This window comes from Haladaptatus sp. T7 (assembly GCF_026008575.1).
Taxonomy (GTDB): Archaea; Halobacteriota; Halobacteria; order Halobacteriales; family Haladaptataceae; genus Haladaptatus; species Haladaptatus paucihalophilus.
The window spans coordinates 1-55950 of sequence record NZ_BROP01000002.1; the positions used below are offsets into that span (position 1 = coordinate 1).

Consider the following 55950-nt stretch of genomic DNA (forward strand, 5'->3'; position numbering starts at 1 on the left):
CACACTCGAACGGTGACACGGGTTCGGGTGCCGACATCGCCATCATCGACACCGGTATCGATTCCGACCACCCGGACTTGCAGGCGAACATCGGTAGCGGCAAATCGTTCGTCAAATGTCGCGGTGGCAAGAAGACGTGCCGAAACAACTGGGACGACGACAACGAACACGGGACCCACTGTGCCGGTATCGCGGACGCGGTGAACAACGGGCAGGGCGTCGTCGGCGTCTCGACGCAAGCGACGCTTCACGCTGTCAAAGTGCTCAGCTCGCGGGGGAGCGGTTCGTACTCCGACATCGCGGCCGGTATCGAGTACGTCGCGGACCAGGGCTGGGACGTCGGGAGTATGAGCCTCGGCGGTTCGTCCGGCTCCGCGACGCTCCGAGACGCGTGCCAATACGCCGTGAACAACGGCGTGTTCCTCGTCGCGGCCGCCGGTAACTCGGGTCCGTGTACGGACTGTGTGGGATACCCGGCTGCCTACCCCGAAGTGATGGCGGTGGGTTCGACGAACGATTCGGACGGCCTCTCGTACTTCTCCAGTACCGGTCCGGAAGTCGAAATCGCCGCACCGGGCAGTAGCATCTACTCGACCGTCCCCGGCGGTTACGACACTCTCTCGGGAACCTCGATGGCCTGCCCGCACGTCGCCGGTGCCGCCGGACAGTTGATGGCCAACGGCGCGTCGAACACGCAGGCACGAGACACCCTCAAGCAGACCGCAGAAGACCTCGGGCTGTCCGCCAACGAGACCGGTTCGGGTCTTCTCGACGTCGCCTCGGCACTCGGCTACGACTCCAGCGACAACTGAACGGCAGACTATCACCGACAGTACGTTTTCTACTGTTTTCACGTAATTGTCGGCCCAACCTATTGTCATCCTACGTTTAGTAGCCGGATTAAAGTATAATTTCCTAGATATTATATTTATATAAAGTAGAATAGTTAATTTTTTAAACCCATGTGATGTTCTGACTAATGGTATGGTAAGGAAAGCCAATGGCGTATCACGGCGGAATATTCTCAAAGTAACAGGTGGCTCGCTAGCGGCGGCCGGGGCAACCGGCCTGGCGTCGGCAGCGCCGACGGACAAAGTGGAAGTCAACGTCGGATTCAAGAGCGCACGCGGTCGCGCGATGGCCCGGAGCAGCGCGGACGAAATCGTCCGCGAGTTCGATTCCATCGAGGCGATGACGATTCGCGTGCCCAAGCGCGCGGTAACGGCACTCGAAAAGAACCCGAACATCCGCTACGTGGAGGAGAACGGTACGATGGAAGCACTCGGTCAGACGCTCCCGTGGGGCGTGGACCGCGTGGACGCCGAGGTCGCACACTCGAACGGTGACACGGGTTCGGGTGCCGACATCGCCATCATCGACACCGGCATCGACGACGACCATCCCGACCTGCAGGCGAACATCGGTAGCGGCAAATCATTTGTCTCCTGTGGGAGCGGCGGATACACCGGGAGTTGTATCCTCTACGGCAACAGTAACTCCTGTAACGACTCGTGGTCCGACGACAACAACCACGGAACCCACTGTGCCGGTATCGCGAACGCCGTGGACAACGGGCAGGGCGTCGTCGGCGTCTCGACGCAAGCGACGCTCCACGCCGTGAAGGTTCTCGACTGCTCCGGTAGCGGTTCCTTCTCCGACATCGCGGCCGGTGTCGAGTACGTCGCGGACCAGGGCTGGGACGTGGCGAGCATGAGCCTCGGCGGCTCTTCGGGCTCGCAAGCCCTGCACGACGCGATTCAGTACGCCTACGACAACGGAGTCGTCATCGTCGCCGCGGCCGGAAACGACGGACAGTGTACCGACTGCGTCGGCTATCCGGCGGCGTACTCCGAGACCATCACGGTCGCGTCCTCGAACGACAGCGACCAGCAGTCCTCGTTCTCCAGTCAAGGTCCCGAGGTGAACATCATCGCACCCGGTACCGACATCTACTCGACCGTTCCCAGCGGCTACGACACGTACTCGGGCACGTCGATGGCGACTCCGCACGTCGCCGGTGCCGCCGGTCAACTCATCGCACAGGGGTACTCGGCCCGCGATGCCGAGAGCCGACTCCTGAACACGGCAAAGGACCTCGGTCTGTCGAGCAACGTGCAGGGAAGCGGCCTCCTCGACGTCGCCGCGGCGCTCGGCTACGACTCCAGCGACAACTGAACGGCGAAGATACCCGAACGACCCCCTCTTTCGTCTTGTTTGAGCAAGGAACGATCCGCATAGAGTCGGGAATAGCGTCTCTCTCGTCCCCCGGACAATATTTTCATACAATATTAGAAAATATTATGTGGTTGTATTTTATATATGAATTGATGTCGAAAGAAATCAAGAATGCGACGCGACGAAGCGTGCTGAAAGCGACCGGCGTATCGATGGTTGGCGTCGGTGCGAGCGGCGTCGCCGCCGGAAAACGCGAACTTCGGGAAGTGAACATCGGGTTCGAAAGTCGGGCAGGTCGTCGGCTGGCTCTCGAATCGGCGAACGACGTCGTTCGGGAGTTCTCGGGCATCGACGCGGTGACGATTCGTGTCCCGGAGGTCGCGATTTCCGCGCTCGAATCGGCACCGGGCGTGACCTATGTGGAGGAGAACGGCACGATGCACGCCCTCGGCGAAACCCTTCCGTGGGGCGTGGACCGCGTGGATGGCGAGGTCGCAACCGCGAACGGTGCGACCGGAACCGGGGTGGACGTGGCGGTCGTGGACACCGGCATCGACGCGAACCATCCCGACCTGCAGGCGAACGTCGGGTCCGGGAAATCCTTCGTCGGGAGTTCGTGGAGCGACGACAACGGCCACGGGACGCACGTCGCGGGCACTATCGCGGCCGTCGATAACTACAGCGGCGTCGTCGGCGTCGCGCCCGGGACCACGCTCCACGCCGTGAAGGTTCTCAGCAGCACCGGGGCGGGGTCGTACTCCGATATCGCGGCCGGTATCGAGTGGGCGGCCGACCACGGACACGACGTCATCAACCTGAGCCTCGGCGGGTCGTCGAGTTCCTCGACGGTCGATGCCGTCGTGCAGTACGCCTACGACAACGGATGTCTCCTCGTCGGTGCGGCGGGCGGGTCCGGGCCGTGCAGCGGCGGTTGCGTCGGCTATCCGGCCTCGGCGTCGGAAGTCATCGCGGTGAGTGCGACGAATCAAAGCGACGACATCGCCAGCTTTTCGAGCAGAGGACCGGAGATAGAACTCGCCGCACCCGGTCAGGACATCGAATCGACGTACTGGGACGACACCTACGAGACCCTCTCGGGCACGTCGATGGCAACGGCACACGTCTCCGGCGCGGCCGCCCAAGTGATGGCCGCGGGCTACTCGAACACCGGCGCACGACAGCGATTGCGCGACACCGCGGAGGACCTCGGCTTATCGAGCGACGAACAGGGCTACGGCCTCGTAGACGTCGCTGCAGCACTGGGATTCGATTCGAGCAATAACTGAACGGCGGTGGGTAACGGCACAAATTATTTCACAATTTAGTCTGTTCTAATTAATCTCATAATCTCAGAAAAAAATTTAAGAGAATATACTTCATCGTTTTGCCTGCAATGCCACGCAACAAAAACGGCGTTTCACGACGTAACGTTCTCAAGGTCACAGGCGGTGCGACGGCAGGACTCGCCGTCACCGGTTTCGCAAACGCGAAGCCGAGCGATAGAGTACGGGTCAACATCGGCTATACGGGCGAATCGGGGCGACGGGCGGCGCTCGATGCGGCATCGGTGGTTCACCACGACTTCTCGTTCGACGCGGTTACGCTCGAAGTACCCAAGCGCGCCATCACGGCACTGGAACAGCGAAGCGAGGTACGCTACGTCGAGGAAGACGGGACGATGCACGCGTACGCACAGACGCTTCCGTGGGGTGTCGACCGCGTGGACGCGGATGCCGCCCACGACTCCGGGTACACGGGGTCGGGTGCCGACATCGCCATCATCGACACCGGTATCGACGCCTCGCATCCCGACCTCGACAACAACCTCGGTAGCGGAACGTCCTACGTCGGGTCGAGCTGGGACGACGACAACGGCCACGGAACCCACTGCGCCGGTATCGCGGCCGCCGAAGACAACGGACAGGGCGTCGTCGGCGTCGCGCCCGAGGCCACGCTCCACGCCGTCAAAGTCCTGAACAGCAACGGAAGCGGTTCGTACTCCGATATCGCGGCGGGTGTCGAGTACGTCGCGAACCAAGGCTGGGACGTCGGGAGTATGAGCCTCGGCGGTTCGTCCGGTTCCTCGGCGCTCAAGGACGCGGTTTCGTACGCCTACGATAACGGCGTGTTCCTCGCCACGGCGGCCGGTAACTCGGGTCCGTGCTCGAACTGCGTGGGCTATCCGGCGGTGTACAGCGAGTGCGTGGCTATCAGCTCGACGAACGATTCGGACGGCCTCTCGTACTTCTCCAGTACCGGTCCGGAAGTCGAACTCGCCGCGCCCGGCAGCAGCATCTACTCGACCTACTACGGGGACAGCTACGACACTCTCTCGGGTACCTCGATGGCCTGCCCACACGTCGCCGGTGCCGCGGGCATCCTGATGGGACAGCTCGGCTACTCCAACACCGGCGCGCGAAGCCGACTCAACAACACGGCGGAGAACCTCGGCCTGTCCAGCAACCAGCAGGGTAACGGCCTGCTCGACGTGTACTCCGCGATCTGAACGGACACTTCACCCCACCACCAATCGCATCGCATAACACCACCGCATCGCATACCACCACCGCATCGCACCGACGATGCGCTTTTACCGGCACCTTCTCGGCACCAGCGGGGGAATTCCGGGACGTGAACCACCGACGGTAGGCAGTGGCCGGGTGTACCCGGAGGACAACCTTTTCGAGGCAGGACATCGTACGGAAAATAATGACGCTCGAAAGCGAGGTGACGGCGACGCCGACCGGCGGAGCCGTCGAGTTCGAACTGACGGTTCGAAACCCGGACGCCGATTCGCGGAACGTGACGTTCAGAAGCGGACTCAAGGCGGATTTCGCCGTCCTCGAAGACGGTGCGGAGATCTGGCGCGCGAGCGACGGAAAGATGTTCACGCAGGCGCTCCAATCCGAGTCGTTCGACCCGGATACGGAGCGGACCTATCCGGGTGAGTGGCCGGACCCCAGTCCGGGCCAGTACACCGTCGTCGCAACGCTCGAAATCATGGACGAGGACGTGGAAGCGCGGACGGACTTTTCGGTCTGATTTTCGAAAACGAGGTTCGACCGAATCCGGGTCAGTCGAGTCTATCGTACAACTGCTCGGCCGCCCGACGAACCGCTTCGTCGCTGCTCTGTGCGGGCGTCCACCCCAGCGCGGACAGTTTCTCGATGGACAGTCGCATCTTCGGCACGTCGCCCGTCCACCCGCGGTCGCCGCCGGTGTACTCGTACTCGGGGTCGAGGTCCATCACGTCCGCCACGATGTCGGCGATGGCGTTGACCGAGGTGGTCGTCCGCGTCCCGAGGTTGTAGGTGTTCATCGCATCGTCGGCGTTCTCGACGACGTAGCGCATCGCTTCGGTGCACTCGGTGACGTGCATGTAAGACTTCTCCTGCAATCCATTTCCGAGGATGGTCAGCACGTCGGGGTTCTCGTCCAACTTCTCCACGAAGTCCGGGACGACGCCCGCGCCGAACCGCGGACCGACGATGTTGGCGAATCGGAAGTTCCACACGGTGAAATCGTAGGAGTGGGCGAACGTCGAGAGGAGCGCCTCCTCCGAGAGTTTCGCCGACCCGTAGATGCTGATGGGTTCGAGCGGCGCGTAATCTTCGGGCGTCGGCCGCGGGGCCTCGCCGTACACCGTCGAGGAGGACGTAAACGCGAAGTTCGTCACGCCGACCTCGTCCATGCGTTCGAGAATGTTGTACGTCATCTCGCCGTTCTCCTCGAACTGGGGCCGCGGGTCGTCGGTGTTGACGTACTTATCCGCCGCGGCGAAATGGAAGACGGCATCGAAGGAGCCGTCGATGACCGCCTCGACGGCGGATTCGTCGGTTAAATCGGCCTGAACGAACTCGGCGTCGTCGTGAACGGACGACTCGACTCCGTTGGAGAGGTCGTCCGCGACCACCACGTCGTTGTCCGCGACGAGGTCGTCGACCATCTGGGAACCAACCAAACCGGCACCGCCGGTTACGAGAACTCGTTTACCGGAGAGTTGCATGCACGGTTCTGCGATTGTGGCCGGGAAGTGTGTTCCGGTCTGCCGGAACGCCGTCGAAAAAACGTCGCGTTACCGCAATCCGTATTTCGAAACCTCCTAACGCGTTCGGCCGCCATCGAAGCGTATGCACGACGAACCGTCGGTCACGGTCGTCCGTCTCGGCCACCGACCCGGACGCGACGAACGGATGACCACACACGTCGGACTCACCGCCCGCGCGTTGGGTGCGGACCGCGTGGTCCTTCCCGACAACGCGGGACAATCGCAGGAGACCATCCGCGACATCACCGACCGCTTCGGCGGCCCGTTCGAGGTCGAACTGTCCGGCAGTCAGAAGGCGCTCATCCGAAACTGGGAGGGAACCGTCGTCCACCTCACGATGTACGGCGAGCGCGTACAGGACGTGGAAACCGAGATTCGGGACGCACACGCGGACGAACCGCTCCTCGTCGTCGTCGGGGCGGAGAAAGTTTCGTTCGACGTGTACGAAGCCGCCGACTGGAACGTCGGCGTGACCAACCAACCGCACTCCGAAGTCGCCGGACTCGCCGTCTTCCTCGACCGGTTGTTCGACGGCCGCGAACTCGACCGGGAATGGGAGGACGCCCAACAGCACGTCATCCCCAAGGAGACGGGAAAGCAGGTCGAACCCGTCGGCGAGAAGGAGTAAGAAGAAAGAAGAAGTGTCGAAGGAGTAAGAACCGACCGCACGTTTCGTTTTCAGCACTCTTCAGCTCAGTCCATCATCTGCGCCGCGATGGTGTTCCGGAGGACTTCGCTCGTTCCCTCGTATATCTCGTTCAGTTTGGCGTCGCGGTAGTAGCGTTCCACGTCGAAATCCGTCGTGTAGCCGTAGCCGCCATGGATCTGAATCCCTTCGTTGGCGACTTCGCGCGAGATTTCGCTGGCGAACAGTTTGGCCTGTGCGGCGTGCTTGATGAAGTCCTCGCCCCGAATCTTGCGGTCGGCGGCGCGGTGCATGAGCAGTTTGGCGGCCTGTACCTTCGTGTCCATGTCGGCCAGTTTGTGCTGGATGGTCTGGAAGTCGCTGATGGGCCGGTCGAACTGCTCGCGCTGTTGGGCGTATTCGAGCGCGTCGTCCCGCGCGGCGCGGGCGAGGCCGATGCTCCGCGCGGCGATGGTGATACGCCCGCCGTTGAGCGTCTTCAGCGCGTGGACGAACCCGTCGCCCTCCTCACCGAGCAGGCGGTCCTCGGGGATTCGAAGGTCGCTGAACCGGAGTTCCGCCGTCGGACAACCCTTGTCGCCGAGTTTGTGTTCGGTTCCCTCGACGTGGAAGCCGTCGTCCTCCTCGGGGCGGACGACGAACGACGAGATTCCCTTGTTACCGGCATCGGGGTCCGTCTTGGCGAAGACGGTCACGGTGTCGGCGACGGAGCCGTTCGAAATCCAGAGTTTGCCGCCGTTGAGGACGTACTCGTCGCCGTCCTTCTCGGCCGTGGTGTCCATCGCCGGGACGTCGCTTCCCGCGCCGGGTTCCGAGAGCGCGAACGCGCCGATGTCGGTGCCTTGGTTGAGCGGCGTGAGGTACTCCTGTTTTTGCTCCTCGTTCCCGAACTCGTAGAGCATGTTACCCGCGAGGCTGGTGTGGGCCGCGACGATGGTGCCGAGGCCGCCGCTCCCCCGCGAAATCTCTTCGAGACCGATGGCGTAGGAGTGGTAATCGAGTCCGGCCCCGCCGTACTCCTCGGGGAAGGGCATGCCCATCAGGCCGAGGTCTGCCATCTCCGAGACGAGGTCGCTGGGGAACTCGTCGGTTTCGTCGATTTCCGACGCGCGAGGTTTGATCTCCTCGTCAACGAACTCCGCGACCATATCCCGGATCTGTTTCTGCTCTGCGGAGAGACTGAAGTCCATACGGGAGAATGTGGGTAGTCAATCCTTTACTTTTCGCATCCCGGCCGCTACCCGTTTACAGCGGCCGCCGTTTAGGACAGTCGCTTGCGGATGGAGTCGAGCGTGACGACGCCCTGCACGAGGTACGACGCTTCCTTGCTCTTCGGGGCAATCGTCGCCGCACCGAGCAGGAGCGCGCCGCGCTTCGCGTTACCCTTCTGGAAGGCGTAGCCCGCTTGCGCGAGCAGGGACAGGATGTTCAGCTTGTCGAACGAGGAACTCCCGGACCCCTGCAACGCCTTCAGCGGTCGGTCCTCGCCGGGGGCCGCGGACGGGAGGACGCCCAAACAGGCTCGCGTGATGCCGAGTAGTGTTCGAATCATGGACTAGAGCATCGGGTCTCCTCCGGGGTAGGTCTGTGGTGCGAACTCGAAAGGGGTTGAAGAGGGGGGAGCCGACGGAGGGTCGAATGCCGCGTTCGAAACGTCTTACCGGCGCGAACCCGAACGGCGAACCATGTACGGCGTGGTGACGCGAAACCCCGAGGAACTCGACTGGCCCGAGTTCGAGCGTGGGTTCTACGAGATGAAGGACGTGACGGGACGTGCAACCGAACCGGTCGAGGCGGGCGTGAACATGATTTCGTGCTTCGGCGACAGCACCGCCGCCGAAAACGACCCGTCGCTGGTTCCCGTGAGCGACGAGGGCGAACTCGCCACGCGCGAGCAACCCTACTTCGACTGGGGGTACATCTGCCCGACCCGCGAGGCGTACCGAGACGGGCTGTTGGAGATGGTCTCCGACGCCGCCGAGGCGTACCCCGACGTTCGATTGGACGACGTGGGCTTCCCGCGGGCCGAATACTGCCACTGCGAGCAGTGCGAATCGGAGTTCGCGGCGAGCGGCTACGACGACTGGAAGGCGTGGCGCGCGAGCGTCATCACGGAGTTCGTCGCGGAGGCGAGCGACAGAATCCCCGGCAAGACGTATCTGACGCTGTATCCCGACCCCTACCCCGGCCACCTCTACGAGCGGGCCGGACTCGATTTGGACGCGCTCTCCGAACACGTGGACGAGTTCGTCGTTCCGCTGTACGACATGGCCTATTCGACCACCTACTGGCTCGAAGTTATCGCCAGCGGGTTCGAAGACGCCCTCGACGCGCCGTTCAGCATCGAACTCTACGCGGTGGATATCGACATCGACGACCTCATTCACGCCACGGAGGTCGCCGACGCCTACGGTAACGACGTGTTCTTCGGCTACGAATCAGGGAACGCCCGCGCCGCGGTTCGGCGGATGGACGCCGACTCCCGCGACGGCGTTACGCACGGGAACTGAATTTCTCTTCTCTCCACTGCACCAGTTGCTCGCGGTCGCGGGTGTTCTCCGGGAGTTCGGCGAACCACTTCGCGTCCGTTATCTCGCCGTCGGGGTCACACAGCGTCGGCGTCGTCGTTTCCGCACAGGCCTGAAACACCGGGAGGACGCCCCACGTCGAGTAGTCGCCGCACCGAATCGCCGTCCGGGTCGCAATCGCCAATCCCTCGTAATCGGCTTCGACACCCGCTTCCTCGCCGAGTTCACGCTCCGCGGCCTCGCGGTAGGTCTCGTCCGCTTGAATGCCGCCGCCGGGGAGTACCCACATATCTACCCCGGCGTGCCAGACGAGGAGGAGTTCGCGGGACGGGCGGTAGACGATGGTGTGTGCACCGTACGGTGCACCGCTTTCGGACACGCGGTTGGCGAGCGTGCGAAACCGACCGCGGGACACCTCGTAGTTTCGCGTGAACTCCAGAAACTCCGTGTGTCGTTCCGTCAGACGGTGATAGGCCTGTTCCGCCCGTTGTTCGGCCTCGGTCGCGAGAAACCACAGCTCATCGAGCGTCATCGTATAACTGACCGCGGGCAGCCCCTGAGGACGAGCGAGAATCCGAGTGCGCGAGGAGTCCAATCATATGCCACGATATTCTGGCGGGCGAAATAAGCCTTCGGACGGCGACACTCGTGAATCGGTCGGTTTTTACGACCGGATGGGCTATCCGGCGGTATGAGCTTCGAAGAAGACGACGCGGTGATTCTGCACGACCAGCACAGCGAGTACGACGGCGAAGAAGGCACGGTCACGCAAGTCATGGAGAACATGTTCGGCGACGCCACCTACACCATCAGCTTCGAGGACGGCCAGGAGACGGGCATCCCCGAAGATTCCCTCGAGGCCGTCGAGGACGAGGAGTAACTTTTCTTTCTTGGATTCGTACTGACCAACATGGCTAGCGTTCCGTTTCACTACATCGACCTGCGGGCATTCTGCTATGCGACCGAAGACGACCAGCGCGTCGAGGACGCCCTCCGCGCGTACCTCCCCGAAGACGCCGAAATAGAGCGAATGAAAAGCGAGGGACACCTCGGCGACCGCATCCTCATCCTCTCGGCGCGGATGGAAAACGCGGACGAGATGCGCCACATCCTCGGCAGGCTCCGCGAACTCGACGACATCGAGGACCTGCGCGACGAACTCGACCAGCGCGTGGACGACAACTGCTCGTTTTTCGTCTCGCTCGACAAGCAAGCCGCATACCGCGACGAAATCGAACTCGGCGACGGAATCACCCTCCGCGCGAAAGTCGAAGCCTACCCCGCAAAGAAGGATGCCGCGGTCGAGAACGCCCGAAAAGCGCTGTCGTAACCCTGATTACGGGGTCTCGCTCCCGATTAAGCCGACACAAAGTTTATCACAGTCCCTACTGTTGTGACAATCGTTACCACGCAACGCGTGGATGAGTATCATGCAAGAGTGTCCATACTGTAATTCTGACCTTCGTCACGGCGGTAACTCACGGACGACCCGCAACGGCAACCCGACCGGCCACAAGAGCACCGGTACCGAGTACGTGTCGTGTCCCGACTGCGGCGGTATGATCGACGGCTTCTCGGCCCACTAACCACGCGAACGCCTCTTTCGATTTTTTGTCGTCCCGTGCGCTCGGCGGGATGTGATTTTCGTCCCGAGCGCATGCTCTGCGGTGTTCACGGTGGAACTGTGCGGGACCGGATTCGAACCACGCCCGAACGGTTCTGCTCGCTCACATCCGTTCGCTGTGGACTGCGTTCGATCTCCTTCGAATCTGCTCGGCAATTTTCATCACTCATGCTGCGGGGAGCACACGCTACGCGGTGTTCCCCGGTTATTCGTGATGAAAATGTGCGGGACCGGATTCGAACCACCTGAAGACGCTTCCTCACTCGCGGTGCTCGTGAGACTGCTTCTTCCGTACTTCGAATCCACTGCGCAATTTTGCTACTCGCGGTGTTGCTCGTGGCAAAATGTGCGGGACCGGATTCGAACCGGCGGACCTCTACAGGACAGCGTCCTAAGCGCTGCGCCGTTGGCCTAGCTTGGCTACCCGCACGCAGTAGGGGCTTTTCAGGTGCGAGATAAGAAACTGTCGTTCTCCTCGGACGAGCGTTTATAACGGATGACGCGCTAATTTTCCTCGTGTATCGGGCTCGTGACCAAGTGGAAAACGAATCGTGGCTCGCCGAACTCCAACAGGCCGCCGACCGTCTCGACCTCGAAACCGCCGCTCGGTCGCGGGCAGCGGACCTCTTTCTCTCGACGGTCTCCGACGCCGAGGACCCCGAAGACCGCTCGAAACGCGCGGTCGCCGCGGCCAGTCTGTACGCGGGGTCGCTCATCGAGAGCGACCAGCGCTCACAGCAGGCGGTCGCGGACGCCATCGGCGTCTCTCGATTGACGATTCAACAGCGCTGGAAGACGGTCCTCGAAGAGGCGGGGCTTCAACCGCCGTCGTGGTAGCCGATAGAGAAGAGAAAGAACCTCAGTTGCGCCCGTCGCTGTCGGGGGTCAGGTTTCCGTGTTCGTCGATTTCCCCGGCGACGATGCGCGTGCTGGAGATGATGTCGCCGTCCTCGGCCGTGACGTGCGGGACCACGACGATTTCGAGGGGGTCGAAGCCGCGCTCAGCACGGAGTTCGTTGATTCGTTCGCCGCCGTGTTTCGTCTCGGGGGAGACGATGAGCACGTCGAACTGCTCCTCCGTGGCGATGCCGGTCGGTTCGGTGAGTTTCCGTACGTCGAACTCGCGGTCGTAGTCGTCCGCGAAATCTCGGAGTTCGGATTCGAGGGCGCGCTTTCGCTCCTCGAACGGGCGGACGTATCTATCCACGTTTCGAGTCGCCGGGGCGAGGTCGTCGCTCGTCAATCCGACGGTGACGTCGCCCAACTCGAACGCTCGCTCGAACAACGCCCGGTGTCCGTCGTGAACCGGATCAAACGTCCCACCCAACGCAACGTCCATACTCCGGCGAATGGTTCCGCGTGGTTTATCACCTTCGGAACGGCGTGCCGTCACCCGACGGGTCGGGACTCCTTTCGATACCGTCGGTACAGTTCCTCGGCCCACTCGAAGAAGGCGGGATGAGTACACTCCACGAGCGCCCGAAGCTGTCCGTCATCGTCGTAGGCCCCCGCGAGCGCCCACCCGTCGCCGAGCGTCACCCCGAACTCGACGGGACCATCGTGTCGGTAGATGTCGATGGCGCGGCGAACGAGCCTGAATTCGAGCGGGTTGAGCGAGCGCGCGGTTTCGAGCGTGTCGGCGGGCATGACGAGTTCCGTCTCGACGCCCTCGAACACGAGGTCCGCGTGAACGTCGTGATACAGGCGGCTCAGGACGGGCGCGAGCATCCGAATCGAGTCGGTCTTCCGCGAGCGGAGTCGGCTCACGTAGTGGCTCACCGGGGCCTGTGGCTGGTCCGCCGACGCGACGACGAGGGTGGCGTCGTGCAACCACGCGGGGTCGGGAAGGTGGGTCGCGTCTGGGAGATGGCGGAAGAACGCGTCGAACCGCTCGATGGTCCCCAGCGTCTCGACGTAGTTCGCGTGCGTTCGCGTGACGAGTTCGCCGCTCGGGGTGAGGGCGTACTTTCCGTCACGTTTTCGCACCCATCCGCGGTCGGCGAACTCCGAGAGGTTCCGTTGGGCGCTCCGGTGAGAGACGTCGAGCGAATCAGCGACGTCGCGCGGAGACCCGGGTGACTCGCGGAGATGGGTGAGCAAGCGCAACCGCTCCGGCGACCCCGCGAGAAACGCGACCGTCTCTGGCGTTTCCATCGGGCGAGAGTACTCGTGGGGACGATGTAAACGTCACCCTTGGACCGAATTCCCTCGCGAAGGCGAAACGTGATTCTTAAGGGCCGAACGGGTGTCGTTTGGGGTATGAGTGACGAACAAGAGGCTGACGCGACCGAGGAAGAGACCGCAGAAACACAGGAGGGGCTGCAGGAAGGAGACTTCATCAACCTCGATTACACCGCACGAACCGTCGAGGACGGCGATCTCGTCGACACGACCAGCGAAGAGGTCGCCGAGGAAGAGGACGTAGAGACGGAGGGCCGCGACTTCGGTCCCCGAACCATCGTCCTCGGTGCCGGTCACATCTTCGAAGACGTCGAAGAGGAAATCTTCGGCAAGGAAGCGGGCGACGAGGGAACCGCTACCGTCGAACTCGCGTTCGGCGAGTACGACAACGAGGAGGTCCGCACGGTCAGCGCCGACAAGATTTCCGAGGAGGACCGCTACCCCGGCGCAAACGTCAACGTCGACGGCCAGCAGGGCTACGTCGAGACCATCATCGGCGGCCGCGCACGCGTCGACTTCAACCACCCGCTCGCGGGTGAAGACCTCGAATACGAGTACGAAATCGTCGACGAAGTGGAGGACGCAGAGGAGAAGGCGAAGGGCCTCTTCTCGATGTACATCGACGCCGACCTCGACATGTGGCTGCAGACGGACGAGGAAGAGGAAGAAGTCGAGAACGAGGACGGCGAAACGGAGACCGAGACGGTCGAGAAGGAAACCCTCTACATCGAGGCGACGCCGCAGCTGTCGATGAACCAGCAGTGGATGTTCCAGAAGCAGCAGATCGCACAGGACGTCATCGACCGCCTCGACCTCGACCGCGTTATCGTGCAGGAGACCATCGACGGCGCCGGTGCCGGTATGATGGGCGGCATGGGCGGAATGGGTGGCATGGGCGGTGCCGACCTCGAAGAAGCCCTCGAAGACGTCGATATCGACGAGGACGAACTCGTCGAGGAACTCGAAGAGGAAGGCGACGACGAAGCCGAAGACGTCGAAGAGTAATCGAATCGTCTTTTTAGATGGCCGAGCAGTGTCGGGTATGCACTCCCCGACGCGACTCTTTCATCTCCATTTCAACACGCCCGACGTGAGCCACGCGGAAGCCGAACTCGACGCGCACGGACTGCCGCCCTACCAGCGCTTCGGGCAGGTCGATGGCGAATTTCACGCACTCGACGCGAGCGACCCGGTTCCGGACGGGTTCCGCCTTCGCCTCCAGAACGCCCAACGCGGCTACGTCAACGTCACGATTGCGCCGGGACGGCGACCGCACTTCGACCATCTCGGACTCTGTACCTCCGACTTCGACGCGATTTGTGACCGGGCGAACGAAGCGGGGTGGTCGGTCCGTGACCGCGACGGGAGACGCACGTTCGTCATGACACCGTGGGGGTTCCGCGTCGAACTGCACCGCGACGGAAGCGACGTGGAGGCCGACCTCGGGTCGTGGGACGACGCGCGGTTCGAGCGCGTCGAACTCGCTGTTTCCGACCCCGACGCCGAAGACGAATTCCGAGCGGTGTTCGGGGAGATACCGGGACTGGTGTTTCGGCAGGATACCGACGATGATGGCGTACGCGTTCCACGGTTCGAACTCGGCGGTTCGGCGTTCTCCGCGGGAGAAACGGTCGAAAGTACGTCGTTCCTCTGATCAGTTCGTCGCGTTCCGCGACCGGACGGTTCTGGCCGACCACTCACCGGCGTCGGCCTGTCGAACGATTCCGGACTCGATGCTCGCGTTTTGAATTTCGACGGCGGGTTTCGGCTCCGTATCGGGGTTCGTCACGTCCGGCGACACGGGCGGGTTTGCGGAGCGTCTCGGAACCGTGGTGTTGACGACGGTCAGTTTCGTCACGTTCAGCGTGTCGAGGTTCGCTCCCTCGACGGTGACGTTTGCGAGCACGTGTCGCTTAATAACGCGGTTACTCACGCCTGGGTCGAACAGGTCGCCGCCCGGAACGTCCCAAATCGAGCGGTTTCTGATGACGATTCGGTCCGCGCTCACGTTTTTCAGCGTGCCGTTGCGGATGTGGACCGTCGCGATGGAGACGTTGCGGAGGGTGACGTCGCGCTTGGTTCCGTTTTCGGTCTGTAGCGTGTCGACGTGAACTTCGTCCACCGTCGCGTTGTTCACCGTGGTGTTCCGGAGCGCCCACGTTCTGACCGTCACGTCCTTGGTTGACACCTTGTACTGGCCGAGCTGTAACGACGGATTTGCCGCGGCCGCCCCGGTCAGCCCGCTGCCAGCGACGGCTACCCCACCCGAGAAGACGACGAAAAGCGACACGACGACAGCGGCGTGTGCGCCGATTCGAGTTCCCATACACGCCACGAATTCGAGCGACGGCATAAACCGCTTCGACCGTTTTTCCCAGTTCGGCGGATTAGGCCGTCGTTTCTCACTTCACGCTGATATGTGCGGCGAGGTCGTCGCGGATGATGGTTTCGCAGTACTCACAGCGGACGCCATCGGAGAGAACCTCGAACTTCGAATCGACGGGTTCGTCCTCCGTCGAGATGCAGTTGCTATTCGGACAGGAGAGGATGCCGACGACGTACTCGGGGCGCTCCAAGCGATGCTTTTCTGCCACTTCGTACTCCCGAATGATGTTGATGCTCGCGTCGGGGGCGATGAGCGAGAGGACGTCCACCTCGTTCTGACTCAACTCCTTTCCCTCGACTTTCACGATGTCCTTTCGGCCCATCCGGTCGCTGGGTACGTTCATGCCGACGCTCACTTCCTCGCCGTCGCTTCCGTCGATGCCGAGGATTGCGAGGACGTTGAGCGCCTGCCCGGCGCGAATGTGGTCGATAACGGTGCCGTTTCGAATCTTGCTGACGCGGAGTTCGTGGTCGCTCATTGGTCCTCCAGCATGGAGTCGAGCAGTGCCATACGCACTGGAATGCCGTTGTGTGCCTGTTCGAAGTACTTCGCGTGGTCCGTCTCGTCCACCTCGGGCGCGATTTCGTCGACGCGGGGAAGCGGATGCATGATGGTCAAATCATCCCGCGCGCCTTCGAGCGTTTCGAGGTCGATACGGTAGTCGCCCGCGACGGCGCGGTACTCGTTCTCGTCGGGGAAGCGCTCGCGCTGGATGCGCGTGACGTAGAGCACGTCCAAGTTCGGAAGCACGTCCTCGATGTCGGTGTGTTCGCGGACGTTCGCACCCGCCTCGTGGAGGTCGTAGCGAACGCTTCGCGGGAGTTTGAGGCTTCCGGGACTGATGAAGTGCTGGCGGGTGTCGAAGTTGGTCAACGCGTGGGCGAGCGAGTGGACCGTTCGCCCGTACTTCAGGTCGCCCATGATGCCGATGGTGAGGTCGTCCAGTCCCGCGTTCTCCCGAATCGTATAGAGGTCGAGGAGCGTCTGTGTCGGGTGATGGCCCGCCCCGTCCCCGGCGTTGAGGAGGGGGACATCGACGAACTCGCTCACCATCTTCGCCGCGCCTTGGCTCGGGTGGCGCAACACGAGCGCGTCGGCGTAGCCCTCGATGACGCGAGTCGTGTCGGCGAGGCTCTCTCCTTTCTTCACGCTAGACGATTCGACGGAACCCATGTCCACGATGTCGCCGCCGAGACGTTTGATCGACGTCTCGAAGCTCATCTTCGTGCGCGTGCTCGGTTCGTAAAACAGCAACCCGAGGAGTTTTCCCGCGTGTCGGTCCCCGAACGCCGCCGGGTCGGCGTCGATTTCGGCGGCGCGGTCGAGAACGCCCTCGATGTCCTGCCGCGAAAGTTGTTTCGTGTCGATGAGGTGGTCGTGCCGCATCGTTCGAACAGGGGTCGCCACGCGTCTTGAAAGGCACGGGTCGCCCCCGAAGTTTAAATCGGATGACGGAACCACACCCGGCATGCTCGCCATCGCCGGTGGAAAAGGAGGCTGTGGAAAGACGACGACGACGCTCGGACTCGCTGGCGCGCTCGGCCGGATGCGCCGGTCAGTCCTCGCCGCGGACGCCGACGTGGACATGCCCGACCTCCATCACCTCGCTAACGTGGACGGGACGCCGAACCTCTCCGCCGTCGCAAACGGCGAGGCGGTCGAAATCGCCACGCACCCACCGCCGACGCTCTCCGGCGTCGAAGTAGTTCCCGCGCCACAATCGATGGGCAACTCCGTTCACCTCCCGAGCGCGCTCTCCCGTCTCGCCGACGCCACCGACCACGTTCTCGTTGACTGCCCGGCGGGAGCGGGACCGGACGCGGCGACGCCGCTTCGCCTCGCGGACCACGTTCTGCTGGTGACGACGACCGACCCGGCCTGCCTCCGTGACACGGTCAAAACCGCCGCGATGGCCCGTGCACTCGGGACGACTATCGTCGGGGTCGCCCTCACCCGAACGGAGAACCCGCCAACGGGAATCGAGCGCCTCCTCGGCGGTCCCGTTCTTGCCTCGATTCCCGACGGCGGCGTCGCCGTCCTCTCGGACGAATCGGTTCGGCGGGCGTACGACCGTCTCGCGTCGGCACTCCTGACCAAACACTTATGAACGCTGTTGGAGTTGTCACAATTATGGTATCGCGGCTTTCGACCGGAATTCCGGTGCTCGACCGGAAACTCGACGGGGGTATCCCGCCCGGGAGCACCGTCGCGCTCTGTGCACCTCCGGCCAGTCAGGCAGAACTCCTGTTGACCGAGTTCACCGCCAGTCGCCCCACGTTGTACCTGACGACCGACCGCGACGAGGAGACGGTGAGTGCCGGATTTCGACGCGAATCCAGCCGTCGGACGCCGGAAGTCAGATACATACCGGGTGATGCACCGCTGGACCACGCGCGACGACTGTTCCAGCGGCTCCGGAGCGATTCGACGCTCATCATCGACCCGATGAACCTACTGGAGCGGGAGGACCCGACTCGGTATCGGAACTTCCTCCACGACCTGCAGTCCCACCTCCGCGGAACGGACAGCCTCGCAATCCTCCACTGTCTCGACGGACGGTGGATTCCCGACCAGCGGGACATCACGGAACACGCCGTCGATGTGGTGTTTCAACTCAACACCGAAATTTCGGGCGACCGCGTCGAAAATCGACTCGCCGTGCCGAAGTTCCGCGGCGGACGGGCGCTTCCCGAAACCATCAAACTCGAACTCACGGAGTCGGTGGCAATCGACACCAGTCGGGATATCGCGTGAGAATTTCGGCGCGTTGTGAACCCGTCTCTCGTCTCAGCGGCGTTCGTCGATTCGACGCATCTGTTCGCGGTGAAGCGTGACGATCAGATCCGAGAGGACGCCGAACATGAGCAACTGCAGGCCGAAGATGATGGAGATACCGGCGACGACCGCGATAACCTCGTGGGAGATGTGGCGCGTCACCCACTCGACGGCGACGTAAACCCCCAAGATAACCCCGATGAGACCGCTCAACATACCCATGCTCCCGAAGTAGAATAGCGGATTGTTCGTCTTCGCGAGTTGGTAGAGCGTCATGATGATGTCCCCCCCGTCCCAAAGCGGATGGAGGTTCGTTTCCGAGTCGTCCGGCCGCTCTTCGTACTGAATCGGCACGACGGCCGTCGGAACGCTGTGTTTGACGCATTCGACCGCCAGTTCGGTTTCGACGCCGAAGCCGTCCGAGGTGAGGTATGAACGCTCCGCGGATTTTCTCGTGAACGCCCGATAGCCGCTGAGGATGTCCTTGAAATCCGACCGATGGATGATCGAGAACGCTCGGTTGATAACGCGATTGCCGAAGTGGTTCAGCCGCGGCATCGACCCGTCGTTCATGCCCGCAAACCGGTTGCCGATGACGTGTTCGTAGCCGTCGTCGAGCGGCTCCAGCATCGTCTCGGCGTCCGACGGTTTGTACGTTCCGTCCCCGTCCAACATCAGCACGTACTCCGCTTCGATGTGTTCCAAGCCCTCGCGGACGGCTTGCCCCTTCCCGACGCCGCTCTGTTCGATGACGCGCGCGCCGTGCTCCGTCGCCACATCGCGCGTCCCGTCGTCGGAGTTACCGTCCACTACGAGGACGTTCGAGAAGCCCTGCTCGCGGAAGCCGTCGATGACTTCGCCAATCGTCTCAGCCTCATTCAGCGTGGGGATGAGCACGCACACGTCCTCTCTGTCGGGCATTGTCGGGGAAATGGGTACCGGGGTCTAAAAGCCCAACCTTTTGAGTCTGTCAGTGTTGAGAGAGGTGCTCGAACTGTTAGTGTCGAACAACTGCCTGGCAATCCATAGATGTTTAAAACAAAGCGACAAACGACCGGCTATGAACCGGCTCGCCAAGGCTGCCGCCGTCGTCATCGCCGTGGCCGCGATTCCGTATTTCTGTTTCCTCGCGCTGTACGGACTGATTCGCCCGGAGGGCTCACCGGCCCGAAAACGGGATGCGGAACCGACAGTTAGTATCGTTCTGCCGACTTACAACGAATCCGACATCATCGAGAAGAAACTGGACAACTTGCTCGAACTCGACTATCCGATGGAGAACATCGAACTCGTCGTCGTGGATTCGAGCGACGACGAGACGCCGGACCTGATCCGAGAATATTTCGCGGACCGAGAACATCCCTCGCTGAACCTCATCGAAGAGAAGGAACGGCGCGGACTCGCTCCCGCGCTCAACGACGCCTATGCGGCCGCCGAGAACGAGATGGTGGTCAAAACCGACTGCGACTCCTTCACCGCGAACGACGTGCTCCGGGTCGCCGCCGCGAACCTCGCCGACCCGGACGTCGCGGCAGTGACGGGGAAGAACACCGACGTTCTCGGAGGGAGCGAAGTCGAGGAAGGATATCGCGGCGTGCAGGCGCACATCCAGACGCTCGAATCGCACCTCGATTCCACCCTTATCTTCCACGGTCCGTTCTCCGCCTTCGAAAACGACGCCATCGTCCCCATCGACCCCGAGTCGCTCGCCGACGACACGGAACTCGCGTTGAAGATTCGCCGGAACGGAAAGCGAGTCATCTACGACCCCGAAATCCGCTACAGCGAGGCATCGCACTCCGATTTCGGAAAACGCCGTCTCCAAAAGGACCGGCGTGGAATGGGACTGATCCGGCTGCTCGTCCAGCACCGGGACGCACTCGGCCGACACGGGAAGTACGGCGGCGTCGTGTTGCCGTTCAACTGGTGGTTCATGATCGTCTCGCCGTGGTTGGTCGCGCTCGGAATCGGATTGCTGACTGGTGGTGCGTTGGTCGCGGCCGGGCCGTTCGGGTTGGTCGTTCCGGCGGGGCTTGGAGTGTTTATCAAACTCGGTGGGAGTGATTGTCTCGGACCACTGCAGCCGGTGTACGCCATCTTCGACACGCAAGTGTCGCTGTTCCGGGCGAGTGTGGAGTTGTTGCGTGGCGAAGGGGATGGAACGTGGGAGATAGATGAGGAGTTGCGGGAGGCGTTCGAGTGAAAATCGTTCAAGTGACGCCGCGGTATCCACCTCGTGTCGGTGGGGTTGAGACGCATGTAAAGGAAATTAGTGAACGTCTCGTCGAGCGGGGGCACGAAGTTACGGTAGTTACCGCCGATGCGGGTAAGGACGTTTCAAACCAGGACGTTCGAAATGGAGTTCGTGTTCGTCGATGTCGTGGATTTGCACCAGGGGGTGCGTTTCACATTGCGCCGGGGATTGTGCCGGTAGTCCGACGTAGCGATGGGGATATTATACATGCCCACAACTATCACTCGCTTCCGATGGTGCTTGGGTCACTCAGCGCTGATGCTCCACTTATCATCACACCACATTATCATGGAAAGAGTGCTAGTGGTATTCGTGACCATCTACTACGAGCCTACCGACCCGTGGGAAAGTGGTCGCTTCACCGTGCAACGGAAGTCGTCGCCGTAAGTGAGTGGGAGCATGATTTGTTACAAACGGATTTCGATATCGATTCAACGGTCGTACCAAACGGTCTGAATCTCGAACGATTTCGAGATGTAACCACGGAGAGCCAGCATCAACCCTATCTTTTGTATGTAGGCCGACTGGAAGAATATAAAGGGGTTCAACATATTATCCGTTCCTTGAAAAAGATAGACGCATACAATCTCATGATTGTCGGCAACGGACCCTATAGAGAAACACTAGAAGATGTCGCACACGATTGTGATGTCCGAGATCGCATTCAGTTCACAGGATACGTTTCAGATGATGATCTCACTCGGTTATACGTTGGCGCGGATGTCTTCATCACTTTATCTTCGTTCGAAGCCTATGGTATGACGGTTGGGGAGGCACTGTGCAGCAAAACCCCCTGTGTGGTTAAGGAATCGGGAGCGCTAACACAGTGGGTGCAGTACGAGGGGGTTATCGGAGTTACGAATATCGAACCGGATACCATCGCCACTGCGGTTGAAAAAGCGAGGCGAAACGAACCAGATACGGTGAATCTCATGGGGTGGGGTGCCGTTACTGATCAACTGGAAACACTCTATCTGAAGTGATCATTTGTCTGTCCGTCGGCTAGTCCACATATCCAAGTGCCTCCAGTCGTTTCTCGATCTCTTGATGGTTCGAATCTGGAACACCGGGGATAGTACCCGATGATTTCTCGATACTTGGGAATGATATTTCTTTCGTATACTCGATTTGAGATTGTGATGGACTGCCGTCGATATCCATCCTCCCGTCGCGGAAGTTCACCACGGAACCATCCGATGAAAGACAGCGGACGACTGCATTCGATTTCGAGACGACATAGCGGTGAGTATCGTCATAGAGGTTATATCGGTGATCTGCCGACGGAATATCGTCGGTTAAATGTCCAGCAAGGAATCTGAACAAATCCGAATGCTGTACCAGTTGGTCGTGTATTGTGGCTTCATTACTCGGCGTAGAAATAAGAAGGGGAATTTGGGTGAGTGCATCGAGTGGAAGCGCATCCCACGGGTGGTTCGTCATACCTGACTCACCGAACACCTCGCCGTGGTCCGCGGTTATCGCAACTACACCGTTTTCAAACCAACCCTGTTTATCTAGTTTCTCGAGCAACTTCGAGAGTTGGCGGTCGAGATATCGGATATTCTCATCGTACATCTCAACCAATTTCGAGAGGGAATCTGTGTCATCTAAAATATCACCGCTGATGTACTCGTCATTGAGAGTTCGTACATGTTCCGTGTCGAAATTATCACGTATCATCCCATCTGCAACGGATTCAATAGAAAAAGGGAAGTGGGGATCCTGAAAATGAGCCCAACAGAATGAAACGTCGTTAGATAGCGCGGAATCAACGCGCTGGACTTGTTCCATGGCCGAACGATATGGCTCTTTAAACTGTTCCTCGTTGACTGTCGCTACGATTTTGTTTATTGAATCGTATACCCATTTTATCACTTCTACTTGACCGAGGTGGTGGAAAACTCTCTGCTTTAACGTGTTCCCGGAATAACCACCAAGGTACGAAAATTCGTCAAACCCACGATCATATCCCCTGTCTGGTCGAAGGTGTGGGTTATTTGCGTATGCTACTGACTTCCCGGAGCACAGTTCTGCAAGCGTCGGTGTTCCCGGAAGTGTTCCATCATTTTTTGGAAGTTGTCCAGTGATAATTCCTGGGAAGGCAAACGGGGTTGCAACGCCATGGGAATATGCTTCGGTAAATCGGTCAAATTCTCGTTCTAAAATCGACCATGACTTTGGAAAATACTTCTCTGAACATCGGTCCGCACGAAGTGAGTCGATCGTTAACAACAGAACGTTCGTCATTATCAGAGAACACCACTGATTATGCAAATATGTATCGGGACATATGAACAACTACATTAGTGGTGTATTGCAGCACTATCCGTTGTTTTTACTACGCACGACTGCTGTTTGAACAGCCTCATCGAAACCGTCGAGCATCCGTTCGTAATCATACAATTTACTGTCTTTTTTCGCCTGTACTCCCATTTCCGACGCCATTGTTGGGTTTTCGAATATTTCTGCTAACCTATCTGCAAGTGCTGCCTCGTTCCGCTCTGGGACGACGAATCCGTTCTTTCCCTCGTCGATGATACACGATGCACCTACCTGTCCGGTCGTAATAACTGCTGTTCCGGAGCTCATCGCTTCGTTAATCACCAACCCCCACGGTTCTCGAAATTCGGCCGTGACAACGGATGGAAGAACGAAGACATCCGCAAGTGCATAGTATTCTGGAAGTAACTCATTGTTTATGTAACCAGTAAAGATCACATCGTGATCATCGTCCACTTGTTCTGTCAACTCTGTTCGTTGGTCACCATCACCAACGATAAGAAGATAGGTCGGCTTTTCAGACACTGCTCGTGCCGTCTTATAAGCATCGAGTAGGTATTTCACACCTTTTTCTTTGACTAATCTCCCAACAAACAAGGCGACAGAGGCGTCATCAGGGATACCCCACTCTTTGCGTAAGTCAGCTACACGGTCTTGATTAAAAGTAGAGAACTGGCCCGTGTCAACAGTATTCCAAGCGATGGATATTTTGTCCTCTTCCACACCGAGGTCGACGAGATAGTCCGAAATATGTGGACCATACACCGCGATAGCATCGCTTTCCATGTAGATTCGACGAATGAGTGGGAACGTCACAGTTCGGAGTGTTGTCAAAGGAAGATGCCATTCTCCCGTCCACAGGACAAACGGCGTATTAGTCGCTCGAGCATACAGGAATGAAGACTGTCCACCGAACCCCTCGACAGGAGCACCAACAATCACGTCTGGATCAAACCGGTAGAGGTGAGTAAATACCGTCGGCGTGATTTTATACCGATCTCTGAACAGATACCCGGACAGTTCTGAATAGTCGAAATCACCGTATGCTCTCCATGATTCTTTAGAATTGCAGAAAAATATCCTCACTTCATATTTATCTGCTAACATTTCATAGAATCCTGTCCGATATGGTGGACAGAACTCGGTGACGACTGCCACACGGAGTGTCATTGACCTGACTATGATAGGCCACTCACTTAGCCTTGGCCGTCTCGCTAAGTTGTTCGCAGAGTTTTGTATACTCGTTAACGAAGTCCGTGACGACGCTACTTTCATCGAAACCCTCAACCGTTACCCGTGCTTGCTCGCACATCTCACGCCGCTTTTCTTCGGAGCGGTCGAAGTAATCGATGAGTGTCTCACGTACTCCTGCGACAGTTGGTTCACAGACAAGGGTTTCAGAAACTTCTTCGACGACATCCTTAGCGCCAACCATATTGCTCACGATACACGGGCGGGCAGCACGCATTGGTTCAAGCGCTGCGACAGAGAAAGACTCCGACCGTCCAGGATGAGCAGACACCTCTCCGTGGGAGAAAAATTCGGCCAGATCATCCACCCAACCATGGAGTACGACTCCTGCATGCTTTTCCCAAGCTTTCGGATGACCCTTGCCCGCGATATGTAACTCCGACTCGGGATGCACGTCTCGAATGTCCGGCATCGCTTCAACGAGTAGATCGAATCCGGTTGAGGAACCGCCGGTTCTGCGTGCATGATTTTTGCCGTAACCAACGACGACGATATTTTTCGACCCGACTGAGACAGGGATGGTTCCTAACCGTCGATACAACTCGTCTTTGATGCCTGGATAGACTGTCACACTTTGTACATCAAGATTAGCGCGTCGAGCATACATACCCGCGAAATCGCCGACGTTCACTAACCCATCGAGTGACCGAGAGCAAAGTTGGTGGACATATGCGTCCATCTTGCCGTAGTGTTCGACACCATCGATTACATTGATAAAGGTCTCATCAGCGTTAAGAAGGATTGTGTTCGCATTTCGATTTCGAAGAGTGAACAGAGCGGCCGGAATAAGTGACGTTCCACCTTCCAGCAGGTAGTTGTCATAGCCACTTGGTATTTCTCGGGCTTTGCGGACGTAGTGTCGTAGGCGTGCTTGCGTGCTCTCAGCCACAGAATCCCATTCTTCGTACTTTGGTCCAAAGAGCGAAAATACATCGGCTCCGATTGCCTCCGCGAATGCACAATGAATGTCGTGAAAAAAGGTCCCGACGAACAGCGTATTTGTCGGATTCCCGTTAGAATTTGGATCCAACGTTCCAGGTGAAATACTCATGTTTGATGAAGTTGATGGAGAGAGTATATACTTCATGGTCGTACGATACTAAACGGTAATTTTTCTATACATCAGTATGAAGGATGGGGTGAACGACCAGATGAAAGACGGATTTAAACGAGGGACAGGACGAACGAACCGGAGAGCTATGGCACAAAGGGGGGGTATCAGACGGGAAACAATAGCCATCAATAGCGTTCGGAGCAGTTGTGACCTCTTCTATCGTCAGGGCGCTTCTGTTGAATTCGAAATAAACAGTACAACCGTTCCGAAGCAAGGGTATCGATGACTGACGACGCATCCAATGTAAGCCTCGGCGGGGAAACAGTAAAGGGAAGCATCGCAAAAGCTTCGATGGCTGCTATCGGGTTCATTGGAACCGTAATATTTGCTCAAAAACTCGGGGCGACTCTCTTCGGGAAGTATCACCTGCTACTGTCACTCGTCTTGCTTACCGAACGACCGATCAGCGGAGGCTGGACAAGTGCTGCGACAAAGCGAGCGTCAGAAATCAAGTTTTCGAACCGAGAAGTCATCGGCGCACAACTCTTAGTCGGCATCGTCTGGATACTTGCGTTAGGCGGAATCGCTATCATCGCGGGAGATTGGTTACGACGATATACTGGTGTCGAAGCGGCCGTGCCATTGTTTCTCCTTCTACTCTCGGCAAAGGTGTTGTACTCATGTTTCGTACCGATTATACAGGCACAGGGCCATATCGGAACTGCGGTAGGAATAGACGCCCTTCGCTCCTATTTCACGTTCCCTCTTCAACTCATTTTAGTCATCGTTGGCTTTGGCGTCGCTGGAATGGTATCTGGGTTAGCAGGAGCAACACTACTTGTGATTCCGGTCGCACTATACTACCATCAGACACTCCCGACAAAACCATCGGTTGAACTACTCCGAAGCCTTTGGGAATATGCTCGATACAGTATCCCAACCAGTATGCTCTGGAAAACGTACGACCGATTCGATGTCCTGTTGTTGGGCGCGTTGATGACGCCTGCCGCAGTCGGTGATTACGAGGTTGCAGCTAAACTCACGTTCCCAGCAATGTTCGTTGCAGAAATTTCAGGCTCAGGACTAATGGTTCGGGTAAGTAACCTACGGAGTAAAGGAGAAAGCGCAGTCCGTGATATTTCGAACGTTATCTCGTTCTCCAGTATCCTATCGATCCCACTTTTTTTTGGTGCACTCGTAGTCGCCCGACCACTTGTAATCAAGTTATATGGCTCCGAGTACGCTAGCGCTTCGATACTACTCATTGGACTGTCACTATATCGTATTCTAACGACACAGACAGTTCCACTCTACAAAGCAATCAATGGTTTTGACATGCCCGATTCTAATTTCCGCATTTCTTCGATTACGCTGGTAGTGAATCTCATTTTGGGAGTTGTTCTGACGATAGAATTAGGCGCAGTCGGTGTTGTTATTGCCACCGTCGTCTCTGAAGCGGTTCGGTATCTCGGTCTTGCATTTCTAGTTCGATCAGAGATGTCGAGAGTCGTCTTGCTGCCACGGGAACTTCTCGAGCAATTTCTTGCTGGGTCAATTATGTTTGGCGTGGTTTCCTTTTCACGACCGATTCTCGGTACCGATTCTTGGATACGCCTCGGAACGCTTCTAATGACGGGTGTAGTTGTCTACGGTGTTTGTCTTTTGGTAATGAGTCGAAAACTTCGACTGACAATCGGAAGCGTCCTTCGAGGGTCACGTATCGAACAGATGGTACCAAAGTGGATGTTAAATTGGTGATGACATATGGTCGATAGCTAGTCATGCGAAAGCACCCTAGCAACCGTCTGACACAGTATCGGATGGAAACGTTATTACCACCCGTTCTATAGACGGACACACATGAATCATTCTAAGCTATATTCGTGGGGTCACACAGTGCTAGAATATACGACCTATTCCAAATATATCAGAGCATTACTGGATCTCGCGCCGGTAGAAACATCGATCCAAGCAGGAGAAAATGTTGACATCGGGAGAGGGTGTAAGATACAAGGGGACATCTCTCTAGGAGATGAAGTTCGGATCGGTTCAAACACAACGCTTGACGGGAAGGTAACGATAGAGGATGGGACGAATTTAGTCGACAGGAACGAGGTAATCGGCACCGTCCAAATTGGAAAATATTGCGCCATTGCACGGAGAGTCACATTCCAAGGACGCAACCACCTCATGCATAATCCGGGAATCCAAATGCGGTTTTATCGTGAGAAGCTTGATGATCGACTGGAGGAAGTGACAAACGGACCCATAGTCATCGGAAGCGATGTCTGGATTGGGACAGAATCGATCATCCTTTCGGATGTTGAAATCGGGAGTGGGGCCGTTATCGGAGCGGGGTCTATCGTGACAGACGATGTGGAACCGTATTCAGTCGTCGCTGGGGTTCCAGCACAACACAAGAAATGGAGATTTCCCGAACATATCAGAGAACAATTGCTAGAGGAGAAGTGGTGGGAGTGGAGCGAGCAGAAGATACAGCGCAACCGAGAGTTTTTTCAGACGGATCTACGGACGGTAGACGATCTCCAATCGTTAGTACGATAGCACCAATTCTACAGTTCACCTTTCGGCATACCCTAACGCGGAAAGCTTTTCATCCATTGATTGCTCGATTGCTTCCTCTTTTTCTTCTGGCTCGTACTCGCCGGAATCGGATGCTTCAGTGACGACCCATGGAACAGTTCGTAGACACTGAAGCGGTACACCACCAGGATGACCATAGATCCCGAACTTCCCGAAACTGTTTCCGTGGTCAGCAGAAACGATGACCCGTTCGGCGTCGAGATTCGTCAGAAGTAGTTCGAGATCGTCGAGAACATAGTGGAGATTCGCTTTATAAGCATCCCAGACGGTTCCCTTCGTGACAGTCCCGTCACGAAGTTGCTTCCACACGCTTGGTTCGGATTCGTCGGTTCGCATACCGGATCCGATATCCGGATTTGGAATGAATGGATAATGCGGTTGCATATAATGGACGATCAGCCGATCAAAGTCGCTATTTCGTCCGTGATGTATCGCTCGGTCAGTGACTGCACGCGCGGGTATTGTCCGTAGTTCTTCGTCCCATCCATATCGCCATACTTCGTCGAGTTCCGCGAACGCGTTTGGGTCGAGTTTCGATTCGGAGTAGAGATTTGAGGTCACATGAACCGTCTCGGACATTTCCCTGCCGTAGGTTTCGGTGAAATTCTTTTCCATCCACTCTTCCGAAGTCGAACCAACTGAGGTGATCGTTTCGAACGATTCGAGGAAAGTATAGTCCGAAATCGATTGTGCCATCAGATCTGCACGACAAGCATCGAGAATTATCAACACGTCCCAATCCCGCTCGTAAATCGGCGTTCCAGATGCGATCCAGTCAAGTCGACCTGCGGCACCGATATAGAATTTATAGCTACTTTCAGTAAGACCGGAAACGAGTCCGTCCCGAGCTATTCGGTTCTTGGATTCTACTACCCAGTCAATAACGCTCATATGTCTGCCACAGACACATCAGTCATTAATCAAGCGATATGCTGAACGGCTCTTTATATGGCTTCAATCGATACTGTTCTAATCAGGAACAAGCCGCTCTGTCGAAGCGAAACAGCGAGTATACGGTTCTCCCGCTATACTATCATAAGGCTTATCCCCACTTTGCCGAACCTTTCATTCGATGAGCCAAGGCACCGAACAGGTCGAGGACTCCTCCACTCCTACCGATTCAGTCCTCGACCAGATAGAAGATTGGTACCACGTCCCCGTACTCGCGGTGTTGCTGGGATTCATGTTGTGGGTTCGGTTGCAGTCCTACGACAACTTCGTCAGGAACGGCGAAGTGTTCTTCTCAGGTAACGACGCGTGGTATCACCTTAGACAGGTACAGTATACAGTCAGTCACTGGCCCGCGACGATGCCGTTCGACCCGTGGACGTACTATCCGTTCGGGACGAGCGTCGGACAATTCGGCACGCTCTACGACCAGATCGTCGCCACAGTGGCACTGATCGTCGGATTGGGCGATCCATCGCAAAAAACGGTCGCACTAACGCTGCTGGTCGCACCGGCGGTGTTCGGCACGCTCGTCGCCGTCCCGACCTACCTCATCGGGAAGCGGTTGAGCGGCCGACTCGGCGGTCTCTTCGGCGTTCTCGTGTTGGCACTCATTCCGGGCGTCTTCCTCAACCGAGGACTGGTCGGCTTCTCGGACCACAACATCGTCGAGCCGTTCTTCCAAGCGTTCGCCGTCTTGGCGATGATGGTCGCCGTCTCGGTCGCGGAACGGGAGCGTCCGGTCTTCGAACTGCTCGCGGACCGCGACTTCGCGGCGGTGCGACGGCCCCTCGGCTACGGCATTCTCGCGGGAATCGCAACCGCTCTCTATCTGTGGGTGTGGCCACCGGGCGTGCTCCTCATCGGTATCTTCGGCGTGTTCTTCCTGCTGAAGCTGACTGCGGATTACGTGCGCGGGGTCAGTCCCGACCACCTCGCGTTCGTCGCGTCGGTCAGCATGAGTGTCACGGGGCTTCTCCTTTTCGTGCCGTTCGGGACCGCCACGTTCAGCGCGACGAAGTTCTCGCTCTTGCAACCGCTCATGGCGTTCGCCATCGCCATCGGTTCGGGATTCATGGCGTGGCTGGCACGCGAATGGGACGACCGCGACCTCGCGACGACCGGCTATCCGGTCGCCATCTTCGGCATTCTCCTGGTCGGCGTGCTCGTCGTCTACGTCGCCCTGCCGAACCTCTTTAACCTGATTCAGAACAATCTCGTTCGGTTCGTCGGATTCAATGCGGGCGCGGCACAGCGAACCATCGGCGAAGCGAAACCGTTCTTGAACGGTAGCCAATCGCTCACGGCGGCCGTCGTTCCGCAGTACGGCCTGATGTTCTTCACGGCGATCGTCGGCGCGTTGGTGATGGTCTGGCGCGCGCTATCGGCGGACGAACACGAGGGAGAGAAGTTCCTCGTGCTCGTCTGGTCGGCATTTATCGTGGCGGCGGCGTTCACGCAGGTACGCTTCAACTACTATCTCGCAGTCCCGGTCGCGGTGCTGAACGCCTACCTCCTTGGGTGGGTGCTCGGCTTCGTCGGTATCGGCGACTCGGCCAGCGAGACGATTCGAAACGTCGAGGCGTATCAGGTACTCGCGGTGGTCTTCGTCGTTATGCTCGTCGTCCCGGCGCTCGTCGTCCCCGTCCAAGTCAGCGGTACGCAGACGTACACCGCACAGACGGTCGGGAACAACACCGGCCCCGGTTCGGTCACCCAGTGGGAGGGTTCCCTGCAGTGGATGCAGGAGAACACCCCACAGGAAGGTAATTTGGGCGGTGCCGGAAACTCGATGAACTACTACGGCACGTACACCCAAGACGACGGCGACTTCGACTATCCTGACGGGTCGTACGGCGTCATGTCGTGGTGGGACTACGGTCACTGGATTACGGTAAACGGGGAGCGCATCCCCAACGCGAACCCGTTCCAGGAGGGTGCAACCACGGCCGCAAACTACCTCCTCGCACAGAACGAGTCGCAGGCGAACGCCGTCATCGACTCGCTCGGCGACAAGAACGAGGAGACGCGCTACGTGATGGTCGATTGGAAGATGGTCGAAACGAAGGGCCGACAGGGCAACGTCAAGTTCTTCGCGCCGACGGTGTTCAACGAGAACGTCTCGCAATCGACGTTCATGGACTACATCCTGGTCGGCGGTCAGGGCAACTACGTCGTCCAGCACAAACAGGCGTACTACGAGACGCAGATGGTCCGTCTGTACAAGTACGGCGGTAGTTCAGTCGAACCGAAACCCATCGTCCTCGACTGGGACGTCGGTACCGGGACGCAGAACGGCCAGCAGATAACGTACAAGCAGAATCCGCAGGGTCCGAACGAAACCGTCGTTCGGACGTTCGACACGATGAAAGAGGCGCGTGAGTTCGTCGCAAAGGACGGAAGCTCGCAAATCGGCGGCATCGGCCCGTATCCGAGCGAGCGGATTCCGGCGCTCCAACACTACCGCGTCGTCAAGGAGAGCAAGTCGCAGTCCACGAGCGTCTACTCGCACTATCAGGTGCTGAGTCAGCGACTACAGTTGCTCCAGCAGGGTGGTGCCTCGGGACAGGACTTCCTGCGCACCTCGCCCGCGTGGGTGAAGACGTTCGAACGCGTCCCCGGCGCGACGGTGCAGGGAACCGGCCCGGCGGACACGACCATCACCGCCTCGGTGAAGATGAACTCCCCCGACGGTGGCACGTTCACCTACACCCAGCAGGCCAAAACCGACGATGACGGGACGTTCACGATGACGCTTCCGTACTCCACGACCGGCTACGAGAAGTGGGGCACGGAGAAAGGCTACACGAACGTCAGCGTTCGTGCGGTCGGTCCCTACGAGTTCTCGACGCCGAAGACGTTCGGCGACGACGGCATCACGTTCAAAAACGCGACGGCACAGGTCACGGAAGGCCAAGTCATCGGCGAGAACACGAACCCGGTGACCGTCTCCGTGGACCAACAGCAGACGCTTCCGGTCGGCGGCGCGAACAACTCCACCGGCAACTCCTCGTCAGGTCCGGCGAACGCCGGTAACTCGACGAGCGGGAACACGACGGCCGGAAACGGCACCGTCGGAGCCAACGACTCGACGAACAGCAGTTCGCTGCCGAGTCCCGCCGCACCGTCAACCCGCGCCGGTCTGGTCGGCACGTTCGCGGCCGCGATGGTCGTGGCGCGCCGCGACTGAAGCGCGTCGGTTGCGGTTTCGATTTCGTTTTTCCGTTCGCTTGATTCCACCCCGCCAGCCCACATTCTCATATTCGAGTGGCCCGTAGTGCCGGGCGTGACTGGTGACGAGCGAGAGCCTGCTGGCGTCGACCGCGGATGGGAATCGTTTTTTGATTCGACCGGAAACCCGGGTGCAATGCGTGGCTTGCTGACTGTCTACCTGAAAGGCGTCTGCATGGGGTCCGCCGATGCGGTCCCCGGCGTCTCCGGCGGGACGATAGCCCTCATTACGGGCATCTACGAACGACTCATCTCGGCCGTCGCGTCGTTCGACCCGCGAATCGTGCTGAACATCCTCCGAGCGTACGACCCCGACGAACGCGCGAACGCCCGCCGAATCCTTTCCGAGATGGACATCCCGTTTCTGCTCGCACTCGGTGCGGGAATCGCAACGGCGGTCGTGGCGGTGACGGGACTGGTCACGTGGGGAAGTGAACAGCATCCCGTCCTGCTGTACGGCTTCTTCTTCGGACTCATCGCCGCGTCGGCCATCGTCCTCTACGACGAGGTGTCGGTGAGCACGCCGGGGCAGGTCGGTGCCGCCATCGCTGGCTTCGCCGTCGCCTTCCTGATAGCCGGTGCGACCGAATCGGCGACCGGTGCGACGCCCCTCCCGCTCGTCTTCGTGACCGGGATGGTCGCCATCAGTGCGATGATCCTCCCGGGCGTGTCCGGGGCGCTCATCCTCATGCTCCTCGGTCAGTACAACTACCTCTCGGAAAGTCTGCACGGAGTCAAGGACGCGCTCGTCGGACTCGCTGACGGCGGGTCCGTCGCGGCCGTCGTCACGCCGGGAATCGTCGTCGTGACGTTCATGGTCGGTGCCCTCGTCGGGCTGTTGACTATTTCGAAGGTCGTCGCGTGGGCACTGGAGCACTACCGAGCGGCGACGTTGACCTTCCTCGTCAGCCTGATGGTCGGAGCGCTTCGCTTCCCCGTCGAGAAGACGGTCGCGGCGTCGACGTTCGCGTGGACGCCGACGGTCATCGGCGGGGCGCTCGTCGCCATCCTCGTCGGCGGCGGCGCGGTGCTGTTGCTCGACCACACCACCGACGATTTGGACTACTGACCGTTCGATTTTCCGACAATAACTACTGTTAACTTACTGCATGGCATAGGGTCTCCAAGATGACTGCAACGTACGAATGTGAGAACTGCGGCAAGCGGGTGAGCGCGCTTCAGCACCCCGGGGAGTGTCCGGACTGCGATTCGGAGATGCGGAACGTCAGCGTTCCGCGCGAGTAGGCACCGTCGATCGAGAGGGGAGCGCGTCGATGCGTGCCGTCATGTCGTCGATATCGTCGTCTAGCCCGGCGAGAAACGTCTGGGCTTCGGGGGTTTTCGTCGCTCCGTCGGGCGTCGATTCGACGTACCCCTCCTCTTCGAGGAGTTTGAGGGCGGCGCGGATTTCGTGGTGTTCTCGTTCGGTGATACGCGACAGGCGCCGAATCCCGATAGGTCCGTGTTCGGAGACGAGCAGGAGGGTCCCGAGCGCCCGCTCTATCAGTTCGAGTTCGCTGTGGAGAGTATCGAACACGCCTGAACACAACAACCCGCCGGGCTAAAGCGTTCCTTCGAAGCGCTACTGTGAGAGATAGTGACATCGATAGAGCCCGCGAATCATCGATTCGATTCCGGTCGGATACGAAACTATTCAATTGGCGAGAACGTAATCCGGTCACGAAAAGAATGGACGACACGATAGGGGACGTGAGCACGTTCCTCTGGTGGCTCGGGTGGCGGTTCGAAATGGGCATCGCGCTCGCTGTCGTACTCTCGATTCTCTTCGGCGCGACGACCGGAACTGGCATCGGCTACCTCGTCGGACTCACCAGCGGACTCGGCCTCTGGTATCTCGGGACGAAGGAGATAGACCGGTCGTACTGGACCCTGCTCGACCCCTACGCGGAGTACACGAAGCAGGTGCGTCGAACCGTGGCGGGAACGACGCCCCACGAATCGACGTACACGCTGAACTACAGTTCCGGCGCGTCCCTGTTCGTGACGCCCGACGAACGCTACTTCACCACGACCGTCTTCGTCGGCGACGAGGCGGTTACGTTCCACGAGGGCGTCGGCGTCGATATGGTGGCACGAGTTCCGTATTCGAAGGACGAAGCGACCGAGATACGCTACGAATGGCTCTCTTCGATACAGTACGAGAAACCGTACGTGCGCCTCGAACTGACGAGCGGAGAATCGATTCGATACTACGCGAACGACCCTCCCGACGAGTTGCTGGCCGAGGTGGGTGAGCACATCGAACGCCGTTCACGGGACATCGCGGAAGAAACGGCTGCCACGGGGGAGACGACCGACGCGGGAAAAATGGCCGAACGAGTTCAGCGCGAATTCAACTGACCAGCGCCGCGTCCAGCACTTCGAGCGGGTGGCGGATATCGTAGCCCGTCCCGTGATTCATCTGCATCGCGCAGGTCGGACACTCGGTCATGCCCGTCTCGCCCTCCGTGTCCTCCATGTGTTCGAACATCTCCTCGCCGATTTTCATCGACGTGTCGTACTTCTCCTCCTTCCAGCCGTAGGTGCCGCTGATGCCGGAACAGGAGTCGCCGACGTCCACCGGGTCGGTGCCGTCGAGCGCCGACAGCAGTTCGACGGCCTGCCCGTCGAGTCCCTGATTTCTGGCGTGGCACGGCGCGTGGTAGGCGAGCGAGCCGAACTCGGATTCCGGGACGGAGGCGTCCGCGAGCGCGCCGTCCAAGTCCTCGTTGATGCGGAGGAATTCGAGGGCCTCGTAGGTGTTCGCGGCGACCTTCGCGGTGCCGTCGAACGAGTAGAGTTCGGGGTACTCCTGCCGGAGCGCCATCGAACAGGAGGTACACGAGCAGATGACGTCGTACCCCTGTTCGACCAGCGCGGCGAACGTCTCGATGTTGAACTTCGCGGCGCGCTTCGCATCGTCCAGCATGCCGTTGGCGAACATCGGCGTCCCCGAACAGCGCTGTTCGGGCACGACGACTTCGTAGCCGAACTCCTCGTACACGCGGACCATCGACTTTGCGACCTCTGGCGTATTGAAGTTCGAGTAGTCGCCGTGGAAGTAGGCGACGCGCTTGTCGTCCGACTCTTCTTCGCCCCGGTTGCGCTCCGCTCGCTTTTTCGAGGCGGCGTTGCCGCCTCGCTCCTCCCACCAGTCGGTGAACGTCTGCTCGGCGAAGGCGGGGAACTCGCGTTCTCCCGCGATGCCGAGGAGTTTCTCGTAGACCGTCTTCGTCACCGAGAGACCCATCACGAAGTTGGCGAGGCGGGGGAACTTCGCGCCGAGCGGCGCGAGTCGGCCGTAGTTCGCCAGAATTCGGTTGCGGATGTACTCCCGCGAGAACTTCGACATCTCTTCTTCCACGTACTCCCCGCGAGCCGTGTTGTGCATCCCGGAGAGCGGCACGTCGGAGGGACAGACGCTATCACAGCGCATGCAGTTCGAACACGACATGATGGAGTCGTCGATGTCCTGGTCCTCCTTGCGCTTGAGTCGCCACTGCTCGGGACCTTGGAACTTCGGTCCGGGGAAGTCGTCGTCCACTTCGGCGACGGGACACTCCGTGTCGCACGTCGAGCATTTATAGCAGTCGTCGGACCCCGGTCTGAGGTCGAGCGGTTCGCCTGTAAACACGTCTCGGAGTTCTGCCGCGTCTCGTCGGTCTGCTTGCTTCTCACTCATGGATTCACATTCACCTGTTCGCTCGCAATCCGTCCCGCCACGACGCCGGTCGAGAGCGAGACGCCGCTACCTGACTTCTCCGCCGCGAAATCGTAGCCGCCGAGAACGCCACCGGCGGCGCGAAGGTTGTCGAATTCCGGTTCGCCGTCCGCGTCGAGCACCCGCAGTTCGTCGTCGGTTTCCACCCCGAATCGGGCGAAGGAGTGCTCGCCGAACGCCTCGGGGTCCGACCAGTCGTACCGGTCCTCGGGCGCGGGGACGTGACAGTCGAAAATTGGCTCGGACACGCGCTCGCGCGTCGAATCGATTCCCTTGCCGACCAAGCCGCCCGTCGCCAGCACGAACTGGTCGCCGTAAAACGGGATTTCCGCGCCGTTTCGCTCCACGACGACGGCTTCGAGTTCGTCGCCCCCTTCGAAATCCACGACGGGATTCCCGGACGTGGTTCGCACGCCCTCGTCTTTGAGGGCGTCGTGGAACGCGGTTTCGAGGCGCATGCCGGGAAGGCTCGGCGGACCCATCGGCACCTCGAACACGTCCGCCCCCAGTTCGGCTTCCAGTGACGCTATCACCTCGCCGGGTCGTTCCTCGCCGAGCATCGCGGGGAACCCGACGCGTTCCGCGTCGCCGAGGTGGGGTTTGACCCGTTCGGCGAGCGCGGTTCGGGCGGGCAGGGACGTCGAAATCCCGTTTCGCGTCCGTTCGATTCGCTCGTTTTCGTCCAGCGCGTGAGCGAGTCGGGTGATTCGGGCGTCGGTCCGAAAGTCGCCGGGGAACGCGACGGTGACGCCGCGCGCGTCGAACGGCACGTCCGCCGACAGTCGCTCGGCCGCCAACGGCGCGTCGAAATCGACCACCGTCTCGAAGCCGACCAACAGGGTGTCCCGGTCGTCGCTCGCCAGTCCGCTGGCGCTGGTTTTGGGATACCGCGCCGTCGGTTTGATTCGCCCGCCGAACGTCGGCACGAGGGCGTTCCTGTCGGTGTGGCTGCCCGCGTAGTCGGTCACGGAATCGAGGAGGTCGAGACCGTCTCGGATTCCCTCTTGGCCGACGGTTCGGTAGGGGTGCTCTTCGGGAAGCCCGGAGATGGCCTCGAACGGGTCCGCCACCAGTCCGTCGGCGTACCCCAGCACGTCGATGAGACCGCTCGCGTGCCGGAGGGTACTCTCCTTGTGCGAGAGGAGTCTGACCTGCGCGCCCTCGCGGGCGGCGGAAAGCGCGGTCGCCATCCCGGCGATGCCGCCGCCGACGACCACAACGTCGTCCTCAATCGCCACGGTTACCCCCGTCGAACGCCGCGAAATCGATGTTCTCGGTGTCCCCGTCGCGGTTCATGGTGGTCGCGTGAAGCGCGTAGTTCAGCGCGGCCTGCGAGAGCTGTTCGCCCCAGAGACCGTGCCGTTCGCCCTTCCAGCGCTCCTGAAACAGTTCGTCCAGCGCGTCGCGGGCGGTTGGTTCGTCGTACTCCGGGTGGAGTTCGCTCGCCATGCGCTGACAGCAGATGCCGCCCTGACAGTTGCCCATCGAGGCACGGGTGCGGATGCGAACCGAGTTCAAATCGGTTCCCGCACCCTCTATCGCGTCCTGAATCTCCGCGCGGGTGACGGCCTCGCACTCGCAGATGACGGGGTTCGGGTCGGTGCTCGTGAGCACGCCTTCGGCCCGACTGCCGAGTCGCTGGACGCTCCGCCGTCCGATGGGGGACCGAAGCCCGAATTCCTCCATGTAGTCGTGCAGGAGGGTAAAATCGTGGCTTCCGGGGAGCGGTTCGTCTGCGGTGTGGCAGGTCGCCCTGACGCCGAGTTTGTCGCACACGTGGTCCGAAATCTGCTCGGCCATCATCCGGTACGTGGTGAACTTGCCGCCGACGATGCTCGCCATGCCGCCGAGGTCGTCGCGCTCCTCGTGGTCCAGCAGGAAGAAGTCGCGGGTGATGTCCGTCGGGTCGGTCGTCCCCGTCCCCGGCGGTTCGTAGAGCGGCCGGACGCCCCAGAACGAGCGAATCGTTCGGGAGTCCCGAAGGATGGGGACGAGGTTCGACAACTCGTCTATCATCATATCGACTTCCCAGCCTTCCTCGGGGTAGTTCTCCGGGTCGTCTACCTCCTCGTCCGTGGTCCCGAGAATCGCCGTCGTCTCGTGGGGAACGATGATGTCGGCGTCGCCTTTCGGACGGCAGTGGTTGATGACGGTATCAACCTGTCGGCAGTTCATCACGACCATCGCACCCTTCGACGGACGGACTTCGACGTCGACGCCCGCCATGTCGCCGAGTTGTCCGGCCCACGCGCCCGTCGCGTTGACGACGTATTCGGCGCGAATCTCCTCGGTCGTTCCGGGTTTCGCGTGGTCCCGCTTGCCCGGCCCGCTCGCGTGGCGCACTTCGACGCCGGTCACGTCGCTTCCCTCGACCAGCACGTCCGTCACTTCAGCGTGCGTCTCGATTCGCGCCCCGTGCATCTCGGCGTCGGCCGCGTTGGCGACGCAAAGCCGGAACGGGTCGATGGCCCCGTCGGGGACAGAAATGGCGCGCTTTACGTCCTCGGTGAGGTAGGGTTCCTGTTCGCGGGCCTCCCGCGCGGTCAACTCCTCGGCCGGGATGCCACAGTCCCGACAGCCCTCTAACTTCTCCTCGAAGTAGTCGTCGGAATCGCCCTCCAACTGGACGAACTGCCCGCCGGTCATCTCGACGCAGTGACTGGCGATGTCCCGAAGGACGCGATTCTCCTCGATACACTCCTCGGCGCTGGCTTGGTCGGAGACGGCGTATCGGCCGCCGCTGTGGAGCAGGCCGTGCATTCGGCCCGTCGTCCCGTGGGTGAGATTTCCCTTCTCGACCAACGTCACGTCGAGTCCCCGCATTGCGAGGTCCCGGGCGATGCCCGTGCCCGTCGAACCACCCCCGACGACGAGCACATCGGCGTCAGTTGCCATGGATGTGGGTTAGTTGGAACGCACTTTAGTTTACCGCCAAGGAGGGTAGTATAGATAAAATACGGAACGGCCGTTGACGGCGGGGATAGTGGCCGGATACGCACGAAGCGGTCCGGTCGAAGCTCCCCAACGCTACAGCGGAGAGACAACTGTTATCTATATCCGACCGGTTAGACCGCGATAATGGACATTGGTGAGCGCATCGAGCGACGACGGGCGACACCGCCCGCCGCCAACCTCGTCGTCGAGTGGAGTGCACTCAGTCCGGTGACACACGTCTCGAATCCGGTCGGACGCGGTTCGACCTTGGAGCGATTGCTCGACGCGCTCGACCCCCTCTTCTCCGGGCATCTTCCGCCGAACGTTCATCTCTACGGCCCGCCCGGAGCCGGAAAATCCGCGCTCGTCTCCGCGCTATTCAGTCAACTCGCAACGCAACTGTCCCCCGAACGCGGGACGATACTGACAACCACGCGGGCCGTCGACGAAGACGGCTTCGACTTCGTGTACATCGACGCACGGACGGCGAGTACGGCGTTCCGACTGTATCGCACCGTTCTCGACTCGCTCACCGACGACCACGTGCCCGAACGTGGCGTCGGCACCGGCGTCCTGCAACGGAAGTTGGCGACGGCCGTGAGTCGTTCGAACAAGGTCGTCGTCGCGGTGGACCATGTGGGCGAGGACGAAACGCTCGCCGCCGAAGAGGTGACCGCGCTGTTCGAGGACATGAGCGGGTCGCTCTCCGTGCTCACCGTCGGGAGAACCCGCGGCAGGGAAGAACACGCGCTCGAAATACCGGCCTACAGCACGCACGAACTCACCGACGTCGTTACGGAGCGTGCGTCGCGCGGATTGCGACAGGGCATCCTCGACCACGCGCGAGTGAAGACCATCGCGGAGTGGGCCGAGGGCGACGCCCACGACGCCCTCGCGGCGCTGTTCGGCGCGGTGACGCTCGCGGTCGATGCCGACGCCGACAGGATTCTGGACGAGTATCTGGAGGCGGCGATGGACGCGGTTCCGCGCGACGGGGTTCCGCTCGGTATCGTCCTCTCCCTTCCCGAAAACCGTCGTCGAGTCCTCGCCGAACTGCTCGAACTCGACACCGACGCGCGAACGTCGGTCGAATCCAGCGCCGCCGCCATCGCCACCGAGACGGACCTCTCCCCCGGCACCGTCACCCGTTACCTCTACGAACTGGCGGAAGCGGGCGTTCTCGAACGGATCACGACCAGAAACGGGCGGCGGAGCGGACGACAACCGAGCAGACTCGAACCACGGTTTCCGACGCTCGTGTTCCGCGCACTCCACGAAGATTGACGAGTTTTAGAGCGTCTCGACGGGAACGTCGGCGAGGAGTTCCGCTTTCGACCCCGATGAGTCATCGTTGAAGGGGGAACTTTTATAATGAAAGTGTTTGATGTTTACAGCCAATGGCCCTGAACCAGTAAAAATGGGCGGGCCACACTGAATGATACCGGTCATTCAGCAGCAATCGCACGGAGGCTACCCCAATGAAAACGAACGAAACCTACGTCGGCTCTATCGACCAAGGAACGACAGGCACTCGATTCATGGTGTTCGACCACGCCGGGACGGTGGTCGCGAACGCCTACGAAAAACACGAACAGATATACCCGGAACCCGGATGGGTGGAACACGACCCGCTCGAAATCTGGGAGAACACGCAGTCGGTCATCGAATCCGCGCTCGCGGAGGCGGGCATCGAAGCCGACCAACTCGCCGCGCTCGGCGTCACCAACCAGCGCGAGACGACCCTGCTGTGGGACGCGGAGACCGGCAAACCGGTCCACAACGCCATCGTCTGGCAGGACCGCCGAACGACCGACCGCATCGAACGACTGGAGGAGGACGGCAAAGCCGACGCGGTTCGGGCCAAGACGGGGTTGGAACCGGACGCGTACTTCGCGGCGACGAAAGCCGAATGGTTGCTCGACAACGCCGAACCCATCAAGACCCAGCGCGCTCGCCCGGCGGACTTGCGCGACCGCGCCGAGACCGGCGAAATCCTGTTCGGAACCATCGACTCGTGGTTGATATACAACCTGACGGGCGAGCACATCACGGACGTGACGAACGCCTCGCGGACGATGCTGTTCGACATCCACGAGATGGACTGGGACGGCGGCCTCTGCGAGGAGTTCCGGGTCCCGCGCGAGATGTTGCCCGAGGTCCGTCCGTCGAGCGACGACGAGACCTACGGTTCGACCGACCCGGAGGGCTTTTTGGGTGCCGAAATCCCCGTCGCGGGAGCGCTCGGCGACCAGCAGGCGGCGCTGTTCGGCCAGACCTGCTTCGACGCCGGGGACGCCAAGAACACCTACGGGACGGGCAGTTTCTTCCTCCTCAACACGGGTAACGAGGCCGTCGAGAGCGAACACGGCCTCCTCACGACCATCGGATTCCAGCGCTCGGGCGAACCCGTACAGTACGCACTCGAAGGCTCCATCTTCGTCACCGGCGCGGCTATCGAATGGCTCGTGGACATGGACCTCATCGACGACGCGGCGAAGACCGAGAACCTCGCCAGAAGCGTCGATTCGACGGACGGCGTGTACATGGTTCCGGCGTTCACCGGCCTCGGCGCGCCACACTGGAACCAGCGCGCTCGCGGCACCCTCGTCGGGATGACGCGCGGAACGCGGAAGGAACACGTCGTTCGGGCGACGCTCGAATCCATCGCCTACCAGACCCGCGACGTGGCCGAGGCGATGGAGGCCGACAGCGGCATCGAAGTCGAATCCCTCCGCGTTGACGGCGGCGCGGTGAAGAACAACTTCCTCTGTCAGTTGCAGTCCGACATTCTGGGGACGGACATCGTTCGCCCCGTGGTGGACGAGACGACGGCGCTCGGGTCGGCCTACGCCGCCGGACTCGCCGTCGGCTACTGGGAAACCGTGGATGAACTCCGAAACAACTGGCAGGTTGACCGCGAGTTCGAGGTGAACATGGCGAGCGACGAAGCCGACGAGAAGTACGGCCGCTGGCAGGACGCGGTCGAGCGGTCACTCGACTGGGCGAACGAAGGTGGTGCCTGAGATGGCGAACCTCGAATCACTCTGGGCCCTCGAGATGCTCATCGCCGCCTTCGCTGGCGGCGCGTTCGGCGCGGCGGTCGGCGCGCTCCCGGCGTTCATCTTCACCGGCTTCATGGTCATCGCCGGGGAAGCGGCGAACGTCGTTGGACGCTACGTCGCCGCCGCCGGTCCGGGGAAAGCGAGCGAACTCGGCGCGTTGGGAATCACGGGGACCATCGCATTCGGTCCCGTCTTCTCGCCCGCCATCAGTTTCGCGGCTGGTGCGGCCGCGGCCGCCTACGCCGCGAAGCGCGGCTACATGGACACCGGCTTCGACTTCCACGAGGCGAAGAACATCTCGTTCTCGCTGGGGACGAAACCCGACGTGCTCGTGGTCGGCGGCGTCTTCGGTATCTTCGGCTACTGGTTCACCCAGCTGTCCTCGATTTACGGGATGCCCTACGACCCCATCGCGATGGGCGTCGTCCTCTCGGCCGTGCTCCACCGACTCGCGTTCGGCTACAGCATCATCGGCAACGCCAAACAGGGCCTGCTGAACATGTCCCCGTTCGAGTCCGAGGAACGCCGCGTCATCGGCGACGCGGCGACGGCGGACGGCGGGTCCGCGAAAGCCGACGGCGGGACGGCGAGCGGCCGGTTCCTCGTCGAACCGTGGCTTCCCCACCAGTACAAGTGGGTCAACGTGGCGACGCTCGGCATCGTCGTCGGGATACTCGGCGCGTACACGGCCTACGAGACGGGTAGTCCGTTCCTCGCGTTCGGAATCAGCGCGGCCAGCCTCGTCTTCCTGAACTGCGGCGTCGAGAAGATGCCCGTCACCCACCACATGAGTCTGCCCGCGAGCACCGCCGCGCTGGCGCTCGCCCCGGCGAGCATGAACATCTTGACGGCTTCCCCGGCCGCGATTCAGGCCGAGATTCCGCTCCTGACCGCGCTCGCCGTGGGTGCCGTCTTCGGCCTCGTCTGCGCCCTATTCGGCGAGGCGTTCCAGCGCGTGTTCTACTCCCACGCCGACACGCACATGGACCCCCCGGCCGCGTCCATCGTCTTCGGCACGTTCCTCGTCGCGGTGTGCGCCATGCTCGGCGTCTTCCCGCAGAGCGCGTGGGTCCCGGCGCTGTAATCCGGGAGCCCGTTTTTCCGAGTTACCGTTTTCGACACCGATTCTTTTTCATCGAATTCCGACGACGAGCGACGCCACCGGAGCGCCTTCGCGTGCGTCCGAGACGGCGATAGTGCAACGCCGAAACTAAGTGCCGAACCGACGAATCCCCGGCATGGTTCCGCCCCTCGTTCTCGACATCGACGGCACGATGACCCGCCCGGACGACTCCATCGACCCGCGATTCTTCGACCTCCTACCCCGGTGGGACGCCCCGGTCGTCATCGCCACCGGGAAGGCGTTTCCCTATCCCGTCTCCCTCTGTCACTTCCTGCAGATTCCCGAACTCGTCATCGCCGAGAACGGCGGCATCGTCCTCGTGGACGACGACATCACGCGAAACGGCGACGGCGACGCCGCACGGCGCGTCGCAAACGCGTACGAGGAGGCGGGCTACGAACTCGGGTGGGGGAAAAGCGACCTGACCAACCGCTGGCGCGAGACCGAAATCGCCGTCCGACGCGACCAACCGCTCGGCCCGCTCTCCGAACTCGCCAGCGAGTACGGTCAGGAGGTCGTGGACACGGGGTTCGCCTACCACGTCAAATCCTCGGGCGTCAGCAAGGGCATGGGCATCAAATCCGTCGCCGAACTGCTCGGCCGCGACCCGGAGGAGTTCGTCGCCGTCGGCGATTCGGAAAACGACGTCTCCACCTTCGGCGTCGTCGGCGAGAGCTACGCGGTGGCGAACGCCGACGAGAAGGCCAAACGCGCCGCCGGAACGATCGTCGAAGAGTCGTACTCGACGGGCACGATTTCGATTCTGGAGGAGATACGCGAGCGGTCCGACGAGTGAGCCGTCGGAATCGGTCGGAACGTCGCCACGGACGAGATAGACAACCTTTTAGGCATGCCTAAACCATTCAGGACAAGAGGCACAATGACCGAAGCCGACATCTGCGTCGTCGTCCCGACGATTCGGGAGTACGAGTGTATGCGGGCGTACTTCGAGAACGCTCGGGAGCACGGCTTCGACCTCGACCGACTGCACGTCGTGCTCGTCACGGAGGATTTCTGTGACACCGACGCGATGGCGGCGATGCTCGATTCGGCGGGCGTCTCCGGCGAGGTCTTCGACGGCGCGCGACGCGAGGCGTGGTTCGAAGCGCACGGAATCACCGAGTTCAGTCACCTGATTCCCGACGCCAGCCACGCCCAGACGAGTTTCGGCCTGCTCTACCTCTGGGCGGGCGAATTCGACTACGGATTTTTCATCGACGACGACACGCTCCCGCACCCCGATGACGACTTCTTCGGTCGGCACCTCCGAAACCTCCGGTTCGACGGCGAAATCGAGGAAATCTCGTCCGACGAGCGATGGGTGAACGTCCTCTATCAGAGCGCCGACGAGCACGGACTGTACCCGCGCGGCTACCCCTATTCCGCGATGGACGAGGAAATCGAGACGACGGAAACCACCGTCTCGAACGTCGTCGCCTCGCAAGGACTCTGGACGAACGTCCCCGACTTGGACGCGGTTCGAATCTTGATGGACGGCGACTTACAGGGACAGGCCCGGACCCGCACGACCGCGGCGGATTTCGAGGATGACTTCGTGGCCGCACCCGGCGACTACCTCACGGTCTGCTCGATGAACCTCGCGTTCCGCCGGGAGGTCGTCCCGGCGTTCTACCAACTGCCCATGGACGACAACCCGTGGGACGTCGGACGGTTCGACGACATCTGGAGCGGCGTCTTCCTCAAACGCGCCTGTGACCTCCTCGGCGCGCAGATATACAACGGCGGCCCGCTCTGTGAGCACAACAAAGCACCGCGCTCGACGTTCGGCGACCTACAGAACGAGGTCGCCGGGTTGGAACTGAACGAACACTTGTGGAAGATAATCGACGACGCCGTGCCCGAAAACTGGGAGACGGGTGACGCGGCGGGACGGTGGAACGACGCGGACGCCTACGCCGCCGTCTTCGAGTCGATGGCCGACGAACTCGTCGCGGGCGACTGGTCCGAATACGAAAACGGCGAGTTTTTAACCTTCGTCGGGAAATACATGCACGATTGGTTGGACTGCCTCGACGCGCTCGAATCCGTCCGGGCGCCCGTCCCGGCGGACGACTGACACGACGTCCCGTTCGTCGGGTCATCCGTCGTTTTTTCCACCCGCGTTCGTCGAGGAACCGCCCCTGAACCGGCAGGTATAAACGTTTTAGGCGAGCCTAATTCTAGTTATGAGCGACAACGGTGCCGATAGTGCCGACCGAAGGGGGATCGGTCGACGTTCGGTTCTGGCCTCGACGGCGGCAGCGACCGTTTTCGGACTCGCGGGATGCACGTCACTGCCGGGGACCGGTGGGAACGGTAACGATACGGCGGACGTGAACGAGAGCGACATCATGGGGTCCGGTCCCCTCGTCGAGGACCGTCCGAACCCCGGCGGCACGTCGATGGACGACATGCCCGACCTCTCGGGGAAACTCACCCTCTACCTCGGCGGCGGCGAGGGCGGACTGTACCAGCGTCTCATCGACTACATCGACGGTCGGTATCCCGACCTCGACATCCTCGTCAAGACGGACAGTTCCGCCTCCCTCGCCAACACCATCATCGAGGAGAACAAGGGAAGCGGGAGCAGGGCCGACCTGTTTCTCTCCATCGACGCCGGGTCCCTCGGCGTCGTCGCCGACAGCGGCGCGACGACAGCCCTCCCCCAGAACGTGCTGACGAAGGTCCCCGAACACTACCGCGGTCCCAAGGACAGTTGGGTCGGTATCGAGGGCCGCGCCCGAACGATTCCGTACAACACGGACAAGTTCTCGAAGTCGGACATCCCCGACAGCATCTTCGCGCTCCCCGACCAACAGCAGTTCAAGAACGTGATGGGCTGGGCACCGAGTTATGGCGCGTTCCAGTCCTTCGTCACCGCCATGCGCGTGCTCAACGGCGAGAAGAAGACGAAAGCGTGGCTGAAGGGGATGCAAAAACAGGGCGTCACGGAGTACAAGGACGAGTTCCTCGTCTCGAACGCCGTCGCCGACGGCGAAATCGGGGCCGGGTTCGCCAACCACTACTACGCGCTCCGCGTGCAGTCCCAACGGCCCGACGCCCCCATCGACCTCGCGTTCACGAAGAACGACGCGGGCGCGCTGGTGAACGTCTCCGGTGCGGAGATAATCCAAGGAACGGATCAAAAGGAACTCGCTGGCAACTTCGCCCTTCACCTGCTCTCCTCGGAGGCGCAGGAGTTCTTCGCCACGGTCACGCTCGGCTATCCCATGATTTCGGGCGTGAAACCGGTCGGCGGACTACCCCCCATCGAAGAGCTTCAGCCGCCGGAAATAGACCTCTCGAAGCTCTCGAACGTGCAACCGACGCTGAAGCTGATGCGCGAGGTGGGAGTGTTATAATCGATGGCGACGCGCGACCGACTCCGACGACTGGCCGACTCGGGCGGGGACGACGAGTCGACACCGGTCGGATTGACCCTCGTCAGTGGAGCCGTCGCCGCCGCCGTTCTCTTTCCCGTCCTCTGGCTGGTCGTCCGCGTCTTCGGAATGGACGCGAACCGAATCGTCTCGATGCTGACCCGCGGCGCGACGCTGACGGTGCTGGGGAACAGCGTCGCCCTCATCGTCGCCGTCACGGCCGGGTCGATTCTCATCGGCGTCCCGCTCGCCGTGTTGACCGTCCAGACGGACCTGCCGTTCCGGCGGTTCTGGACCGTCGTCGGCGCGCTCCCGCTCGTCGTCCCCAGCTACATCGGCGCGTTCGCGTTCGTTTCGGCGTTCGGACCGCAAGGTGAACTCGCCGACGCCCTCGCGCCGCTCGGCGTCGAGTCGATTCCGTCGATGTACGGCTTCTTCGGGGCTGCGCTCGTCCTGACGCTGTTCACCTATCCCTACGTCTTCCTGACGACGCGGGCCTCGCTGCTCTCGTTCGACGACACGCTGGTCGAGGCGGCCCGCACCCTCAACCACTCGCGGTGGGAGGCGTTCAAGCGCGTCACCATCCCCCAGATTCTTCCCGGTATCGCCGCCGGGTCCCTCCTCGTCGCGCTGTACGCGCTCTCCGACTTCGGAACGCCGACCATCATGCACTTCGAGGTGTTCACCCAGCAGATTTACGTTCAGTACAACGCGTGGGGTCGGGACTTCGCGTCGCTGCTCTCGTTGCAACTCGTCGCCGTCACCGTCGTCATCCTCGCGCTGGAATCGCGCATCAACGCCGGAACCAACGGCGGCAGTCGCGGTTCGAACCGCTCGGCGGTCATCGAACTCGGCGCGTGGCGCTACCCGGCGCTGTTGTTCAGCAGCGCCGTCGCGGTCCTCTGTCTGGTCGTCCCGCTCGGCATGCTCGTCTTCTGGATGCTCCGGGCCGACCCGACCTACGGGTCGAGTTCCTTCGCGTTCCACTGGGAGTACGCGTGGAACTCCGTCGGCGTCTCCGGCATGGCCGCCATCTTCGGCGTGCTCGCCGCGATTCCGGTCGCGTACCTCTCGGCCCGCCACCGTTCGACCGTGGCGACCGTCCTCGACCGGGCGACCTACGTCGGCTACGCCGTGCCCGGAATCGTCTTGGGGCTGGCGCTCGTCTCGTTCGGGTCGGCGTACGCGCCGGCGCTCTACCAGACGATTCCGCTGCTCGTCTTCGCCTACATCGTCCGGTTCCTGCCGCAAGCGGTCGGCACCGTCCGCTCGTCGGTGCTCCAAGTGAACCCGAAACTGACGGAGGCGGCCCAGACGCTCGGCTACTCGCCCGGCGCGGCGTTCCGCAAGGTTACGCTCCCGCTCATCGCGCCCGGCGTCGCGGCGGGCGCGGCGCTGGTGTTCCTGACGACGATGAAGGAACTCCCGGCGACGCTCCTGCTCCGCCCGCCGGAGTTCGAGACGTTCGTCACCTACATCTGGAAGGTGCAGGGCGCTGGCCACTACGGCAAGGCCGCGATTCCCGCGCTCATACTGGTCGGGATCTCCGGCCTCTCGCTGCTCATCATCATCAAACAGGAGGACTACGATGTCAAATAGCACGCTCCGCTCGCCATCGACCGACGACGAATCGCCCACGACGACCGACGAAACCGGCGCGGAACCGGACGCGGTGCTCGAACTCGATACCGTCGTCAAGGAGTACGGCCACGAAACCGCGGTCGAAAGCCTCTCGCTCGACGTTCGTGAGGGCGAACTGCTCACCATGCTCGGCCCGTCCGGGTGTGGCAAGACGACCACGCTCCGGATGATGGCCGGACTCGAACGCCCCGATGACGGCGAGATTCGACTCCGCGGGGAGCGAATCTCCGGCGACGAGTTCGTCGAACCCGAGAACCGCGACGTTGGCATCGTCTTTCAGGACTTCGCCCTCTTTCCCCACCTCACGGTCGCGGAGAACATCGCCTTCGGCCTGACCGAGGCGGACGAAATGGAAACCGAGGAGCGCGTGTCCGAACTGCTCGAACTCGTCGGGCTGGAGAGTCACCGCGACCGCACCCCCGACCAGCTTTCGGGCGGGCAACAACAGCGGGTCGCGCTCGCGCGCTCGCTCGCCCCCGAACCGGAAATCCTCCTGCTGGACGAACCGTTCTCGAACCTCGACGTGAAGCTCCGCGTCGAGATGCGCGAGGAGGTCCGCGCCATCCTCAAGGAAGCGGGCGTCACGGCCGTCTCCGTCACCCACGACCAGGAGGAGGCGCTCTCCATCAGCGACCGCGTGGCCGTGATGAACGGCGGGCAGATAGAACAGGTCGGTCGGCCCGAGATGGTCTTCGAACACCCCGAATCGCGGTTCGTCGCCAGCTTCCTCGGACAGGCGGGATTCGTCTCGGGGCGACTGGGCGACGGCCGGGTGGACACGGCGCTCAGGACGTTCGACGCCGACCAACTCGAAGGCCTGACCGAGGAGTACGACGGCGCGGTCGTGGACGTACTCGTCCGCCCCGACGACCTCCGGGCACGGGCGACCGAGGGCGACGCCGCGGACGGCCACATCGTCCACCGCCAGTACACCGGCCCGTCGTTCGTCTACCACGTCGAACTCGGCTCGGGCGAACTCGTCTACTGCCAGCACAACCACGTCAAGGACTTCGAAATCGGGCAACCCGTGGACGTCGAACTGATGGCCGACCACACGCTCGCGTGGTACCCGTCCGAGTGAGATGACGGCGCGACGGCGCACGCGAGACGGCATCGTCGCCCTGTCGATACTCGCCGCCGTCGTCACGTTTCTCGTCGCCACGAAACTCTTTCCGTACCACTCCCTCAATCACGACGAGGGCGTCTACCTCCAGCAGGCCGCGATGCTGCTGGACGGCAAACTCTTCTTGCACCCGCCCGTCCCCGACGCGTTCCGTCCGTGGTTCTTCGTCCGCGACGCGAGCGGCCTGTATCCCAAGTACGCGCCCGTCCCGGCGGCCATGTTCGCGCTCGGAGGGGCACTCGGGGGCGCCCGACTCTCGTTGGGGCTCGTCGCCGCCGGAAACGTCGCGCTCGTCGCGCTCGTCGCCACCCAAGCGTTCGACCGCCGGACGGGACTCCTCGCCGCCGTCCTGTTTTTCGCCTCCCCGCTGTTCCTCGTGGACTCCGCCGTCTTCCTGCCCTACGCGCCGACGACGTTCTGGAACCTGCTGTTCGCCTTCGCGTACTTCCGCTCCGCTCGAACGAAGCGAAACTCGTACGCCGTGCTCGCGGGGGTGGCCGTCGGCATCGCGTTCTTCTCCCGTCCCTACACCGCGCTCCTCTTCGCCCTGCCGTTCGTCGCTCACGCCCTCTATTCGCTTCGCTCGACGCGGTTCGACCGCGCGACCGTCGTGCGACTGGGAACCGTGGCGGCGGTCGGGTCCCTCGGAGTGGTCGTCGCGCTCGGCTACAACGCCGTGGTCACCGGGTCCCCGCTCGTCTTCCCCTACGAAGCCTTCGCGCCGCTCGACGGCCTCGGGTTCGGCCATCGGAAACTGCTCGGATACGAACAGCGGTACACGGTTAGGCTCGCGTTACGTTCGAATTTCGCCGTCGTTTCGGACCTGTTCGTCAACTGGGTCGCGGGCGGTCCCCTCGGAACCGCGCTGGCGCTCGTCGGGGTCCTCGCGGGCGTCCGCTGGACTCGGCCGAGCGACTGGGAAGCGGAGTTCTCACAACACCAAGCGCGTGCGGTGCTCGCCGGACTGATTCCGTCCGTCGTGCTGGGCAACGTCTACTTCTGGGGCAACCGCAACATCGTGGGCACGATTTCCGACCCGGGCGACGGGCTGATTCACTTCTTCGGTCCGTACTACCACTTCGACCTGCTCCTGCCGACGGCCGCGTTCGGCGCGTTCGGGGCCGTCGTCGCGGCGCGTTGGCTCCGCGGGCGGGTCGAATCCTCCCTGTCGCCAAGCCGGGCGAAACCCGCCGTCGTCGCCCTGCTCGTCCTCTCGACGGTCGTCTTCGGGGGCGTCACCGCGGCGGTGGCGACGTCGCCGTACCGGGCGAACGCGACCGTCACCGACCAGTATCGCGCGGCGTACTCGCCCGTCGAGAACCGGTCGTTCGACGACGCGCTCGTCTTCGTGCCGACGACGTACGGAGACTGGCTGAACCACCCGTTCCAGGCGTTCCGCAACGACCCGGACTTCGGCGGCCCCGTCGTCTACGCGCTCGACGGTCCGAACCGCTTCGACGTCGTGGACGCCTACTCGAACCGCACGCTGTACCGGTACGTCTATCGCGGAGAGTGGGCACCCGACGGAGGCGAACCGGTCGAACCGCGACTCCAACGAGTCCGGGAGGTGCGCGGGGAGTCGGTGTCGCTGACGACGACCGCCGGACTTCCGCGGTCGGTCGAGTCGGCGTCGATTCGCCTCGCGTCCGACTCGGGAAGCGGCTACTACGTCGTCGAGGGCGACCGCTCGGCCCGCTTCCGACTCGTCGTTTCGGACGGACGAGCACGGCTGGTCGGGGCGAACGTCAGCGCCGTCGGCGACGGTGCGGCGGTTCCGGTCGGTGAAACCGATACCGTCGCGGTCGAGATGTACGTGGAGAACGCCGAAGGAACCGGGTTCTCCTATCTCCTTCGACTGCCGGTCGAACGACGCGACGGGTCGGTTCGGGCGTTGACGCCGTACGAAGGAATCTGTCGCGTGGCACGAACCTGCGGCGGCGAGGGGACCGCGTACCTCCCGAACGAGACGGCACCCGGCGTCTCGCTCGAAACGCGGTTGCAGGGGTCGGAATAACGGACCTCGTGGCACGTCGAAATCGCACCGTTCGAACCGGTTTTCCTATTTATTCCGATTCCCATCCGGAAAGTTATAGGACGAATAGGAACGTACGTTCGACAGAGATGGAGTTCGCACCGAAAGTCACCGTTCTCGCGGTTATCCTCGCGCTCGTCGTCGCCATCATCGCCGACGAGGCCACCCACAGCGTGCCGCTTGCGATGCTCGTTTTGCTCGCGGTCGGGTTCTTCCTCCCGCTTTCCGTCGCCGGGCGTCTCAAACGGGGCGGGGGATGAGCGACCGCTCGTCCAGACACACTTTGACGATGGATTTCGCTATCTCCGCGCCGCCCGATAACGGGTCGAGTTTCGTTTCACCCAATCGCTCGTCGTAGTCGATGGGCAGTTCGCGGACGCGATAGCCGCGCATCAGCGGACGAATGAGCAGTTCGGCGGAGAGCCCCGTGTTTTCGGTCCACTCGATTTCTTCTATCACGTCGCGCCGGTAGGCGCGCATCCCCGTCGTCGTGTCGTGAACGCGCCTGCCCATCAGAACCGAAGCGAGCGCCGCGAACGTGCGGTTCCCCCAGCGGTTCACCGTCGGCATCTCCGCCGCGCCGTGGTAGAGTCGGTCGCCACTCACCACGTCGTAGCCCTCGTTGATAAGGGTGAGAAATTCCGGCAATTGCTCCATGGGATAGGTGCCGTCACAGTCGGTCGTGACGACGACCGGCCGGTCCGGGGCGAGCAGGGCGGCCGTCACCGCGACGCCGTATCCTCGCGGTCGCTGTCGAATGACGCGAGCGCCGTGCTCCTCGGCGATCTCCGGCGTTCGGTCGGACGACCCATCGACGCATACGACCTCCGCCTTCCCGTCCGTCACGCGCTCGATGTCGGAAAGCACCGACCCGACGGCGGCCTCCTCGTTGTACGTCCCCATGACGACGCTCACGTCCTCGAAGTTGAAGCCGTCGTCCCGCGATTCGCGTTGCATCTACGTCCCGCTAAACGGGGGTCGAACTTGAGTTTTTAAGTTTGCCAAAATATCGGGGTCGTTCGAACGTTCGGTTCGGCGAAAACGTATAAATCTCGGTGTCCCGGTTGTGCGCGTATGGTCGACGTCAGCGGTCACTTGGCGATGGCACTGTTGTTCGCCGCCCCCGCGTGGCTTCTCTGGGGTCGGCGGGGGAGTCTCACGTTCGCCGGGTTTACGCTCGTGACCGCGATGCTCCCCGACACCGACCTCGTGCTTCGGCGCGTGTTCCCGACCGTGCACCACCACGGGGTGACGCACACGATACTCTTCGTCACCGTCGCCAGCGTCGTCGCCGGTGCGCTCGCGGCACGGCTACTCACCGGCCACTTCGAAGCCAATCGATGGGTGCGAAGCGACGCCATCCGGGAGGAAACCGTGTTCGTGTTCGCGACCGCCGGGTTTCTGACGGGCGGGACGAGCCACATCTTCGCCGACCTCCTCTCGGCACCGGACATCGCCCCGCCGCTAACGCCGCTCTGGCCGCTGTACGCCAAGCCGATTATCATCGACGTCATCTACTACGACTCGGTGGTGTGGAACTTCGGACTGCTGGCGGTCGCGCTCGCCGTCCACTTCGCGCTGTTCCGCTCCGAGCGCTCGCCAATCGAGACGGCCTACAGAATCGGCGACACGTGAGGAGGAGACGGGCGAATTCCGTTGACCGAGGGCGGGGGCACCCGCACGATTATGTCCCTCGCTACCGTCTCTCCTCGTGGCATGGATGGCAAGAAACTGCTGATGATAGTCGGCGATTTCGGCGAGGATTACGAGATAATGGTACCGTTTCAAGCCCTGCAGGCGGTCGGCCACGAGGTCGATGCGGTCTGTCCCGAAAAGGAAGCGGGGGACACGGTGAAGACGGCGGTTCACGACTTCCGCGGCGACCAGACCTACATGGAGAGTCGCGGCCACAACTTCGCGCTCACGGCGTCGTTCGACGACATCGACCCGACGGAGTACGACGGACTCGTCCTACCGGGCGGTCGAGCGCCGGAGTACCTCAGGACGCACGACGAGGTTCTCGAAACGGTTCGACACTTCACCGACGAGGACAAGCCCATCGCCGCAATCTGCCACGCGGCCCAGATTCTCGCGGCGGCGGACGTCATCGAGGGGCGGACGTGCGCCGCGTACTCCGCGCTGGAAGCCGACGTCGAGGGCGCGGGTGGCGAGTACTACGACGGCGTGACGACCGACGGCAACCTCGTTTCCGGGCGCGACTGGGGCGACCACGTAGAATGGTTGTCACAGTTCCTCGACGTCCTCGGAACGAACGTCGAGCACAGCGAACCGGTCACAGCAGACGACTGAAGTCACGACTGGCGATTTTTACAAAAATTCGACGAGCGGTCGATTTCCGAAACGCTCGTACTGAAAATGACGATTCGTGGGAGAGGAGCTTATGACGACGAGTTGCCGCCGCTGGTCGTCGTCGTTCCTCCACCGCCACTACCTCCGAGGTCGGTGCTGAGCAGGTTGAGCGTGCTGCTGAAGACCGATGCGCCACCGGTGAGGCGTCGCGTGTCCCCCTGACTCAGTGAGAGCCCATCTCCGAAGAGGAAGGTGGTAATCTGCGCGTCGCTTCCGCCGTTCTGCCCGAGCAGGTAGCGGATGATGTAGCCGTTGTAGTTGTCCGGCTGACTGATTTCCGGCACGTTGCCGCCACCGGGGCGTTGGAGCAACCGAACCGTCGTGGCCTTCTCCAGCGAGTTCTCGACCCGGAACTCGACGTTCGGGTGATAGTCGTAAGTGTAGACCAACACGTTCTGATTCTGTGCCGCGGCGGTCCCGGCACTCCCCAATCCCAGTGCGAGCGCACCTGTCGCGAGTGCGCCTTTCTTCATGAACGAGCGTCGGTCTTCCGATTCGACGTGTTCTTGTGTGTCACTTTCGGTCATCTCTACCTCGCATCCTGTCTATGCCGGACTTGCTGATAAAGGGCAGAGACGTTTCAGTTTACCAATCATATCCTACCGGCCACCGTCCGGGGAGATTCTACGTTATCGGAGCGATAGTGTAGGTTACGGGGCGTTTGGGGGGGCCTGAATCGAGTCTCGCTCGGTGGCGACCGGTGAAACGTGGCGGGAAAGGGAGAAATTCGGACGTCGAACGCTCGGGCCGTCGCGGTCGCGTCGATTTACGAAGCCAGCAGGCCTAAGTGAAATCTCGTGATACGCGTATGGGGTGTGTTATTCAATGTGTCGTCGCACGATTCGACATAAGGAAACGGCCGGAGAGGGCTACAGTTCGGGGGACGTATGAGCACCGACCCGATTTGGGAGAACTCACGCGACGAGGGGGGACCTGACCTCCCGCTGAACGAGTACATCGAGACGGGGACGGCGAACGACCCGGACGTCGGTTCGACCGACCGCGCCGCCATCACCGTCGACGGCGAGACGGTGACGGTCGAGGAAGGGACGACGCTGCTCGATGCGGTCGAAAAGGCCGAGACGGACGGCTACGTCCCGGCGCTCTGTTCCTACGACGAAGACGAACGGATAGGACCCCGAAGCGAGTGCCGAACGTGCGTCGTCGAGACGGACGAACACGGCGTCGTCCCGTCCTGTAGCTTCCCCGCGGAGGACGGCCTGACGGTGCGGACCGACGCCGAGGACGCGGCGAACGCCCGCGACGTCAACCTCGATTTGGTGCTCTCGGACCACAATCTCCGCTGTACGACCTGCGGGAAGAACGGTCGCTGTGACCTGCAAGACGTCTCCATCGAAAACGACGTGGTGGAGCCCCGTTACGGCGTGTTCGACGACCGCGACGAGTACGAACCCATCGACGAATCCTCGCCGTTCATCCAGATAGACCGGAACAAGTGCATCCTCTGTAATCGCTGTGTCGAGGCCTGCAACGACGTGCAGGTCGAGGGCGTCCTCCGCATGGAGGGAAACGCGGGCGAGACGCGAATCGGCTTCCAGAACGGGGCCGAGACGATGATGGAATCCACGTGCGTCTCCTGTGGCCATTGTGCGACCGTCTGCCCGACGGGAGCGCTCGTCGAACAGGACATGACCGACATCGCCACGATTCCGGTGCCCGGATTCAACCAGCACAACAGCATCGGCAAGAGCGTCGGCGAGGACTACGAGCACCAACCTCGGCAGATGACGCCGATGAAGGAGGAACGAAAGGGCCGCAAAGGAGGTGCGGAATCCGACGATGACTGACGAAACACCGGGAACGAAAGGCGCGGAGGACGACACCGAAAAGGAAGGCGTCGCGGGCTTCATGGCCCGAGCGAAGGAACAGGCCCAAACCGCGGGGAAGAAGATGGGTGAAAGCGGCGCGTTCGAACCGCTCGAACACGTCGCCGAGAGTTTCGCCGCGAACACCATGTCGGAGGGGCGGCTGTTCGACATGGCCGACGCGTTGAGCGACTACCGCCTGAACGAGGTGGACGTCACCGACACGACGTGTGGCTACTGCGCCGTCGGCTGTCGGTTCGACATCTACTCGAAGGACGGAGAAGTGCTCGGCGTGCGTCCGAACCCCGAGAAAGCGCCGATAAACGGCATCTCGACGTGCGTGAAGGGCAAGTTCGGATACAAGTACGCCGACAGCGAGGACAGGCTGACGCAACCCCTCGTGAAAGAGGACGGCGAGTTCCGCGAGGCGTCGTGGGAGGAAGCGCTTGACCGGGTGGCGGACGGACTGAAGGAGATTCAGGACGAGCACGGGCGAAACGGACTGAGCCTCGTCTCCTCATCCAAAACGACGAACGAGGCGAACTACCTGATGCAGAAGTTCGCCCGGCAGGTGCTCCGGACGAACAACATCGACAACTGCAACCGGCTCTGTCACTCGCCGACCGTCGCCGGACTGTCCCAGACGGTCGGATTCGGTGCCGGGTCGGTCGGCACCGACGCCCTCGAAAACACCGATTGCTATCTCATCACCGGGTCGAACACGACGGAGGCCCACCCCGTGTTGGCGACGCG

General features: G+C 61.3%; 57 protein-coding genes and 1 tRNA gene (1 of these 58 only partly in view). 37 read left to right on the plus strand and 21 right to left on the minus strand.

Annotation, left to right across the window (positions count from 1 at the left end):
* The 5 genes from OPC11_RS06005 to OPC11_RS06025 form a co-directional block, all read left to right on the plus strand.
* A partial coding sequence (locus OPC11_RS06005) for a S8 family peptidase (RefSeq protein WP_264781333.1) occupies positions 1–812 on the plus strand: 812 nt, incomplete at its 5' end.
* A gap of 172 nt (positions 813–984) precedes the next feature.
* The gene (locus OPC11_RS06010) at positions 985–2175 is read left to right on the plus strand and encodes a S8 family serine peptidase (RefSeq protein WP_264781334.1); all 1191 of its coding nucleotides are present in this window, start codon (positions 985–987) and stop codon (positions 2173–2175) included.
* Positions 2176–2327: 152 nt separating this feature from the next.
* Positions 2328–3461, plus strand: a complete 1134-nt coding sequence (locus OPC11_RS06015; RefSeq protein WP_264781335.1) for a S8 family peptidase — start codon at positions 2328–2330, stop codon at positions 3459–3461.
* A gap of 107 nt (positions 3462–3568) precedes the next feature.
* Entirely contained in the window at positions 3569–4681 is a 1113-nt protein-coding gene (locus tag OPC11_RS06020; protein WP_007982849.1) for a S8 family peptidase, read from the plus strand.
* 203 nt (positions 4682–4884) lie between these two features.
* A complete protein-coding gene (locus OPC11_RS06025) occupies positions 4885–5217 on the plus strand; it encodes a BsuPI-related putative proteinase inhibitor (RefSeq protein WP_007982850.1) in 333 nt (110 codons plus the stop codon).
* Positions 5218–5248: 31 nt separating this feature from the next.
* Here OPC11_RS06025 and OPC11_RS06030 read toward each other — a convergent pair whose 3' ends face one another.
* On the minus strand, positions 5249–6181 hold the full coding sequence (locus OPC11_RS06030; protein WP_007982851.1) for an NAD-dependent epimerase/dehydratase family protein: 933 nt from the start codon (positions 6179–6181) through the stop codon (positions 5249–5251).
* Between the two features lie 124 nt (positions 6182–6305).
* Between OPC11_RS06030 and OPC11_RS06035 the strand changes: the two genes are divergently transcribed.
* A complete protein-coding gene (locus tag OPC11_RS06035; RefSeq protein ID WP_264781336.1) occupies positions 6306–6851 on the plus strand; it encodes a tRNA (cytidine(56)-2'-O)-methyltransferase in 546 nt (181 codons plus the stop codon).
* 65 nt (positions 6852–6916) lie between these two features.
* On the opposite strand, the gene OPC11_RS06040 is transcribed toward OPC11_RS06035, so the two are convergent.
* On the minus strand, positions 6917–8059 hold the full coding sequence (locus OPC11_RS06040) for an acyl-CoA dehydrogenase (protein ID WP_007982855.1): 1143 nt from the start codon (positions 8057–8059) through the stop codon (positions 6917–6919).
* A 71-nt stretch (positions 8060–8130) separates the two neighbouring features.
* On the minus strand, positions 8131–8421 hold the full coding sequence (locus OPC11_RS06045; protein WP_007982856.1) for a hypothetical protein: 291 nt from the start codon (positions 8419–8421) through the stop codon (positions 8131–8133).
* Positions 8422–8554: 133 nt separating this feature from the next.
* Between OPC11_RS06045 and OPC11_RS06050 the strand changes: the two genes are divergently transcribed.
* Positions 8555–9379, plus strand: a complete 825-nt coding sequence (locus tag OPC11_RS06050; protein WP_264781337.1) for a hypothetical protein — start codon at positions 8555–8557, stop codon at positions 9377–9379.
* On the opposite strand, the gene OPC11_RS06055 is transcribed toward OPC11_RS06050, so the two are convergent.
* Positions 9363–9929, minus strand: a complete 567-nt coding sequence (locus OPC11_RS06055) for an NUDIX domain-containing protein (protein WP_264781338.1) — start codon at positions 9927–9929, stop codon at positions 9363–9365. The two genes, OPC11_RS06050 and OPC11_RS06055, sit on opposite strands and share 17 nt — an antisense overlap.
* A 159-nt stretch (positions 9930–10088) precedes the next feature.
* Here OPC11_RS06055 and OPC11_RS06060 point away from each other — a divergent pair, with 159 nt between their 5' ends.
* The 3 genes from OPC11_RS06060 to OPC11_RS06070 all read left to right on the plus strand — a co-directional run bounded on the left by OPC11_RS06060 (position 10089) and on the right by OPC11_RS06070 (position 10983).
* The gene (locus OPC11_RS06060) at positions 10089–10277 is read left to right on the plus strand and encodes a hypothetical protein (protein ID WP_007982862.1); all 189 of its coding nucleotides are present in this window, start codon (positions 10089–10091) and stop codon (positions 10275–10277) included.
* A 30-nt stretch (positions 10278–10307) separates the two neighbouring features.
* Positions 10308–10727: an RNA-binding protein gene (locus OPC11_RS06065; RefSeq protein ID WP_264781339.1), complete on the plus strand. Its 420-nt coding sequence runs from the start codon at positions 10308–10310 to the stop codon at positions 10725–10727.
* 100 nt (positions 10728–10827) lie between these two features.
* On the plus strand, positions 10828–10983 hold the full coding sequence (locus OPC11_RS06070; protein ID WP_154652468.1) for a hypothetical protein: 156 nt from the start codon (positions 10828–10830) through the stop codon (positions 10981–10983).
* A 383-nt stretch (positions 10984–11366) separates the two neighbouring features.
* Here the strand turns inward: OPC11_RS06070 and OPC11_RS06075 are convergent.
* Positions 11367–11451: transfer RNA gene (locus OPC11_RS06075), tRNA-Leu, on the minus strand.
* Between the two features lie 86 nt (positions 11452–11537).
* Here OPC11_RS06075 and OPC11_RS06080 point away from each other — a divergent pair.
* Positions 11538–11858, plus strand: a complete 321-nt coding sequence (locus OPC11_RS06080; protein WP_069451150.1) for a cyclin — start codon at positions 11538–11540, stop codon at positions 11856–11858.
* A gap of 22 nt (positions 11859–11880) precedes the next feature.
* On the opposite strand, the gene OPC11_RS06085 is transcribed toward OPC11_RS06080, so the two are convergent.
* The gene (locus OPC11_RS06085) at positions 11881–12360 is read right to left on the minus strand and encodes a phosphopantetheine adenylyltransferase (RefSeq protein WP_007982868.1); all 480 of its coding nucleotides are present in this window, start codon (positions 12358–12360) and stop codon (positions 11881–11883) included.
* Positions 12361–12410: 50 nt separating this feature from the next.
* A complete protein-coding gene (locus OPC11_RS06090; protein ID WP_264781340.1) occupies positions 12411–13175 on the minus strand; it encodes a MarR family transcriptional regulator in 765 nt (254 codons plus the stop codon).
* Positions 13176–13280: 105 nt separating this feature from the next.
* On the opposite strand from OPC11_RS06090, the gene OPC11_RS06095 reads away from it, so the two are divergent.
* Together OPC11_RS06095 and OPC11_RS06100 are read left to right on the plus strand one after the other, a co-directional pair.
* Complete coding sequence (locus OPC11_RS06095) at positions 13281–14207, plus strand: peptidylprolyl isomerase (protein WP_007982871.1); 927 nt, start codon at positions 13281–13283, stop codon at positions 14205–14207.
* Between the two features lie 37 nt (positions 14208–14244).
* Positions 14245–14856, plus strand: coding sequence for a hypothetical protein (locus tag OPC11_RS06100; protein WP_264781341.1), 612 nt, complete (start codon positions 14245–14247; stop codon positions 14854–14856).
* Here the strand turns inward: OPC11_RS06100 and OPC11_RS06105 are convergent, their stop codons facing one another.
* The 3 genes from OPC11_RS06105 to pyrB form a co-directional block, all read right to left on the minus strand.
* Entirely contained in the window at positions 14857–15528 is a 672-nt protein-coding gene (locus OPC11_RS06105; protein WP_232423708.1) for a hypothetical protein, read from the minus strand.
* Between the two features lie 76 nt (positions 15529–15604).
* On the minus strand, positions 15605–16066 hold the full coding sequence (pyrI, locus tag OPC11_RS06110; RefSeq protein WP_007982879.1) for an aspartate carbamoyltransferase regulatory subunit: 462 nt from the start codon (positions 16064–16066) through the stop codon (positions 15605–15607).
* On the minus strand, positions 16063–16974 hold the full coding sequence (pyrB, locus tag OPC11_RS06115) for an aspartate carbamoyltransferase (RefSeq protein WP_264781342.1): 912 nt from the start codon (positions 16972–16974) through the stop codon (positions 16063–16065). The genes pyrI and pyrB overlap by 4 nt, the downstream gene beginning before the upstream one ends.
* A gap of 82 nt (positions 16975–17056) precedes the next feature.
* Here pyrB and OPC11_RS06120 point away from each other — a divergent pair, with 82 nt between their 5' ends.
* Together OPC11_RS06120 and OPC11_RS06125 are read left to right on the plus strand one after the other, a co-directional pair.
* Positions 17057–17695, plus strand: a complete 639-nt coding sequence (locus OPC11_RS06120) for a P-loop NTPase (RefSeq protein ID WP_264781343.1) — start codon at positions 17057–17059, stop codon at positions 17693–17695.
* 23 nt (positions 17696–17718) lie between these two features.
* Positions 17719–18342, plus strand: coding sequence for a transcriptional regulator (locus tag OPC11_RS06125; protein ID WP_264781344.1), 624 nt, complete (start codon positions 17719–17721; stop codon positions 18340–18342).
* 33 nt (positions 18343–18375) lie between these two features.
* Here the strand turns inward: OPC11_RS06125 and aglJ are convergent, their stop codons facing one another.
* Entirely contained in the window at positions 18376–19284 is a 909-nt protein-coding gene (gene aglJ, locus OPC11_RS06130) for an S-layer glycoprotein N-glycosyltransferase AglJ (RefSeq protein ID WP_007982884.1), read from the minus strand.
* A gap of 139 nt (positions 19285–19423) precedes the next feature.
* Here aglJ and OPC11_RS06135 point away from each other — a divergent pair, with 139 nt between their 5' ends.
* Positions 19424–20566, plus strand: a complete 1143-nt coding sequence (locus OPC11_RS06135; RefSeq protein ID WP_264781345.1) for a glycosyltransferase — start codon at positions 19424–19426, stop codon at positions 20564–20566.
* On the plus strand, positions 20563–21600 hold the full coding sequence (locus tag OPC11_RS06140) for a glycosyltransferase family 4 protein (protein ID WP_026177712.1): 1038 nt from the start codon (positions 20563–20565) through the stop codon (positions 21598–21600). Before OPC11_RS06135 ends, OPC11_RS06140 begins: the two co-directional genes overlap by 4 nt.
* Positions 21601–21619: 19 nt before the next feature.
* Here OPC11_RS06140 and OPC11_RS06145 read toward each other — a convergent pair whose 3' ends face one another.
* The 3 genes from OPC11_RS06145 to OPC11_RS06155 all read right to left on the minus strand — a co-directional run bounded on the left by OPC11_RS06145 (position 21620) and on the right by OPC11_RS06155 (position 25199).
* Positions 21620–22864, minus strand: a complete 1245-nt coding sequence (locus OPC11_RS06145) for a sulfatase-like hydrolase/transferase (RefSeq protein ID WP_073096518.1) — start codon at positions 22862–22864, stop codon at positions 21620–21622.
* A gap of 75 nt (positions 22865–22939) precedes the next feature.
* On the minus strand, positions 22940–24055 hold the full coding sequence (locus tag OPC11_RS06150) for a glycosyltransferase family 4 protein (protein WP_264781346.1): 1116 nt from the start codon (positions 24053–24055) through the stop codon (positions 22940–22942).
* A 34-nt stretch (positions 24056–24089) separates the two neighbouring features.
* A complete protein-coding gene (locus OPC11_RS06155) occupies positions 24090–25199 on the minus strand; it encodes a glycosyltransferase family 4 protein (protein WP_264781347.1) in 1110 nt (369 codons plus the stop codon).
* A 285-nt stretch (positions 25200–25484) separates the two neighbouring features.
* Here OPC11_RS06155 and OPC11_RS06160 point away from each other — a divergent pair, with 285 nt between their 5' ends.
* Positions 25485–26960, plus strand: coding sequence for a polysaccharide biosynthesis C-terminal domain-containing protein (locus OPC11_RS06160; protein WP_264781348.1), 1476 nt, complete (start codon positions 25485–25487; stop codon positions 26958–26960).
* Between the two features lie 102 nt (positions 26961–27062).
* Positions 27063–27767, plus strand: coding sequence for a DapH/DapD/GlmU-related protein (locus OPC11_RS06165; protein WP_264781349.1), 705 nt, complete (start codon positions 27063–27065; stop codon positions 27765–27767).
* Positions 27768–27782: 15 nt separating this feature from the next.
* Here OPC11_RS06165 and OPC11_RS06170 read toward each other — a convergent pair whose 3' ends face one another.
* On the minus strand, positions 27783–28697 hold the full coding sequence (locus tag OPC11_RS06170) for a hypothetical protein (RefSeq protein WP_264781350.1): 915 nt from the start codon (positions 28695–28697) through the stop codon (positions 27783–27785).
* Positions 28698–28878: 181 nt separating this feature from the next.
* Here OPC11_RS06170 and OPC11_RS06175 point away from each other — a divergent pair, with 181 nt between their 5' ends.
* The 3 genes from OPC11_RS06175 to OPC11_RS06185 all read left to right on the plus strand — a co-directional run bounded on the left by OPC11_RS06175 (position 28879) and on the right by OPC11_RS06185 (position 33230).
* A complete protein-coding gene (locus tag OPC11_RS06175) occupies positions 28879–31944 on the plus strand; it encodes an oligosaccharyl transferase, archaeosortase A system-associated (RefSeq protein ID WP_264781351.1) in 3066 nt (1021 codons plus the stop codon).
* Positions 31945–32121: 177 nt separating this feature from the next.
* Entirely contained in the window at positions 32122–33054 is a 933-nt protein-coding gene (locus OPC11_RS06180; protein WP_007982907.1) for a DUF368 domain-containing protein, read from the plus strand.
* Between the two features lie 59 nt (positions 33055–33113).
* Positions 33114–33230, plus strand: a complete 117-nt coding sequence (locus tag OPC11_RS06185; RefSeq protein WP_139025542.1) for a rubrerythrin-like domain-containing protein — start codon at positions 33114–33116, stop codon at positions 33228–33230.
* Here the strand turns inward: OPC11_RS06185 and OPC11_RS06190 are convergent.
* Positions 33211–33522, minus strand: coding sequence for a hypothetical protein (locus tag OPC11_RS06190; RefSeq protein WP_264781352.1), 312 nt, complete (start codon positions 33520–33522; stop codon positions 33211–33213). The two genes, OPC11_RS06185 and OPC11_RS06190, sit on opposite strands and share 20 nt — an antisense overlap.
* A gap of 152 nt (positions 33523–33674) precedes the next feature.
* On the opposite strand from OPC11_RS06190, the gene OPC11_RS06195 reads away from it, so the two are divergent.
* Positions 33675–34346: a hypothetical protein gene (locus OPC11_RS06195; protein ID WP_264781353.1), complete on the plus strand. Its 672-nt coding sequence runs from the start codon at positions 33675–33677 to the stop codon at positions 34344–34346.
* Here OPC11_RS06195 and OPC11_RS06200 read toward each other — a convergent pair.
* The 3 genes from OPC11_RS06200 to glpA are packed head-to-tail and all read right to left on the minus strand — an operon-like array spanning position 34339 to position 38601.
* On the minus strand, positions 34339–35667 hold the full coding sequence (locus OPC11_RS06200; protein WP_007982910.1) for an anaerobic glycerol-3-phosphate dehydrogenase subunit C: 1329 nt from the start codon (positions 35665–35667) through the stop codon (positions 34339–34341). The two genes, OPC11_RS06195 and OPC11_RS06200, sit on opposite strands and share 8 nt — an antisense overlap.
* Positions 35664–36944: a glycerol-3-phosphate dehydrogenase subunit GlpB gene (gene glpB, locus OPC11_RS06205; RefSeq protein ID WP_264781354.1), complete on the minus strand. Its 1281-nt coding sequence runs from the start codon at positions 36942–36944 to the stop codon at positions 35664–35666. Before glpB ends, OPC11_RS06200 begins: the two co-directional genes overlap by 4 nt.
* Positions 36934–38601: an anaerobic glycerol-3-phosphate dehydrogenase subunit GlpA gene (gene glpA, locus OPC11_RS06210; RefSeq protein WP_007982912.1), complete on the minus strand. Its 1668-nt coding sequence runs from the start codon at positions 38599–38601 to the stop codon at positions 36934–36936. Before glpA ends, glpB begins: the two co-directional genes overlap by 11 nt.
* Positions 38602–38784: 183 nt before the next feature.
* Here glpA and OPC11_RS06215 point away from each other — a divergent pair, with 183 nt between their 5' ends.
* The 10 genes from OPC11_RS06215 (at position 38785) to OPC11_RS06260 (ending at position 51261) form a co-directional block, all read left to right on the plus strand.
* Positions 38785–39924: an AAA family ATPase gene (locus OPC11_RS06215; RefSeq protein WP_264781355.1), complete on the plus strand. Its 1140-nt coding sequence runs from the start codon at positions 38785–38787 to the stop codon at positions 39922–39924.
* 194 nt (positions 39925–40118) lie between these two features.
* A complete protein-coding gene (gene glpK / locus OPC11_RS06220; RefSeq protein ID WP_264781356.1) occupies positions 40119–41663 on the plus strand; it encodes a glycerol kinase GlpK in 1545 nt (514 codons plus the stop codon).
* A gap of 1 nt (position 41664) precedes the next feature.
* Positions 41665–42786 (plus strand): hypothetical protein, encoded by a 1122-nt coding sequence (locus tag OPC11_RS06225; RefSeq protein ID WP_007982919.1) that lies wholly within the window; start codon positions 41665–41667, stop codon positions 42784–42786.
* 154 nt (positions 42787–42940) lie between these two features.
* Positions 42941–43621 carry a phosphoglycolate phosphatase gene (locus tag OPC11_RS06230; protein ID WP_264781357.1) on the plus strand — a complete coding sequence of 227 codons (681 nt, stop codon included), beginning with the start codon at positions 42941–42943 and terminating at the stop codon, positions 43619–43621.
* A gap of 84 nt (positions 43622–43705) precedes the next feature.
* The gene (locus tag OPC11_RS06235; RefSeq protein WP_264781358.1) at positions 43706–44902 is read left to right on the plus strand and encodes an alpha-1 4-glucan-protein synthase; all 1197 of its coding nucleotides are present in this window, start codon (positions 43706–43708) and stop codon (positions 44900–44902) included.
* 109 nt (positions 44903–45011) lie between these two features.
* Positions 45012–46187, plus strand: a complete 1176-nt coding sequence (locus OPC11_RS06240; RefSeq protein ID WP_264781359.1) for an ABC transporter substrate-binding protein — start codon at positions 45012–45014, stop codon at positions 46185–46187.
* Between the two features lie 3 nt (positions 46188–46190).
* Positions 46191–47804: an iron ABC transporter permease gene (locus tag OPC11_RS06245; RefSeq protein WP_007982928.1), complete on the plus strand. Its 1614-nt coding sequence runs from the start codon at positions 46191–46193 to the stop codon at positions 47802–47804.
* Positions 47794–48927, plus strand: a complete 1134-nt coding sequence (locus OPC11_RS06250; protein ID WP_007982931.1) for an ABC transporter ATP-binding protein — start codon at positions 47794–47796, stop codon at positions 48925–48927. The genes OPC11_RS06245 and OPC11_RS06250 overlap by 11 nt, the downstream gene beginning before the upstream one ends.
* 1 nt (position 48928) lies before the next feature.
* Positions 48929–50983 carry a glycosyltransferase family 39 protein gene (locus tag OPC11_RS06255; RefSeq protein WP_264781360.1) on the plus strand — a complete coding sequence of 685 codons (2055 nt, stop codon included), beginning with the start codon at positions 48929–48931 and terminating at the stop codon, positions 50981–50983.
* A gap of 107 nt (positions 50984–51090) precedes the next feature.
* A complete protein-coding gene (locus OPC11_RS06260; RefSeq protein ID WP_264781361.1) occupies positions 51091–51261 on the plus strand; it encodes a hypothetical protein in 171 nt (56 codons plus the stop codon).
* Here OPC11_RS06260 and OPC11_RS06265 read toward each other — a convergent pair.
* Positions 51242–51958, minus strand: a complete 717-nt coding sequence (locus OPC11_RS06265; protein WP_264781362.1) for a dolichyl-phosphate hexose transferase — start codon at positions 51956–51958, stop codon at positions 51242–51244. The two genes, OPC11_RS06260 and OPC11_RS06265, sit on opposite strands and share 20 nt — an antisense overlap.
* 117 nt (positions 51959–52075) lie before the next feature.
* Here OPC11_RS06265 and OPC11_RS06270 point away from each other — a divergent pair, with 117 nt between their 5' ends.
* Both OPC11_RS06270 and OPC11_RS06275 read left to right on the plus strand, forming a co-directional pair.
* Complete coding sequence (locus OPC11_RS06270; protein WP_264781363.1) at positions 52076–52636, plus strand: metal-dependent hydrolase; 561 nt, start codon at positions 52076–52078, stop codon at positions 52634–52636.
* Positions 52637–52717: 81 nt separating this feature from the next.
* Positions 52718–53311, plus strand: coding sequence for a DJ-1/PfpI family protein (locus OPC11_RS06275; protein ID WP_264781364.1), 594 nt, complete (start codon positions 52718–52720; stop codon positions 53309–53311).
* Positions 53312–53400: 89 nt separating this feature from the next.
* On the opposite strand, the gene OPC11_RS06280 is transcribed toward OPC11_RS06275, so the two are convergent.
* Positions 53401–53898: a hypothetical protein gene (locus tag OPC11_RS06280; RefSeq protein WP_264781365.1), complete on the minus strand. Its 498-nt coding sequence runs from the start codon at positions 53896–53898 to the stop codon at positions 53401–53403.
* A gap of 360 nt (positions 53899–54258) precedes the next feature.
* Between OPC11_RS06280 and OPC11_RS06285 the strand changes: the two genes are divergently transcribed.
* Entirely contained in the window at positions 54259–55179 is a 921-nt protein-coding gene (locus tag OPC11_RS06285; RefSeq protein ID WP_007982945.1) for a 2Fe-2S iron-sulfur cluster-binding protein, read from the plus strand.
* On the plus strand, positions 55172–55950 hold the start of the coding sequence (fdhF, locus tag OPC11_RS06290; RefSeq protein ID WP_264781366.1) for a formate dehydrogenase subunit alpha. It continues 1570 nt past the right edge of the window; only the first 779 of its 2349 coding nucleotides appear in the window; the start codon lies at positions 55172–55174; its stop codon lies off the right edge, out of view. Before OPC11_RS06285 ends, fdhF begins: the two co-directional genes overlap by 8 nt.

What these genes read in the sequence shown, in the direction of transcription:
- OPC11_RS06010 (WP_264781334.1), top strand. Translation starts at nt 985, where the DNA reads ATGGTAAGGAAAGCCAATGGCGTATCACGGCGGAATATTCTCAAAGTA.
- OPC11_RS06015 (WP_264781335.1), top strand. Translation starts at nt 2,328, where the DNA reads ATGTCGAAAGAAATCAAGAATGCGACGCGACGAAGCGTGCTGAAAGCG.
- OPC11_RS06020 (WP_007982849.1), top strand. Translation starts at nt 3,569, where the DNA reads ATGCCACGCAACAAAAACGGCGTTTCACGACGTAACGTTCTCAAGGTC.
- OPC11_RS06025 (WP_007982850.1), top strand. Translation starts at nt 4,885, where the DNA reads ATGACGCTCGAAAGCGAGGTGACGGCGACGCCGACCGGCGGAGCCGTC.
- OPC11_RS06030 (WP_007982851.1), bottom strand. Translation starts at nt 6,181, where the DNA reads ATGCAACTCTCCGGTAAACGAGTTCTCGTAACCGGCGGTGCCGGTTTG.
- OPC11_RS06035 (WP_264781336.1), top strand. Translation starts at nt 6,306, where the DNA reads ATGCACGACGAACCGTCGGTCACGGTCGTCCGTCTCGGCCACCGACCC.
- OPC11_RS06040 (WP_007982855.1), bottom strand. Translation starts at nt 8,059, where the DNA reads ATGGACTTCAGTCTCTCCGCAGAGCAGAAACAGATCCGGGATATGGTC.
- OPC11_RS06045 (WP_007982856.1), bottom strand. Translation starts at nt 8,421, where the DNA reads ATGATTCGAACACTACTCGGCATCACGCGAGCCTGTTTGGGCGTCCTC.
- OPC11_RS06050 (WP_264781337.1), top strand. Translation starts at nt 8,555, where the DNA reads ATGTACGGCGTGGTGACGCGAAACCCCGAGGAACTCGACTGGCCCGAG.
- OPC11_RS06055 (WP_264781338.1), bottom strand. Translation starts at nt 9,929, where the DNA reads ATGACGCTCGATGAGCTGTGGTTTCTCGCGACCGAGGCCGAACAACGG.
- OPC11_RS06060 (WP_007982862.1), top strand. Translation starts at nt 10,089, where the DNA reads ATGAGCTTCGAAGAAGACGACGCGGTGATTCTGCACGACCAGCACAGC.
- OPC11_RS06065 (WP_264781339.1), top strand. Translation starts at nt 10,308, where the DNA reads ATGGCTAGCGTTCCGTTTCACTACATCGACCTGCGGGCATTCTGCTAT.
- OPC11_RS06070 (WP_154652468.1), top strand. Translation starts at nt 10,828, where the DNA reads ATGCAAGAGTGTCCATACTGTAATTCTGACCTTCGTCACGGCGGTAAC.
- OPC11_RS06085 (WP_007982868.1), bottom strand. Translation starts at nt 12,360, where the DNA reads ATGGACGTTGCGTTGGGTGGGACGTTTGATCCGGTTCACGACGGACAC.
- OPC11_RS06090 (WP_264781340.1), bottom strand. Translation starts at nt 13,175, where the DNA reads ATGGAAACGCCAGAGACGGTCGCGTTTCTCGCGGGGTCGCCGGAGCGG.
- OPC11_RS06095 (WP_007982871.1), top strand. Translation starts at nt 13,281, where the DNA reads ATGAGTGACGAACAAGAGGCTGACGCGACCGAGGAAGAGACCGCAGAA.
- OPC11_RS06100 (WP_264781341.1), top strand. Translation starts at nt 14,245, where the DNA reads ATGCACTCCCCGACGCGACTCTTTCATCTCCATTTCAACACGCCCGAC.
- OPC11_RS06105 (WP_232423708.1), bottom strand. Translation starts at nt 15,528, where the DNA reads ATGGGAACTCGAATCGGCGCACACGCCGCTGTCGTCGTGTCGCTTTTC.
- pyrI (WP_007982879.1), bottom strand. Translation starts at nt 16,066, where the DNA reads ATGAGCGACCACGAACTCCGCGTCAGCAAGATTCGAAACGGCACCGTT.
- pyrB (WP_264781342.1), bottom strand. Translation starts at nt 16,974, where the DNA reads ATGCGGCACGACCACCTCATCGACACGAAACAACTTTCGCGGCAGGAC.
- OPC11_RS06120 (WP_264781343.1), top strand. Translation starts at nt 17,057, where the DNA reads ATGCTCGCCATCGCCGGTGGAAAAGGAGGCTGTGGAAAGACGACGACG.
- OPC11_RS06125 (WP_264781344.1), top strand. Translation starts at nt 17,719, where the DNA reads ATGGTATCGCGGCTTTCGACCGGAATTCCGGTGCTCGACCGGAAACTC.
- aglJ (WP_007982884.1), bottom strand. Translation starts at nt 19,284, where the DNA reads ATGCCCGACAGAGAGGACGTGTGCGTGCTCATCCCCACGCTGAATGAG.
- OPC11_RS06135 (WP_264781345.1), top strand. Translation starts at nt 19,424, where the DNA reads ATGAACCGGCTCGCCAAGGCTGCCGCCGTCGTCATCGCCGTGGCCGCG.
- OPC11_RS06145 (WP_073096518.1), bottom strand. Translation starts at nt 22,864, where the DNA reads ATGACGAACGTTCTGTTGTTAACGATCGACTCACTTCGTGCGGACCGA.
- OPC11_RS06155 (WP_264781347.1), bottom strand. Translation starts at nt 25,199, where the DNA reads ATGAGTATTTCACCTGGAACGTTGGATCCAAATTCTAACGGGAATCCG.
- OPC11_RS06160 (WP_264781348.1), top strand. Translation starts at nt 25,485, where the DNA reads ATGACTGACGACGCATCCAATGTAAGCCTCGGCGGGGAAACAGTAAAG.
- OPC11_RS06165 (WP_264781349.1), top strand. Translation starts at nt 27,063, where the DNA reads ATGAATCATTCTAAGCTATATTCGTGGGGTCACACAGTGCTAGAATAT.
- OPC11_RS06170 (WP_264781350.1), bottom strand. Translation starts at nt 28,697, where the DNA reads ATGAGCGTTATTGACTGGGTAGTAGAATCCAAGAACCGAATAGCTCGG.
- OPC11_RS06175 (WP_264781351.1), top strand. Translation starts at nt 28,879, where the DNA reads ATGAGCCAAGGCACCGAACAGGTCGAGGACTCCTCCACTCCTACCGAT.
- OPC11_RS06180 (WP_007982907.1), top strand. Translation starts at nt 32,122, where the DNA reads ATGCGTGGCTTGCTGACTGTCTACCTGAAAGGCGTCTGCATGGGGTCC.
- OPC11_RS06185 (WP_139025542.1), top strand. Translation starts at nt 33,114, where the DNA reads ATGACTGCAACGTACGAATGTGAGAACTGCGGCAAGCGGGTGAGCGCG.
- OPC11_RS06195 (WP_264781353.1), top strand. Translation starts at nt 33,675, where the DNA reads ATGGACGACACGATAGGGGACGTGAGCACGTTCCTCTGGTGGCTCGGG.
- OPC11_RS06200 (WP_007982910.1), bottom strand. Translation starts at nt 35,667, where the DNA reads ATGAGTGAGAAGCAAGCAGACCGACGAGACGCGGCAGAACTCCGAGAC.
- glpA (WP_007982912.1), bottom strand. Translation starts at nt 38,601, where the DNA reads ATGGCAACTGACGCCGATGTGCTCGTCGTCGGGGGTGGTTCGACGGGC.
- OPC11_RS06215 (WP_264781355.1), top strand. Translation starts at nt 38,785, where the DNA reads ATGGACATTGGTGAGCGCATCGAGCGACGACGGGCGACACCGCCCGCC.
- glpK (WP_264781356.1), top strand. Translation starts at nt 40,119, where the DNA reads ATGAAAACGAACGAAACCTACGTCGGCTCTATCGACCAAGGAACGACA.
- OPC11_RS06225 (WP_007982919.1), top strand. Translation starts at nt 41,665, where the DNA reads ATGGCGAACCTCGAATCACTCTGGGCCCTCGAGATGCTCATCGCCGCC.
- OPC11_RS06230 (WP_264781357.1), top strand. Translation starts at nt 42,941, where the DNA reads ATGGTTCCGCCCCTCGTTCTCGACATCGACGGCACGATGACCCGCCCG.
- OPC11_RS06235 (WP_264781358.1), top strand. Translation starts at nt 43,706, where the DNA reads ATGACCGAAGCCGACATCTGCGTCGTCGTCCCGACGATTCGGGAGTAC.
- OPC11_RS06240 (WP_264781359.1), top strand. Translation starts at nt 45,012, where the DNA reads ATGAGCGACAACGGTGCCGATAGTGCCGACCGAAGGGGGATCGGTCGA.
- OPC11_RS06245 (WP_007982928.1), top strand. Translation starts at nt 46,191, where the DNA reads ATGGCGACGCGCGACCGACTCCGACGACTGGCCGACTCGGGCGGGGAC.
- OPC11_RS06250 (WP_007982931.1), top strand. Translation starts at nt 47,794, where the DNA reads ATGTCAAATAGCACGCTCCGCTCGCCATCGACCGACGACGAATCGCCC.
- OPC11_RS06255 (WP_264781360.1), top strand. Translation starts at nt 48,929, where the DNA reads ATGACGGCGCGACGGCGCACGCGAGACGGCATCGTCGCCCTGTCGATA.
- OPC11_RS06260 (WP_264781361.1), top strand. Translation starts at nt 51,091, where the DNA reads ATGGAGTTCGCACCGAAAGTCACCGTTCTCGCGGTTATCCTCGCGCTC.
- OPC11_RS06265 (WP_264781362.1), bottom strand. Translation starts at nt 51,958, where the DNA reads ATGCAACGCGAATCGCGGGACGACGGCTTCAACTTCGAGGACGTGAGC.
- OPC11_RS06270 (WP_264781363.1), top strand. Translation starts at nt 52,076, where the DNA reads ATGGTCGACGTCAGCGGTCACTTGGCGATGGCACTGTTGTTCGCCGCC.
- OPC11_RS06275 (WP_264781364.1), top strand. Translation starts at nt 52,718, where the DNA reads ATGGATGGCAAGAAACTGCTGATGATAGTCGGCGATTTCGGCGAGGAT.
- OPC11_RS06280 (WP_264781365.1), bottom strand. Translation starts at nt 53,898, where the DNA reads ATGACCGAAAGTGACACACAAGAACACGTCGAATCGGAAGACCGACGC.
- OPC11_RS06285 (WP_007982945.1), top strand. Translation starts at nt 54,259, where the DNA reads ATGAGCACCGACCCGATTTGGGAGAACTCACGCGACGAGGGGGGACCT.